This window comes from Leptospira alstonii serovar Sichuan str. 79601 (assembly GCF_000347175.1).
GTDB lineage: Bacteria > Spirochaetota > Leptospiria > Leptospirales > Leptospiraceae > Leptospira > Leptospira alstonii.
The window spans coordinates 1-57,671 of sequence record NZ_ANIK01000034.1; the positions used below are offsets into that span (position 1 = coordinate 1).

General features: G+C 43.7%; 58 protein-coding genes, 1 tRNA gene and 2 pseudogenes (1 of these 61 running past the window's edge). 52 read left to right on the forward strand and 9 right to left on the reverse strand.

Annotated elements, in window-relative coordinates:
- Positions 1 to 278: 278 nt before the first annotated feature.
- The gene (locus tag LEP1GSC194_RS07780) at positions 279 to 1,127 is read left to right on the forward strand and encodes a flagellin N-terminal helical domain-containing protein (RefSeq protein WP_002176528.1); all 849 of its coding nucleotides are present in this window, start codon (positions 279 to 281) and stop codon (positions 1,125 to 1,127) included.
- A 615-nt stretch (positions 1,128 to 1,742) separates the two neighbouring features.
- Here LEP1GSC194_RS07780 and LEP1GSC194_RS07785 read toward each other — a convergent pair.
- Entirely contained in the window at positions 1,743 to 2,594 is an 852-nt protein-coding gene (locus LEP1GSC194_RS07785; RefSeq protein WP_036041769.1) for a flagellin N-terminal helical domain-containing protein, read from the reverse strand.
- 62 nt (positions 2,595 to 2,656) lie between these two features.
- Here LEP1GSC194_RS07785 and LEP1GSC194_RS22575 point away from each other — a divergent pair.
- The 4 genes and pseudogenes from LEP1GSC194_RS22575 to LEP1GSC194_RS07800 all read left to right on the forward strand — a co-directional run.
- Positions 2,657 to 2,953 (forward strand): annotated as a pseudogene (locus LEP1GSC194_RS22575) (hypothetical protein); the annotation flags it as partial.
- On the forward strand, positions 2,931 to 3,482 hold the full coding sequence (locus tag LEP1GSC194_RS07790; RefSeq protein ID WP_020773088.1) for a cob(I)yrinic acid a,c-diamide adenosyltransferase: 552 nt from the start codon (positions 2,931 to 2,933) through the stop codon (positions 3,480 to 3,482). The pseudogene LEP1GSC194_RS22575 and the gene LEP1GSC194_RS07790, both read left to right, overlap by 23 nt.
- A complete protein-coding gene (locus LEP1GSC194_RS07795; RefSeq protein WP_020773165.1) occupies positions 3,458 to 4,762 on the forward strand; it encodes a peptide MFS transporter in 1,305 nt (434 codons plus the stop codon). Before LEP1GSC194_RS07790 ends, LEP1GSC194_RS07795 begins: the two co-directional genes overlap by 25 nt.
- Before the next feature lie 48 nt (positions 4,763 to 4,810).
- Positions 4,811 to 6,082 (forward strand): C40 family peptidase, encoded by a 1,272-nt coding sequence (locus LEP1GSC194_RS07800; protein ID WP_020773105.1) that lies wholly within the window; start codon positions 4,811 to 4,813, stop codon positions 6,080 to 6,082.
- Positions 6,083 to 6,371: 289 nt separating this feature from the next.
- Here LEP1GSC194_RS07800 and LEP1GSC194_RS07805 read toward each other — a convergent pair whose 3' ends face one another.
- Entirely contained in the window at positions 6,372 to 6,995 is a 624-nt protein-coding gene (locus LEP1GSC194_RS07805) for an LON peptidase substrate-binding domain-containing protein (RefSeq protein WP_081605060.1), read from the reverse strand.
- Positions 6,996 to 7,049: 54 nt separating this feature from the next.
- Between LEP1GSC194_RS07805 and rfaE1 the strand changes: the two genes are divergently transcribed.
- The 28 genes from rfaE1 (at position 7,050) to LEP1GSC194_RS07945 (ending at position 30,911) form a co-directional block, all read left to right on the forward strand.
- Positions 7,050 to 8,063 (forward strand): D-glycero-beta-D-manno-heptose-7-phosphate kinase, encoded by a 1,014-nt coding sequence (gene rfaE1 / locus LEP1GSC194_RS07810; protein WP_017810117.1) that lies wholly within the window; start codon positions 7,050 to 7,052, stop codon positions 8,061 to 8,063.
- Positions 8,064 to 8,065: 2 nt separating this feature from the next.
- A complete protein-coding gene (gene rfaE2, locus LEP1GSC194_RS07815; protein ID WP_017810118.1) occupies positions 8,066 to 8,542 on the forward strand; it encodes a D-glycero-beta-D-manno-heptose 1-phosphate adenylyltransferase in 477 nt (158 codons plus the stop codon).
- 101 nt (positions 8,543 to 8,643) lie between these two features.
- Positions 8,644 to 10,260, forward strand: coding sequence for a CTP synthase (locus LEP1GSC194_RS07820; RefSeq protein WP_036041771.1), 1,617 nt, complete (start codon positions 8,644 to 8,646; stop codon positions 10,258 to 10,260).
- A 2-nt stretch (positions 10,261 to 10,262) separates the two neighbouring features.
- Positions 10,263 to 11,126 (forward strand): 3-deoxy-8-phosphooctulonate synthase, encoded by an 864-nt coding sequence (gene kdsA, locus LEP1GSC194_RS07825; protein ID WP_020773163.1) that lies wholly within the window; start codon positions 10,263 to 10,265, stop codon positions 11,124 to 11,126.
- 11 nt (positions 11,127 to 11,137) lie between these two features.
- Positions 11,138 to 11,722, forward strand: a complete 585-nt coding sequence (gene lptC / locus LEP1GSC194_RS07830; protein ID WP_020773148.1) for an LPS export ABC transporter periplasmic protein LptC — start codon at positions 11,138 to 11,140, stop codon at positions 11,720 to 11,722.
- A complete protein-coding gene (locus LEP1GSC194_RS07835) occupies positions 11,719 to 13,083 on the forward strand; it encodes an LptA/OstA family protein (protein ID WP_020773153.1) in 1,365 nt (454 codons plus the stop codon). Before lptC ends, LEP1GSC194_RS07835 begins: the two co-directional genes overlap by 4 nt.
- A gap of 9 nt (positions 13,084 to 13,092) precedes the next feature.
- On the forward strand, positions 13,093 to 13,818 hold the full coding sequence (lptB, locus tag LEP1GSC194_RS07840) for an LPS export ABC transporter ATP-binding protein (RefSeq protein WP_020773130.1): 726 nt from the start codon (positions 13,093 to 13,095) through the stop codon (positions 13,816 to 13,818).
- Positions 13,815 to 15,236 carry an RNA polymerase factor sigma-54 gene (gene rpoN / locus LEP1GSC194_RS07845; protein WP_020773146.1) on the forward strand — a complete coding sequence of 474 codons (1,422 nt, stop codon included), beginning with the start codon at positions 13,815 to 13,817 and terminating at the stop codon, positions 15,234 to 15,236. Before lptB ends, rpoN begins: the two co-directional genes overlap by 4 nt.
- A 4-nt stretch (positions 15,237 to 15,240) precedes the next feature.
- The gene (hprK, locus tag LEP1GSC194_RS07850; RefSeq protein WP_036041774.1) at positions 15,241 to 16,206 is read left to right on the forward strand and encodes an HPr(Ser) kinase/phosphatase; all 966 of its coding nucleotides are present in this window, start codon (positions 15,241 to 15,243) and stop codon (positions 16,204 to 16,206) included.
- On the forward strand, positions 16,178 to 16,441 hold the full coding sequence (locus LEP1GSC194_RS07855; RefSeq protein ID WP_020773129.1) for an HPr family phosphocarrier protein: 264 nt from the start codon (positions 16,178 to 16,180) through the stop codon (positions 16,439 to 16,441). The genes hprK and LEP1GSC194_RS07855 overlap by 29 nt, the downstream gene beginning before the upstream one ends.
- Before the next feature lie 14 nt (positions 16,442 to 16,455).
- Entirely contained in the window at positions 16,456 to 18,243 is a 1,788-nt protein-coding gene (locus tag LEP1GSC194_RS07860; protein WP_020773160.1) for an LIC_11548 family sensor histidine kinase, read from the forward strand.
- A 6-nt stretch (positions 18,244 to 18,249) separates the two neighbouring features.
- Positions 18,250 to 19,596 (forward strand): sigma-54-dependent transcriptional regulator, encoded by a 1,347-nt coding sequence (locus LEP1GSC194_RS07865; RefSeq protein ID WP_020773137.1) that lies wholly within the window; start codon positions 18,250 to 18,252, stop codon positions 19,594 to 19,596.
- Positions 19,589 to 20,440 carry a hypothetical protein gene (locus LEP1GSC194_RS07870; protein ID WP_020773115.1) on the forward strand — a complete coding sequence of 284 codons (852 nt, stop codon included), beginning with the start codon at positions 19,589 to 19,591 and terminating at the stop codon, positions 20,438 to 20,440. The genes LEP1GSC194_RS07865 and LEP1GSC194_RS07870 overlap by 8 nt, the downstream gene beginning before the upstream one ends.
- Positions 20,437 to 22,380 carry a replication restart helicase PriA gene (priA, locus tag LEP1GSC194_RS07875; RefSeq protein ID WP_020773119.1) on the forward strand — a complete coding sequence of 648 codons (1,944 nt, stop codon included), beginning with the start codon at positions 20,437 to 20,439 and terminating at the stop codon, positions 22,378 to 22,380. Before LEP1GSC194_RS07870 ends, priA begins: the two co-directional genes overlap by 4 nt.
- Before the next feature lie 3 nt (positions 22,381 to 22,383).
- Positions 22,384 to 23,331 (forward strand): methionyl-tRNA formyltransferase, encoded by a 948-nt coding sequence (gene fmt, locus LEP1GSC194_RS07880; RefSeq protein ID WP_020773136.1) that lies wholly within the window; start codon positions 22,384 to 22,386, stop codon positions 23,329 to 23,331.
- Positions 23,328 to 24,323, forward strand: a complete 996-nt coding sequence (locus LEP1GSC194_RS07885) for a PASTA domain-containing protein (RefSeq protein ID WP_017809573.1) — start codon at positions 23,328 to 23,330, stop codon at positions 24,321 to 24,323. Before fmt ends, LEP1GSC194_RS07885 begins: the two co-directional genes overlap by 4 nt.
- Entirely contained in the window at positions 24,320 to 24,967 is a 648-nt protein-coding gene (rpe, locus tag LEP1GSC194_RS07890) for a ribulose-phosphate 3-epimerase (protein ID WP_020773180.1), read from the forward strand. Before LEP1GSC194_RS07885 ends, rpe begins: the two co-directional genes overlap by 4 nt.
- Positions 24,968 to 25,176: 209 nt before the next feature.
- Positions 25,177 to 25,443 carry a 30S ribosomal protein S16 gene (gene rpsP / locus LEP1GSC194_RS07895; protein WP_020773178.1) on the forward strand — a complete coding sequence of 89 codons (267 nt, stop codon included), beginning with the start codon at positions 25,177 to 25,179 and terminating at the stop codon, positions 25,441 to 25,443.
- Positions 25,443 to 25,673, forward strand: a complete 231-nt coding sequence (locus tag LEP1GSC194_RS07900) for a KH domain-containing protein (RefSeq protein ID WP_000391865.1) — start codon at positions 25,443 to 25,445, stop codon at positions 25,671 to 25,673. Before rpsP ends, LEP1GSC194_RS07900 begins: the two co-directional genes overlap by 1 nt.
- The gene (gene rimM, locus LEP1GSC194_RS07905) at positions 25,666 to 26,196 is read left to right on the forward strand and encodes a ribosome maturation factor RimM (protein WP_020773135.1); all 531 of its coding nucleotides are present in this window, start codon (positions 25,666 to 25,668) and stop codon (positions 26,194 to 26,196) included. The genes LEP1GSC194_RS07900 and rimM overlap by 8 nt, the downstream gene beginning before the upstream one ends.
- Complete coding sequence (trmD, locus tag LEP1GSC194_RS07910; protein WP_017809576.1) at positions 26,186 to 26,854, forward strand: tRNA (guanosine(37)-N1)-methyltransferase TrmD; 669 nt, start codon at positions 26,186 to 26,188, stop codon at positions 26,852 to 26,854. Before rimM ends, trmD begins: the two co-directional genes overlap by 11 nt.
- Positions 26,851 to 27,270 (forward strand): 50S ribosomal protein L19, encoded by a 420-nt coding sequence (gene rplS, locus LEP1GSC194_RS07915; RefSeq protein ID WP_020773100.1) that lies wholly within the window; start codon positions 26,851 to 26,853, stop codon positions 27,268 to 27,270. Before trmD ends, rplS begins: the two co-directional genes overlap by 4 nt.
- Before the next feature lie 6 nt (positions 27,271 to 27,276).
- The gene (locus tag LEP1GSC194_RS07920; protein WP_017808657.1) at positions 27,277 to 27,954 is read left to right on the forward strand and encodes a ribonuclease HII; all 678 of its coding nucleotides are present in this window, start codon (positions 27,277 to 27,279) and stop codon (positions 27,952 to 27,954) included.
- Between the two features lie 73 nt (positions 27,955 to 28,027).
- Positions 28,028 to 28,768: a hypothetical protein gene (locus tag LEP1GSC194_RS07925; RefSeq protein ID WP_017808658.1), complete on the forward strand. Its 741-nt coding sequence runs from the start codon at positions 28,028 to 28,030 to the stop codon at positions 28,766 to 28,768.
- Positions 28,769 to 29,038 (forward strand): EscU/YscU/HrcU family type III secretion system export apparatus switch protein, encoded by a 270-nt coding sequence (locus LEP1GSC194_RS07930; protein ID WP_017808659.1) that lies wholly within the window; start codon positions 28,769 to 28,771, stop codon positions 29,036 to 29,038.
- A complete protein-coding gene (locus LEP1GSC194_RS07935; RefSeq protein WP_020773104.1) occupies positions 29,035 to 30,219 on the forward strand; it encodes an HD-GYP domain-containing protein in 1,185 nt (394 codons plus the stop codon). The genes LEP1GSC194_RS07930 and LEP1GSC194_RS07935 overlap by 4 nt, the downstream gene beginning before the upstream one ends.
- 48 nt (positions 30,220 to 30,267) lie before the next feature.
- Positions 30,268 to 30,618, forward strand: a complete 351-nt coding sequence (locus LEP1GSC194_RS07940; protein ID WP_020773124.1) for a YraN family protein — start codon at positions 30,268 to 30,270, stop codon at positions 30,616 to 30,618.
- Between the two features lie 95 nt (positions 30,619 to 30,713).
- Positions 30,714 to 30,911: a hypothetical protein gene (locus LEP1GSC194_RS07945; RefSeq protein WP_002995996.1), complete on the forward strand. Its 198-nt coding sequence runs from the start codon at positions 30,714 to 30,716 to the stop codon at positions 30,909 to 30,911.
- A gap of 19 nt (positions 30,912 to 30,930) precedes the next feature.
- Here LEP1GSC194_RS07945 and LEP1GSC194_RS07950 read toward each other — a convergent pair whose 3' ends face one another.
- Positions 30,931 to 32,466 carry a YifB family Mg chelatase-like AAA ATPase gene (locus LEP1GSC194_RS07950; protein ID WP_020773162.1) on the reverse strand — a complete coding sequence of 512 codons (1,536 nt, stop codon included), beginning with the start codon at positions 32,464 to 32,466 and terminating at the stop codon, positions 30,931 to 30,933.
- 167 nt (positions 32,467 to 32,633) lie between these two features.
- Between LEP1GSC194_RS07950 and LEP1GSC194_RS07955 the strand changes: the two genes are divergently transcribed.
- The 16 genes from LEP1GSC194_RS07955 to LEP1GSC194_RS22580 all read left to right on the forward strand — a co-directional run bounded on the left by LEP1GSC194_RS07955 (position 32,634) and on the right by LEP1GSC194_RS22580 (position 47,741).
- On the forward strand, positions 32,634 to 33,008 hold the full coding sequence (locus tag LEP1GSC194_RS07955) for a type II secretion system-associated lipoprotein (RefSeq protein ID WP_020773174.1): 375 nt from the start codon (positions 32,634 to 32,636) through the stop codon (positions 33,006 to 33,008).
- Complete coding sequence (locus LEP1GSC194_RS07960; RefSeq protein WP_086005169.1) at positions 32,977 to 33,987, forward strand: LysM peptidoglycan-binding domain-containing M23 family metallopeptidase; 1,011 nt, start codon at positions 32,977 to 32,979, stop codon at positions 33,985 to 33,987. Before LEP1GSC194_RS07955 ends, LEP1GSC194_RS07960 begins: the two co-directional genes overlap by 32 nt.
- Positions 33,988 to 34,046: 59 nt before the next feature.
- Positions 34,047 to 34,952 carry a type IV pilus biogenesis gene (locus tag LEP1GSC194_RS07965; RefSeq protein ID WP_020773161.1) on the forward strand — a complete coding sequence of 302 codons (906 nt, stop codon included), beginning with the start codon at positions 34,047 to 34,049 and terminating at the stop codon, positions 34,950 to 34,952.
- Positions 34,953 to 34,956: 4 nt separating this feature from the next.
- Positions 34,957 to 36,744, forward strand: coding sequence for a type II secretion system secretin GspD (gene gspD / locus LEP1GSC194_RS07970; protein ID WP_020773102.1), 1,788 nt, complete (start codon positions 34,957 to 34,959; stop codon positions 36,742 to 36,744).
- A 2-nt stretch (positions 36,745 to 36,746) separates the two neighbouring features.
- Positions 36,747 to 38,420: a type II secretion system ATPase GspE gene (gene gspE / locus LEP1GSC194_RS07975; RefSeq protein ID WP_020773177.1), complete on the forward strand. Its 1,674-nt coding sequence runs from the start codon at positions 36,747 to 36,749 to the stop codon at positions 38,418 to 38,420.
- Positions 38,421 to 38,425: 5 nt separating this feature from the next.
- Entirely contained in the window at positions 38,426 to 39,652 is a 1,227-nt protein-coding gene (locus LEP1GSC194_RS07980) for a type II secretion system F family protein (protein ID WP_020773149.1), read from the forward strand.
- A 21-nt stretch (positions 39,653 to 39,673) separates the two neighbouring features.
- Positions 39,674 to 40,153 carry a type II secretion system major pseudopilin GspG gene (gene gspG, locus LEP1GSC194_RS07985; RefSeq protein ID WP_017809173.1) on the forward strand — a complete coding sequence of 160 codons (480 nt, stop codon included), beginning with the start codon at positions 39,674 to 39,676 and terminating at the stop codon, positions 40,151 to 40,153.
- A 21-nt stretch (positions 40,154 to 40,174) separates the two neighbouring features.
- A complete protein-coding gene (locus LEP1GSC194_RS07990) occupies positions 40,175 to 40,744 on the forward strand; it encodes a prepilin-type N-terminal cleavage/methylation domain-containing protein (RefSeq protein ID WP_036041778.1) in 570 nt (189 codons plus the stop codon).
- Complete coding sequence (locus LEP1GSC194_RS07995) at positions 40,719 to 41,264, forward strand: type II secretion system protein (RefSeq protein ID WP_020773096.1); 546 nt, start codon at positions 40,719 to 40,721, stop codon at positions 41,262 to 41,264. The genes LEP1GSC194_RS07990 and LEP1GSC194_RS07995 overlap by 26 nt, the downstream gene beginning before the upstream one ends.
- 9 nt (positions 41,265 to 41,273) lie before the next feature.
- Positions 41,274 to 41,918 carry a type II secretion system protein GspJ gene (locus LEP1GSC194_RS08000; RefSeq protein WP_020773143.1) on the forward strand — a complete coding sequence of 215 codons (645 nt, stop codon included), beginning with the start codon at positions 41,274 to 41,276 and terminating at the stop codon, positions 41,916 to 41,918.
- Complete coding sequence (locus LEP1GSC194_RS08005; RefSeq protein WP_036041780.1) at positions 41,881 to 43,119, forward strand: type II secretion system minor pseudopilin; 1,239 nt, start codon at positions 41,881 to 41,883, stop codon at positions 43,117 to 43,119. The genes LEP1GSC194_RS08000 and LEP1GSC194_RS08005 overlap by 38 nt, the downstream gene beginning before the upstream one ends.
- A 6-nt stretch (positions 43,120 to 43,125) precedes the next feature.
- Positions 43,126 to 44,751, forward strand: a complete 1,626-nt coding sequence (locus LEP1GSC194_RS08010; protein ID WP_020773171.1) for a cell division FtsA domain-containing protein — start codon at positions 43,126 to 43,128, stop codon at positions 44,749 to 44,751.
- A gap of 7 nt (positions 44,752 to 44,758) precedes the next feature.
- Positions 44,759 to 45,286 (forward strand): hypothetical protein, encoded by a 528-nt coding sequence (locus tag LEP1GSC194_RS08015; protein WP_020773107.1) that lies wholly within the window; start codon positions 44,759 to 44,761, stop codon positions 45,284 to 45,286.
- Positions 45,283 to 46,206: a type II secretion system protein GspN gene (gene gspN / locus LEP1GSC194_RS08020; RefSeq protein ID WP_020773106.1), complete on the forward strand. Its 924-nt coding sequence runs from the start codon at positions 45,283 to 45,285 to the stop codon at positions 46,204 to 46,206. The genes LEP1GSC194_RS08015 and gspN overlap by 4 nt, the downstream gene beginning before the upstream one ends.
- A gap of 89 nt (positions 46,207 to 46,295) precedes the next feature.
- Positions 46,296 to 47,030, forward strand: a complete 735-nt coding sequence (locus LEP1GSC194_RS08025) for a hypothetical protein (RefSeq protein ID WP_020773175.1) — start codon at positions 46,296 to 46,298, stop codon at positions 47,028 to 47,030.
- A 396-nt stretch (positions 47,031 to 47,426) separates the two neighbouring features.
- Entirely contained in the window at positions 47,427 to 47,741 is a 315-nt protein-coding gene (locus LEP1GSC194_RS22580) for an HNH endonuclease (RefSeq protein WP_173644581.1), read from the forward strand.
- A 243-nt stretch (positions 47,742 to 47,984) separates the two neighbouring features.
- Here LEP1GSC194_RS22580 and LEP1GSC194_RS08035 read toward each other — a convergent pair.
- Positions 47,985 to 48,582 (reverse strand): annotated as a pseudogene (locus tag LEP1GSC194_RS08035) (TetR/AcrR family transcriptional regulator).
- 278 nt (positions 48,583 to 48,860) lie between these two features.
- Between LEP1GSC194_RS08035 and LEP1GSC194_RS08040 the strand changes: the two are divergent.
- On the forward strand, positions 48,861 to 49,085 hold the full coding sequence (locus tag LEP1GSC194_RS08040; RefSeq protein WP_036041782.1) for a tautomerase family protein: 225 nt from the start codon (positions 48,861 to 48,863) through the stop codon (positions 49,083 to 49,085).
- Positions 49,086 to 49,108: 23 nt separating this feature from the next.
- On the forward strand, positions 49,109 to 50,167 hold the full coding sequence (locus LEP1GSC194_RS22585; protein WP_020773172.1) for a zinc-dependent alcohol dehydrogenase: 1,059 nt from the start codon (positions 49,109 to 49,111) through the stop codon (positions 50,165 to 50,167).
- A 159-nt stretch (positions 50,168 to 50,326) separates the two neighbouring features.
- Here the strand turns inward: LEP1GSC194_RS22585 and LEP1GSC194_RS08050 are convergent, their stop codons facing one another.
- Positions 50,327 to 53,932 carry a vitamin B12-dependent ribonucleotide reductase gene (locus LEP1GSC194_RS08050; protein ID WP_020773147.1) on the reverse strand — a complete coding sequence of 1,202 codons (3,606 nt, stop codon included), beginning with the start codon at positions 53,930 to 53,932 and terminating at the stop codon, positions 50,327 to 50,329.
- 209 nt (positions 53,933 to 54,141) lie between these two features.
- Between LEP1GSC194_RS08050 and LEP1GSC194_RS08055 the strand changes: the two genes are divergently transcribed.
- Positions 54,142 to 54,217: transfer RNA gene (locus tag LEP1GSC194_RS08055), tRNA-Asn, on the forward strand.
- Between the two features lie 433 nt (positions 54,218 to 54,650).
- On the opposite strand, the gene LEP1GSC194_RS08060 is transcribed toward LEP1GSC194_RS08055, so the two are convergent.
- The 4 genes in view from LEP1GSC194_RS08060 to LEP1GSC194_RS08075 are tightly spaced (at most 5 nt apart) and all read right to left on the reverse strand, a layout consistent with a single transcriptional unit that may run on beyond the window.
- Entirely contained in the window at positions 54,651 to 54,944 is a 294-nt protein-coding gene (locus tag LEP1GSC194_RS08060; RefSeq protein WP_020773142.1) for an exodeoxyribonuclease VII small subunit, read from the reverse strand.
- 1 nt (position 54,945) lies between these two features.
- Positions 54,946 to 56,214, reverse strand: a complete 1,269-nt coding sequence (gene xseA, locus LEP1GSC194_RS08065; RefSeq protein ID WP_020773176.1) for an exodeoxyribonuclease VII large subunit — start codon at positions 56,212 to 56,214, stop codon at positions 54,946 to 54,948.
- A gap of 3 nt (positions 56,215 to 56,217) precedes the next feature.
- Positions 56,218 to 57,348, reverse strand: coding sequence for an AI-2E family transporter (locus LEP1GSC194_RS08070; protein ID WP_020773094.1), 1,131 nt, complete (start codon positions 57,346 to 57,348; stop codon positions 56,218 to 56,220).
- Positions 57,349 to 57,353: 5 nt separating this feature from the next.
- A protein-coding gene (locus LEP1GSC194_RS08075; RefSeq protein WP_051185255.1) for a hypothetical protein crosses the window boundary here: on the reverse strand, positions 57,354 to 57,671 show its 3' portion. Its footprint extends 297 nt past the window's final position; 318 of the gene's 615 nt are visible here — the last part of the coding sequence; its start codon lies beyond the right edge, outside the window; the stop codon is at positions 57,354 to 57,356.

Genomic DNA, 57,671 nt, shown 5'->3' on the forward strand with positions numbered 1-57,671 from the left:
CAAGAGAGCGATCAATCTGCCATCGGCCTTCTTGACTCCGTCGAATCAAGAATATCACACTTCGAGCTGTCTTACGTCCAAGAATCATACTAATCTATGGATCGCGTTTCAGGACATAGTAGGCATTACGAGGAAGCGAATTTTATTTTAGAATCTCCTAAAAAAGACCGTTATCGGATTTTACGGGACCGTCGATGGATTCACTGAAAAGGTCAAGGAAGACCTTTGAAAAATCATAACCCCCTTTTTAAGGGAAATCGGATTCAAGGAGGAACCGAATGATTATCAACCATAATATCAGTGCCATTTTCGCGCACAGAACGTTGAAGTTCAATAGCGAAAACATGGGTAAGGACATCGAAAAATTGTCCTCCGGAATGAGAATCAACCGCGCAGGTGACGACGCTTCCGGTCTTGCAGTGTCCGAGAAAATGAGAACTCAGATTTTAGGTCTCAGAAGAGCGGAAATGAACACTGAAGATGGTATGTCTCTGATTCAAACAACCGAGGGATATCTCCAGGAAACTCATGAAATCGTTCAGAGAATCCGGGTTCTGGCCGTCCAAGCTGCCAACGGTATTTATACCGAGGAAGACAGACAACAGATCCAAGTGGAAGTTTCTCAGTTGGTGGACGAGATCGACCGAATCGCTTCTCAGGCAGAATTCAATAAGATGAAACTCCTTACCGGGGCTTTCGCCAGATTGAATCCGACTGCGAGTATGTGGTTTCACATGGGCGCCAACATGCACCAAAGAGAAAGAGTTTACATTGAAACGATGAATACGGCGGCATTGGGTCTTAGAAACCCGACCGTTTTAACGTTCATTTCTCTTTCAACTGCCGGTAAGGCGAACTCGGTAATCGGATTGGCTGACGACGCGCTCCGTTCCATCTCTAAACAGAGAGCGGACTTGGGTGCGTATTACAACCGTCTGGAACACGCTGCAAAAGGTCTCATGAACGCTTATGAGAACATTCAAGCTGCGGAATCCAGAATCCGTGACACCGATATGGCCGAGCAAATGACCAGCTTTACGCGTTATCAGATCCTGACTCAGGCTGCTACCGCGATGTTGGCTCAGGCAAATATGAAACCGCAAACGGTTCTCCAGTTACTGAAGTAACCGTTTCTTCCGGCTGAAAGACTTTAATTTCGGCCGGAAGAGTTAAGCAATCGCCGGAAAGGAACGATATCTAAGATGGATTTATAATTCCCGTTATAAATCGCCGTACGACTCTGAAGCCCGATTATTCTCGAAAGAATCTTCGGGCTTTTTTTACGTCGTTCCCGTTTACAATTTTCGTTTTATGCGCCGAAAGATCCGTTTTAAAATTTGTAGCGACTAAAAACGATTCTAATTAAAATTGAATTCATTGAAACAACCGCCGACTTTTTGTTAGCCGAAACAAACAGCGTTTCAAATTCAACTTTATCCTCCTAAAATATCGAATTATAGAGTTATTGAAAAATTAATTCTTCATTTGTTTCTGTTTCATTGAAATGGGCGATTAAAGCAGTTTTGTTAATCTGAAGTATGGAATTTTTCAACAACTCTAATTTATAATATTCTTATGCTTTACCTTTTGAAAATAAAAGCTTGTCCCAAAACCTTAGAAACTCCCGCAAATTTTGCATCTGACCCACGGTTTTCAAGCTCCACCATATTGCCTAAAACAAAAAAACCGCCCGGAGGTCCGCAGCGGCTTTGTAAAAACAGAGTTTGACTTTAACTAAAAGATCAGCCGAATCTGTCGCTTAACAATTTCACCACTTGGTCGGGTCTCATGTTCGCCTGCGCGAGCATCGCCGAGCCGCTCTTGGTGAGAATCTGGTTTCTCGTATAATCCACGATTTGTTCCGCCATATCCGCGTCCCTCACACGGCTTTCAGCGGCGACCATGTTCACGTAACTGGACTGCAATCCTTGGGAAGTGATTTCCAAACGATTGTAGTAAGCGCCAAGATCCGCTCTTTGTTGGTTTACCTTTGTGATCGCGTTGTCCAAAATTCCGATCATCGCGTTCGCGCTGGCGGGAGAGGAGAGAGCTTGTTTTTTTCCGTTTGTCATCAACTGTAAACCGGTTGCGTTCATCGAATCGATAAAAACATCCAGCTTCTCATTTTGATTCGGTCCCACTTGCAGTTGAATCGGTTTGTTGGATTGTTTGGAATGGTCCCCAGAAAGAGGTTTGATTCGGTTGAATTCAGCAGACTTTCCGATCCGATCCACTTCCTCGATCAATTGATCCACTTCCAGTTGCACCAGTTTGCGATCGTCATTGGAATAAATTCCGTTTGAAGTCTGGATGGAAAGTTCCCTGAGTCTCTGCAGAATGTTGTTTACCTGTTCCAGAGTTCCTTCCGTCACTTGGATAAAGGAAACCCCGTCCATCACGTTACGCTCTGCTTGAGCGAGACCTCGGATCTGAGTCCGCATCTTTTCCGACATGGAAAAACCAAGGGCATCGTCCCCGGCACGATTGATCCGCTGGCCGGTGGAGAGTTTCTCCATGGTTTTATCCAATTCTTTATTTACACTCTTGAGTACATTATTTGTACGGAGTGCGCTTATGTTGTGATTGATGATCATTGTCACAACCTCCCTGTATCTGTTACCCGGATCCGTCCGGGCCGAAGTTTGGGGCAGAGAAGATCTGCCTTTGTTTTTCCACTGCGAACCTTCACTCTGTTTTTGGAACGGGGGTGAAAGTTTTTATATTTTTTTCCTAAAGTATTCTGCGGAGGGAGCCGAATCTTAGTTTAGGAAACTTTTGTCAAAATATTAACAAAAACTGTTTCTGAAAGCAACTCTTTTCCTTCAGTTTATAAAAAAAGTCCTTTTCTTTTTCCATTGTCCGTTCTCATTGTTTTGATCGTATTTTGTCCCTTTTTTAAGAAAATGGGACGATTTAAAACTTAGAGAATTATGAAAATCTATACAAAGAAAGGGGATTTCGGACAGACTTCCCTGGCGACCGGTGTCAAGGTTCCAAAGTCCGATCGAAGGGTGGAATTGTACGGAACGGCCGACGAACTCAATTCGACAATCGGTGTCGTTCAATCTTTTTTACCGCAAAATTCAAATCTGCGTCCTCCCTTGCAAACGATCCAAAACCTTCTTTTTGAATTGGGATCGGAGTTGGCCGGTTTTAGACCCAAGGAAGGATCCTGCATCTTAGAAACGGATATTACGTTTTTAGAAAACCAAATCGATCAAATGCAGGAGAAATTGGAACCTCTGAAAAAGTTCATCCTTCCGGGCGGAACCAAGGCTTCTTCCTTTTTACATATTTCCAGAACGGTGGCGAGACGCTTGGAGCGCGACATGGTCAGATTCAAGGAAGAAGGTCTTGAAATTCTTTCTCCTCCTTTGATTTTTATCAATCGATTGTCCGATTACTTTTTCGTAGCCGCGCGTTTTGCAAACTTTGAAGAGAATATTCAGGAACCCTTATGGACCTCAAGAGCCAAGGCGTGAGTTCTCATCCGAAAGGACTCTGGGTTTTGTTCTTAACCGAAACCTGGGAAAGATTCAGTTTTTACGGAATGCGCGCCTTACTCGTGTTATTCCTCACAAAGGTATTTCATTTTTCCGATCCGAACGCAAATCGAATCTATGGAATTTATACGGGACTTGTTTATTTAACTCCGCTCATCGGCGGTTATCTCGCGGATCGTTATCTCGGTTTTAAAAGATCCATTTTTTTGGGGACTACGCTTATGATGTTCGGGCATCTGAGCCTCGCGTTTGAAACCAAAGAGTTTTTCTTTTCAGGTTTGGCCTTACTCATCGTCGGAGTCGGTTTTTTTAAACCGAACATCTCCACGGTCGTGGGAAGAATTTACGAAGAAGAAAATAAGAATCACATGAAAGATTCCGGTTTTACGATCTTTTATATGGGAATCAATTTAGGCGGATTTTTTGGGCCGTTGATCTGCGGTTATTTCAGCGAATCTTTCGGTTGGGGGTACGGTTTTGGAGTCGCCGCCTTCGGCGTGTTATTCGGGATTTTAATCTTTTTTTTCGGACAAAAAAGATTTTCGGATCGCGTATTTGAATCGGGCAAAAGAAATCATAACGAAGAAGAGCGTAGACAGGAGCCTCTCAAGAGAGAGGAAAAACAGAGAATCGCAGTCATTCTCATCTTCACCGCGTTTGCGATCGTCTTCTGGGCCGTTTTCGAGCAAATCGGTTCTTCCATGAATCTTTTTATCGATCGTCACGTGGATCGTAACTGGTTCGGTTACGACATTCCGACCCCTTTCTTTCAATCCTTAAATCCTCTTTTGATTTTGATTCTGGCTCCGCTTGTCGCTTCCTTTTGGACCGCGCTTTCCAAAAGAGATTGGAAACCGGATACTTCTACCCGGTTTGCAACCGGTTTTTTCATTTTGGCTTTTGGCTTTTTGATCTTAACGTTAGTCACTCTTGACTTTAGGCTTGGGTATAAAATTTCCGCGTTATGGCTCCTTTTGATGGTCGTTTGTATCACGGTCGGAGAATTATTCACTTCTCCCGGAGGGCTCGCTTTGGTTACGAAGCTGGCTCCCAAGCATCTCGGAGGTTTTATGATGGGGGTCTGGTTTCTTTCCAGTTTTTTCGGCAACATTCTCGCCGGAGAATTGGCGGGTCTTATGAGAACGGACAGTTTTCCTAAGTTTTTCGGAATGTTTGCGGCGCTTGCGTTTGCCGGAGGTGTTGTTCTTTATCTTGCTCGAAAAAAAATTCAGGTCTGGATGCACGGCGCGGACCGGTAATAATTCGAGTTTTTGTACATTCTTAATTTTTTATATTAGGAGATGATGATGTTTAAAATTCTGACGATCCTTTGGATCCTTGTTTGGATTCCGTTTCCCGTTTCTGCGGACCCGTTCTCCGATCTGCTCAAAGGGGATTTCGAAACCGGTCAGACGCTTCTCATCCGAAATTCCGTCTTTCAGAAGTTAGGCGGAAGGTCCAAGGATCCGAAAGTGATCGAAATCACCAAAAACACCATTCCCTGGGCGATTATGGAAGGTTTGGCGCCAGACACGATTGCGGATCTGATCGTAAATCAATACTACGTTTCCCTGTCCGGAATGCGTTTTACCGAGGCGGAAGACGCGATTCCGATTCTTTCCAAACAAAAACTTTCCGAGAAGGATTTTGTTTTGGTGTCCTTGTTCGTGAAAGAAACGGACAAAGCCGGAATTCGTGAAGAGGTGCGTAACGTATTCTTATCGACCGCCTTAAAATCTCGTTGGGACGGATTTTCGATTTTAGCGGGAGGACGCGCGTTGATTGCCGGAAAATACGCGGGAATTCCGGAAAACAGACTCGCGTCCAGGGTGTTGAGTCTTTTTCCAAACAAAGGGGCGACTTCTCCTTTCGAGGAAACGGACTCCGCTTTTAGAAAGGCGATTTTTTTTAATCCGACAAACGACCGTTATACGCTGGCCTCCGATCTTTTGTCTCAACTCAAGTCTTTATATGAAGGAAGCAAAAGCAAAAACTTGGATTCTTGGACGGGCACGATCGCATCCGCGAGAAGTTTGGACAGAAGTTTGGATTCTACGGGTGAAATCGTAATCGGAGACAGACCGAAATTCGGTTTCGAGGAAAATATTCCGGAACCTCCGTTGGTTCCGGATGTGGAACCGGACGCTCCGGTTCAGCCGGGAAAATCGGAATGGGAAATATTAAATTCTTCTCATTTACTTTCCGTCGTCAAGGAGTGGTTGGGAACTCCTTATTATTGGGGAGGGACCTCTAAAAAAGGCGTGGATTGTTCCGGGTTTACGTTCAGTTCTTTGACGGACAAAAGAGTGGGAGTTCCCGCAAAAGTAGTTCCTCGTCTCGGAAGAGAACAAGCCAATTCCGGAAAAAAGGTTTCACACGACAGCTTAAAGGCGGGGGATTTGATTTTCTTTTCGGCCTCTCCCAATCAGAGTAAGATCACTCACGTCGGGCTCGTCATCAGCGAGAAAGAATTCGCACACGCTTCTTCCACGAGGGGCGTGGTGATCGATAAAATTTCCATGAAGTGGTGGATCGACCGTTATGTGACATCGAGAAGGTTGTTTCAAAAGGTTCAATGAGCGGGTCGTTAGGGAATTGGTATACATACAAATTCGCGGATAAGAGGTCTTAAGATTATTTAGAACTTGTTCCAAAACCTCAAAGGAAATTTGCAGGAGCGTATTAGGAGTCAGTGTATAGAGATCAGATGTCAGGGTTAAAATTTTTTCCGTTTTATCCAGTATGGCACGTAAGAGATCCGGGTTTTACCGTTCGTTTAAAAACGTGGGAGTTCCCACATACTATAAATCAGTGGATAGGAATCAGGGGTCAGGTTTTGGGACAAGTTCTTACTATATTCAAAATGTTTCATTCTCTCAAGTTGAGTTCTTCCACGATTTCCATTAGGATTTTCATTTTTTCCATCGGGTCCGGGTCCACTAGGATTTCCTGTTTTTTAGAAAATTCGAAATTGAGAATGGAGGCGATAAAATCGATCGGGAAGGGATGAGTCATGAGTTCGTTCATTCGCAAAATCAAGTCTTCTCCCGCTCCCTCCGAAAGAAGAATCCTTTTCGTGAGAAACAAAAGCCTTTCGAATGTCTTCTTAAAATTCTCTTCCTTTAGATACTCGAAGTTCGGTTCTATCTTTTCGATTTTAGCGACCCGGAAAGGTTCCACCGTTTCGTAGTCGATCAGTTTTGCGATTCCCTTTCCTTCCAAAAGAATATTGGATCTTCCGTCGGGTAGAGGATCTCTTCGTATGATTTTTCCCCAACCGAATACGGTTTCGATTTCCGGATGTTTGGAAGGCGCTCTTGACTTTGTGGAAAGAATGGGAGCTATTGCCAATTCTTCGTTCGATTCCATACAATAGTCGAGCATCAGTCTATATCTAGGTTCGAAGATATGAAGAGGCAAGTATGTCCCCGGAAATAGAATGATTTCCGGCAGTGGAAAGATGGGGACAGTAGTGATTGACACGGGAAGGATACTATAACTGCTTAGAGAGAAACCGTAAATCAAAATCCCAAGGATCGGTAGAATTTGTATTATCTGAACAGAAACATCTTTCAAACCGCAACGACACATCTTAAAAATTTAAAAATTATCGTTATCGGAGATTTCATTTTGGATGAATATCTCATCGGAGAAGTGAATCGTATTTCACCGGAAGCTCCCGTTCCGGTAGTCTGGGTTCGTAAAGAAAAGATTACCTTAGGCGGAGCCGGAAACGTTGTGAAGAACTTATCAAGTTTAGGGGTGAAGTCCGTCGTTTTGGGAAGAGCGGGAAAGGATGAAAAGGCGAAAAGTCTTTCCGAACTTCTTTTAAATGAAAACACGGATAAGGATCAAAATTTTCTGATCGAATCCGAGGACGTGCCTACGATTTTAAAAACAAGAGTGATCGCGGGACATCAACAAGTTTGTCGAATCGATAAGGAAGAATTAAAACCCATCACACAAAAAGAAGAAGACGAACTTCTCAACGCTTTTTTGGAAAGAATCGATTCTGCGGACGCGGTGATTCTTTCCGATTACGACAAGGGAACCTTAACTCCGAGAATCATTCGGGAAGTTTCCAAAATCTGCGCGAGTAAAAAAAAGATCGTTACCGTGGATCCTCAGGTGAGTCATTTTTTTCTTTATCAAGGTGTGAGTATTCTTACGCCCAATCATCACGAAGCCGGTAAAGCGATCGGAAAAAAATTGGATAACGATTCCGACATACTAAAAGCCGCCGAAGAAATTTCGGAAAAACTTTCCTGTCCTTCTCTCATGATTACGAGGGGAGAAAAGGGAATGAGTTTGTATCTTTCTTCTCAAAAAGAAATTTATCATATTCCGACGGTCGCAAGAGAGGTCTTCGACGTTACGGGAGCGGGGGACACCGTCATCAGTGCTTACACCGCTTATCACGCCGCGGGTTTAAGCGAACTGGATGCGAGCGTCGTCTCAAACGCCGCTGCGGGAGTTGTGGTCGGTAAACTCGGAGCGGAAACCGTTACTCCCGAAGAGCTGGACGCTTCTTTACAATCGATGGGGAGTTTTCAAAAGTAAGAATGGACTTAAATAATCATATCGTTCTTTGGGAAAACGTAACGACGATTGCGGACCGGGTTCGAAAGGATCGAAAGATCGTTTTTACAAACGGTTGTTTCGATCTAGTTCACAAAGGACACATAACGTATCTTTCCCAAGCTCGAGAACTCGGTGATTTTCTTTGGGTCGGACTGAACTCGGATTCTTCCGTAAAACGTCTAAAGGGCGAACAAAGGCCCGTGGTCTGCGAAGAGGACAGAGCGGTTCTTCTTTCCAATCTGAGATTTGTCGACGCGGTCACGATATTCCCTCAGGATACTCCTCTCGACTTGATTCGTTTGGTCAAACCTGCGATTCATGTAAAAGGGGGGGATTACAAGGCGGAAGACCTCCCCGAAACTCCGATGATCCGCGAATTCGGCGGTGAAGTCCAAATTTTACCTTTTGTTCCCGGAAAATCCACCTCGCTTCTCATCCAGAAAATCCTGAAACTCTAAAACGAAGTCCCTCTATTTTTTTAGAGACAGAATTCTCGGAAATTCCGGTTTGAATTTCAAGAAACACTAAAAAACCTGTTCTTAAAAGGCGGGAATACAATTTGTCGAGAACTAAGTTTATCTTTGTTACCGGAGGGGTGAGTTCCTCACTTGGAAAGGGAGTCACGGTCGCGGCCCTGGGTTGTTTGTTGGAAAGCAGAGGATATACGGTCTCCCTCCAAAAGATGGACCCGTACATCAATATCGATCCGGGAACCATGAGCCCCTATCAACACGGAGAAGTTTACGTAACCGCCGACGGAGCCGAAACCGATTTGGATCTCGGTTATTACGAACGTTTTACTCATTCCAAATTGACCCGAAAAAATTCCGTATCCACCGGTCAGATTTATAACACGGTCATTCAAAGAGAAAGAAAGGGAGATTACTTGGGTCGTACGGTTCAGGTGGTTCCTCATATCACGAACGAAATCCGAAACCGGATGTACATCGTAGCGAGAGAAGAAAATCCGGATTTTATCATCGTTGAAATCGGAGGGACCGTGGGTGATATCGAATCGATTCCGTTTTTAGAAGCGATTCGTCAGATGCGTTACGAACACGGAAGTTCCAACGTGTTGTTCGTACACTTAACGTTGGTTCCTACCATCACCGCCGCCGGAGAAGCAAAGACAAAACCGACACAACACTCCGTCAAAGAATTACTCGGACTCGGAATCCAACCGGACATTTTGGTTTGTAGGGTTTCTCAACCCATGACCAAGGAGATGAAAAATAAACTCTCTCTCTTTTGTAACGTCAAAGAGGAGAACGTAATCTCCGCAAACGATATCTCCACTTCCATCTACGAAATCCCCAAGATGTATAAGGAAGAAAAACTCGACGAAGTCGTTCTCAAGACGATGGGAATGGAACTCCGAGAATCGAACTTCTCCGAATGGGATATGATGGTGAAAAGTTTACTCACCACAAAACAAACCGTTCAAGTAGCCGTTGTCGGAAAATACATCTCCTTACAAGACGCATATCGTTCCATTTATGAAAGTCTTTCCCACGGAGGAATCGCAAACGATACCAAAGTGGAATTCGTCAAAATCGATCCGGAGAATTTGAACAAGGATAACTTTGCCGATTTGTTAAAAAACGTACACGGAATTTTAGTTCCGGGCGGTTTCGGAGATCGTGGAATCGAAGGAAAAATTCTCGCGATCGAGTACGCAAGAACCAAGGGAATTCCGTTTTTTGGAATTTGTCTCGGAATGCAATGCGCCGTAGTCGAGTACGGAAGAAACGTTCTTGGTCTTAAGGATGCAAACTCCACCGAAATCAGACCCGACACCGAACATCCGGTGATTTCCCTTTTGGAAGAACAAAACGATATCAAGCAGATGGGCGGAACGATGAGACTCGGCTCCTATCCGTGTAAGATCAAAAAAGATACTCTTGCCTTTGCGGAATACAAATCGGAACTCATACACGAACGTCACAGACATAGATTCGAATTCACCAATCGTTATAGAAAACAATATGAAGAAAATGGAATGATCGTCGCGGGTACTTCGCCGGACAACAACCTCGTGGAGATCGTGGAGATACCCCGACACAACTGGTTCGTCGGTGTTCAGTTCCATCCCGAATTTCAATCCAAACCGACGGCGCCTCATCCTTTATTCGCTGGATTTATCCGAGCCGCCGTGAAATACTTAAAGAAAGGATAAACATGATAGACAACACCTGTACAAAGAGGGATTTTTTAAACGGAAGTAAGATCGGAGGAGACGAACCTTTTTTCCTGATCTCCGGTCCCTGTGTGATGGAAAATCGGGATCTATTGGATCGGGTCTGCGCGGAGATGATCGAAATCTGCACAGAATTAAAAATTCCTTATGTTTTCAAAAGTAGTTTCGACAAGGCCAATCGTTCCTCTGTAAATTCCTATCGGGGTCCGGGGCTCGCGGAAGGCATTAAGAATTTGGAATATATTAAAAATAAGTACAACGTTCCAGTTCTTACCGACATTCATGAAACGAATCAGATCGCTCCTTTAAAAGACGTGATCGATATCTATCAAATCCCCGCTTTTTTATGCAGACAAACCGATCTAATCGCTCAGTCCGCTAAAACGGGAAGATGGGTGAACGTAAAAAAAGGTCAGTTCCTCGCACCGGCAGATACGCGTCATATCGCGGTAAAAATGAAAGAGTCCGGAAACGATAAGTTACTCGTTACGGAAAGGGGAACTTCGTTCGGTTACGGAAATTTGATTTTCGACGGTAGGGCCGTTCCGATCATTCACGGATTCGACATTCCTCTCGTGTTCGACGCGACTCATTCCGCGCAACTTCCGGGAGCCGCGGGAAACAGCACCGGAGGACAAAGGGAATTCATTCCGAGTATCCTTCGTTCCGCGGTTTCGCTCGGGATCGAAGGAATTTTTATGGAAGTACATCCCGATCCGGAAAAGGCCCTTTCGGATGCGACGACTCAGTATCCTCTTTCCGGGATCAAAAGTCTTCTAAAAGAAATGATCGGCCTGGATCGTTACGTTAAAAAAGAGATTCTCGTTTCCAGAAATCGGTCGTAATCGGGTTTGTCATGAAAAATACAAAAAACAATCGGATTCGGATCCTTGTCCTTTCGATTGTTTGCGGATTTTTCCTAAACACATTCGAAAATTGTAAAAAAGTAAATTACGAAAGAGTGGAGAAGGAAAAAGAAAGCGGCTCCTCGATTTCGATTCGAAATTTCAAAAGGGAAGCCTACGACGTAAACGGTCAGCTTCAGTGGGAGCTCCGGGCGGAAGAATCCTACGTTTACGTAAACGAAAATAAGACCACCTTTTACAAAATCGATTTCGATCAATATGAAGGCGGAAAGTTCAAATCCAAACTCTTGGCCGAAAAAGGCGAAATCAACCATAAGACGAGATTGATGCTTTTGGAAGGTAATATTTTTTTAAGAACCGACGACGACAAAATTCTCACCGCAAAGACGATGGAGTACAACATGGATACGAAAAAGTTGTTCTCGGATTCGGAAGTGACGGTAAGTTCGGACGGAACTACGATCCGCGGAATCGGACTTAGGGCGGATAAGGACTTGAATAAATTTACGATCCTGAGGCCGACGGCGATCACACAAGGCGGGACCAATCCTTTGAAATCGGTCGGATCTCCATGATTCGTAAAATTCTCGTTATTCTTTTTAGCTGCATTACGCTTTTTCCATATTATGGAAATGTAAAACCTCCTATTCCCGTGGGGAACGAAACCGCCGACAGGAAGTTCGTGAACGTCCTTCCGGAAAATCCCGAAAAGAAAAACACTACTCCGAACTTTCCGACCCTTTGGGGAGGATCTTCCTTAACCCAGGAAGATAAGACGATTTCCGGTTTGAAAGTGACCGCCTTTCTCTTGGACGGAGGCGCTTGGATTCAACACAAGAAGGTGAAACTTTCCGCAAACCAGATCGAAATCTACGGTAAGGACGCGTTCAAAGGATTTTTACGGGGCGGGGTTTTCATTCAAGACGGAGACAACGGAGTGACTCTTCGCGCTGGAGTCGGAGAATACGATAAATTCGAAGAAAAGGTAATTATCAAAGTTCGTCCCAGACTTTTTCACACGGATAAGAGCGGAGTCAAAACGGTCATCTCCGCTACGTTTATCGAAAGAAATCTTGCGAATAAAACGACTCTCTTAAAGGAAAACGTGATCATCGCCCATCCGCAAATCACCATTCTTTGTAAGGAAGCGGTTTTTGAGGAGGATGCCGATAAGATCACCACCGATCCAGATCCGATTCTCATCGCAAAAGATCGTTATCTTACCGGAAAACAACTCACGTTTTATACGAACGCCAACAAAGTGGAGTTAAACGGAGAAAGTATTCTTTTTCAAAATTATACCGAAAAGGAAGCCGTGGAAAATAAGGACAAAAAAGATTCGGCGGAAGAAAAGATCAAAAAGGAAGTTACGAGAGTTTCCATCTTCAAAGGAGATCGACTTGTGAGCGATAAGGATGAAAACGGAGAAACCAGAATCGGTTTGTACGGAAACGCCACCATCTATCGCCGTAACCTGAAAATGAACGCCGAAAAGTTGACGAGTTACGGAAAAAATTCTTCTAAGATCGAAGCCAGAAATCAAATCACCGTCCACGACAGAGAAAACGCATTGATCCTTTCCGGGAATATCCTTGACTACTTTAAAAACGATCAGTACATTCATTTGACCGATTCCGGAAAGATAGATTTTTTAGACAAAAAAACGGAAGCGGTTACTAGTACGATGACGGCCGTAGAGTTCGAACGGTTTATGGATAAGAATGAAACCGTAATTCGAGGAAACGTTCTTATAGAAGGAAAGGATTCTTCCGCAACGGGAGAATACGCCACTTATTATGAAAAAGAGGAAAAACTGTATCTTGAGGGAAATCCGACTCTGAAAAAAAACGGCAGAGACATTCATGCAGGAAAGATAATATTCTTTCCGAGAGAAGGTCGAGCCCTTTTGACCGACGGAATCGATCCCGGAAAGTAATCTAAGTATATGAGCAAAACCTTTCGAATGGATAACCTGATCAAGGTCTACAACAAAAGAAAGGTCGTAGACGGAGCCAGCTTCAATATCAAAAAGGGAGAAGTGGTCGGACTCTTAGGTCCGAACGGAGCCGGTAAGACGACCTCTTTTTATATGTCCGTGGGTTTCGTAAGACCCGATTCCGGTAAGGTTTACATTGACGGACAAGACGTGACCGAATCTCCGATGCATATCCGCGCGAGACTCGGAGTCGGTTATCTCGCACAGGAAGCCTCCATCTTTCGCAAGTTGACCGTTGCGGAAAATCTGGAAGCGATTTTGGAAACGATGAATCTTTCCAGACCCGAAATTATAAAACGAAGAGACGAACTTCTGATCGAGCTTCAGATTATGAGAGTCGCCAATCAAAAAGGTTATACTCTTTCGGGTGGGGAAAGAAGACGTTGCGAGATCGCAAGGGCCCTTGTCACCAATCCGGATTTTATCCTTTTGGACGAACCGTTTGCCGGAGTGGACCCGATCGCCGTAAAAGACATCCAAACGGTGATTCAGTCCCTGAAGGAAAGAGGACTCGGAATTCTGATCACGGATCACAACGTACGCGAAACTTTGAAGATTACGGATCGTGCATATATCATGTACAGCGGAAGAATTTTGATCTCCGGTTCGACCCACGATCTTGTCAACGATCCCGAAACCAGAAGAATTTATTTGGGCGAGGACTTTACGCTGTGAATCTCAGTCAATCGCTGGTTCAAAAACAAACGCAAAAACTGGTGATGACCCAGGACTTAAGACAGTCCATTGAACTTTTACCCCTGTCCACTTTGGAACTTTCCGATCGTATCAATTCCGAACTTGTGGAAAACCCGATGCTCGAAGAAGAATACGTTTCCGAAAGAAATCGAACCCCCGAACTCTACAGCAGGGACGATTTAAGAAGAAAAGAGAAGAACGATTTTATCAAAAATTCGGACGTTACTTGGCAGGATAATTTTTCCTTGGACAAGGCGGGCAGCGCGGGTTCGGACGCGTCGGATCGAAATCAAAAATACATTGAATCTTCCCCCGAAAAAAGTTCCTTGTCGGAACACCTTCTTTGGCAGCTCCGACTTTCCAATTTAAAGCCGGATGAAATTTCCATCGGAGAAATCCTGATTTCCATGCTCGACGATCACGGATTTATTCCGATTCCGATTCCGGATCTTTGCTCGGAGATGAAGCTGAACGAAAAAAAAGTGCGTAAGGTTTTGGATCAGATTCATAGGCTTGACCCGATCGGAATCGGCGCCAAAGACGTTCAGGAAACCCTTCTCATTCAGGCGAAGATCGTAAAACCGGGCGATCAAAAACTGCACGCTCTCGTCAAAGATCATATCAAGGATCTGGAAAAACTGGATTACAAAACGATTTCCAAAAAGATGGAAATATCCCTGGAAACGGTGGAATCGCTCGCGTCCGAAATCAAAAAACTGGAGCCTTATCCGGCCACGTTATACACATCGAACAAACCCGATTACGTGATCCCGGACGTGATCGTCCGCGAGGTCGACGGAGAGTTCGATATCTACATCAACGACGAATGGATTCCCCGGCTCAAGATCAATAAAGAATATAAGAATATTCTAAAAAACGCAAAGGAAAACGACAAAGAATACATCGCGACAAAGCTCGGCTCCGCAGAATGGTTGATCCGCTCCGTAAATCAGAGAAGACAAACACTGTTCAAAGTTACTTCCGCCATCATAGAAATGCAGACCGCGTTCTTTCAAAAAGGAATTCAACATATCAAACCTCTTACGCTCAAAGACATCGCCGAAAAATTGGAAATGCACGAGTCTACGATTTCCAGAATCACTTCCAACAAATACGTTCAAACGTCCCGGGGAATTATGGAATTGAAATGGTTTTTTTCTTCAGGGGTCCGTTCCGCGGAAGGCGGGATCGAATCCTCCAAAAAGATCCACGATCTCATCCGAAATATAGTCAAGGAAGAACAAGCCGACAATCCTCTTTCCGACCAGGAAATCGTGGAGGCAATCGGCAGACAAGGGATCGAAATCGCAAGAAGAACGGTGGCTAAATACAGAAATATCTTGAAAATTCTTCCATCCAGTCAGAGAAAAAAAGTCAAGTCTTTGGAGTCCAGGTAATTCCATGTCTATGCCGGGAATCAACGTTTCCAATATTCTAAACGAACACGAAGAGTTAGGTCTGCGTTTGCTCGCCGGTGAAAAAGGACTTACCAATCGAATCAACATGTCCGAGATCAATCGTCCCGGACTTTCTCTTACCGGATTTTACGAAAGTTTTGCACACGACAGGATTCAGATTTTCGGGAAAGGAGAATGGGCTTATATCACTTCCAGAGCTCCGGAAGATTTAAAAAAAATCGCCGCCGATTTTTTCAGCTTTCATCTGAATTGTATCATCTTCACGCACGGTAACATGCCGCCTCCGATTTTCATGGAAAATTGCGAAAAACTCGGAATCCCTCTCATGATCTCCGACGTTTCCACTCATAAATTCATCACTCTTATCTCCGGAATTTTGGATCGAAGTCTGGCCCCAAGAACCATGAGGCACGGAGTTTTGATCGAAGTTTTCGGGATCGGCATTCTTCTCTCCGGAAAAAGCGGAGTGGGAAAAAGCGAAACGGCGCTCGAACTCATAGAAAGGGGACACCGCCTCGTTGCCGACGATATGGTGGAGATCCGAAGGCTTTCCGAAAGTTATCTCATCGGAACCTGTTCGGATTTGCTAAGACATCATATGGAAATCCGTGGATTAGGAATTTTGAATATTAAAGATATCTTCGGGATCGGCTCGGTAAGGGATCATAAACTCATAGAACTCATCATTCATCTGGAAGAATGGACCGAGGATAAGAATTTCGATAGAACGGGTCTTGATAATCCGACCGAAGAACTTTTGGGCGTTCAGATTCCCCTCATTCGAGTTCCTGTCAGGCCGGGAAGGAACATTCCGATCATAGTGGAAACCGCAGCGATGAATCAACGTCTGCGTAAACTCGGTAAAAACGCCGCGCAAGAATTCAATCAAAAACTAAGTCAGCACTTACAGCAGGGTAAAGTTGAAAGAAATCCTCCTCAAAATCAATGAAAACGGAACCGGAATGCACGCAAGGCCCGCTTCCGTTTTTGTGAACTGCGCGTCCAAGTTTCCCTGCGAAATCACGGTCGTCAAAGACGACGTCGTCGTAAACGGAAAAAGCATCATGGGACTTATGATGCTCGCGCTCGCGCCCGGAAACGAATTTAAAATTCAGGTCGAAGGTGAAAAGGAAGAAGAGGCACTGGAGGCGCTAAGCAACATCGTAAAGAACGATTTCGTTTAACAAATTCGAACCCGATGAACGATGAAACAAGATATTATTTAAGAGACTTACTCATCTTAGGTTTGATCATTCTACTCTCCGTGATCCTCGCCGAGATGATCCAATTTTCGGGGGGGAACATATCGGACGATATAGGATTTTTGGATAGGATCGTCGTTTATATCTTCTTTTTTATTCCCCTTTTTTCCCTTTCTCTTCTCATCTCCTACTTTTATCGGAACAAACGCAATCTGGAAACGGGAAGGCTCAAAAGTTCGATTCGATATCGTCTAACGTTATCGTTCATCTTTGTGGCGCTTCTTCCTTCGCTTCCCATTCTTTTTCTTTCCTCCAACGTCACGGGAAAACTCTACGAAAGATTCTACGGAATCGATATAGAAGAGGCCCTTTCCTCCGGCGAAATTCTGATCGTGAACGATGAAAAACCCAAAAAAAAGCTGCTTGTGGAAAAAACCAGACTCCTGGAAAGTTTTTTAAGAATACAACCCCTCAACTTGGAATCTTTGGTCGCCGGCGCCTCCAAACTCAATCTGATTCAAAACGACGAGTTTTACGTCGGGATTTACGAAAACGATAAGCCCGTTTTGGAAAATCGGGCTTTGAAATATAAACCCTCGGAAAAAAATTTTAAGGCTTTTTCAAAAACTTCCAACTGGAAGGAATTTTCGAGTTATCGTCCCGATTATTGTATGTATTTTATTCGAGTTCCGTTTCCGGTGGGAAATTATAATCTTCAAACCGGAATTAGAATTCATAAGGAAAAGGAAAGGAACGTGTATTCGGTGATTTCCACGAGAAGGAACTACGACCGCGCCGATTTAACCAAGGAAAAACTTCCGTATCGAATTCGTCTAACGTTCAGCATCATCACCGTATCCATTTTCCTTCTTGCGATTTATTTTTCCCTTCTTTTTGCGAGAAAAATTTCGAGGCCGATCATAGAGCTGGCAAACGCGACTCAAAAAATTTCCATGGGGGATACGGATATCAATCTTGAAATCAGAGAAGCCGGTGAGATCGGCGCGCTGATCGACTCTTTCAATGAGATGGTTCGGGATTTAAAATCCAAAAACGCGGAACTCATGCAAAGTCAAAGGATCGCAGCGTGGAAGGAAGTCGCACAGAGAATGGCGCACGAAATCAAAAACCCGCTGACTCCGATTCAACTTTCCGCGGAAAGAATTCGCAGAAAGATGAAATCGGAAAACATAGAACAATTTCGGGAGATCGTTTCCACGGGAACGGATACGATCATCAAACAGGTTCGCGTATTGGAACATCTCGTAAACGAGTTCTCCGATTTCGCCCGTATGCCGACTCCGAAACTCATCAATCAAAATTTGGAACCGATCGTCCTCGAAGCGGTGAAGTTGTTCGAACATACTCCGAAACTTAGGATCGTCACAAGCATCGCAAAAGGATTTCCCCAGTTGTTTCTCGATCAAAAAATCATCCTGAGAGTTCTCACCAATCTCATCAAAAACTCCATCGAGGCCATAGAACGAAAACGGGAAAAAGAGAACATGCCGGATTATACGGGTTCGATTTTGATCTCGGCGAATCTTACGAGAAAGATTATGAGAAAGGTCGCATTGATTTCGGTCGAAGACAACGGAATCGGAATTTCACCGGAATTAAAACAAAAAGTTTTCGAACCGTATTACTCGACTAAAAACAACAACACCTCCGGGATCGGTTTGGCGATCGTTCAGAAAAGTGTGATTGACCACAACGGGCATATATCCGTAGATTCTTCCAGTATGGGCGGCTGTCGTTTCCAAATTGAACTTCCCGTATCCTAACCGATTATGAAAATTTTTATCACAGACGACGAGCCCGAAATCAGAAAATCCCTGAAGGAAATTTTAGAGGACGAAAATTTCGAAGTGGAAACTTTTTCCACCGGCAAAAGTTTACTCAAACAACTCAAAAACGAAAGGCCTTCTTTGATTCTTTTGGACGTCTGGTTGGGTAAAGAGGACGGAATTGTCGTTTTGGACGAATGTAAAAAGATCTATCCGACTCTTCCCGTGCTCATGATCTCCGGACACGGGACGATTGAAATCGCCGTGACCGCGACAAAAAAAGGAGCGGTTGATTTTTTAGAAAAACCGCTTTCGATCGAAAAAGTCTTACAGGCGATCGAACACGTTTTAAAACCGCACCAGAAAACGACCGCTTCCGATATTAAATTAGAATATGATGAAATACTTGGAAACTCTCCGGCGATTCAAAAGGTGAAGTTTGCGATCGCACAAGCCGCCTCCACGAACGCCCGCGTTTTTATCTACGGAGAAAACGGAACCGGAAAGGAGCTGGTGGCGAAAACTATATTCAAAAATTCTAAACGAAAGGAGCTGCCCTTCGTGGAGATGAACTGCGCGGCGATTCCGGAAGAACTCATCGAATCAGAGTTGTTCGGATTTACCAAAGGCGCCTTTACGGGTGCGACCGATTCCAGGATCGGAAAGTTCGAGGCCGCCAACGGAGGGACCTTATTTTTAGACGAAATCTGCGATATGTCCTTATCTACACAGGCAAAAGTATTACGAATCTTGCAAGAACAGAGATTCGAAAAATTAGGGAGCACCGAAACGATTACGGTGGACGTTCGAATCATCGCCGCGACCAATATTCCGGTGGAGGAGGCGATCAGGGACGGAAAGTTTAGAGAGGATTTATACTATCGATTGAACGTGATTCCGATCACGATCCCGCCTCTTAGAGAAAGGACCTCGGATATTCCGTTACTCATAGATTATTATATTTCCAAAACCTTGGAGGAAAACAACTTACCCTCTAAAAAAATCGAATCGGAAGCGGTTTCCATTCTTCAGAACCACTTCTGGCCTGGAAACATTCGGGAATTGAAAAACGTGATGGAAAGGCTTTGTATCATGACGGTCGGCGCTATGATTACCGCAAGCGACGCAAAAGACGCACTCAAAGGATTTAAAACCGCCAACGAGATGGTGGAACTCGGAGACTTTAGAAAGGCGAAGGAAGAATTCGAAAGACAGTATATTATAAAAACGTTACAAACTAACGAAGGTAACGTAACCAGAACTTCCCGCGTTCTCGGAATCGAACGTTCCCATTTGTACAGAAAAATGAAGTCGCTTAACATTTCATCGGATCAATACACGGATGGATAAACAAATTCTCACGGGCATCGGAAGAATTCTGGGGGATCTCCGTTTTCTGATTCAAAAAAAACAGATTCCCATCCTGCAACTTTCGGGAGAACGGCCTCCGGAGACGACCGAACTCGTTTGGAAAGAGGAATGGAGCCCGGCTTTGTCCGGCATACAATCCGACGATCTTGAATTGGAAGCGGAAGGAATTCAGGTTCGAAGATCGCCTCGTGTTGCGGAAAGGAATTTCGTCTGTAAACTATGCGTCGATCGAATCAGTGCGATTCGAAATTTCCTCGTCAAAGGAAGAAAACCTATATTAGTACTTCATTATACGGGAGAAATCGCGCCGGGAAGGCCCTCGTTTTCCAAAACCTCTCCGGATCAGATTTTTAGGACCAAGGAAGCCGAGGAACTTTTCGGAAGAATGATTCAAAAACAATTCGGATTCGGTCACAGGGAATTTTATTATCAGGAATATCCCGCTTGTATTTTCGCTCATTCCAAGTCGAACGCACAAGACTGGAAATTGAGAACGGAAAAATGCGAGGTTCAAGTTAAGGAGACCATCGATTCCGAAAAGATCAAAGGAATCATTCTTTTGGGAACGAGCGCGATCGCCGTTTATGGAAAGGAAAAAGCGCTCGAGATGATGGGAAGAACTTTGGACTTCCTTCCGGGAATTCCCATGATCGTTCTAAGATCTCCCGAAGCGATCTCCGCGGTCGAAACCAAACGCAAAAATTTCACGGGCTCCAAAGATTCTTTCGAATTCGAAACGATCAAAAAAGAAGAGATTACAATCAAAGAAAGTATTCTTTCCCAATTGGCCCTCTTTCAAGATAAACTCAAGGATGTGCTTTGATCTATTACGCTGAAGTTGCGTTCGATCTTCCGATTGAAGAGGACACGTTTACATACGAGGTTGTACAAGGAACGCCGATCGGAGTTCGAGTTTTAGTCAAACTCAGAAATCGGGAAGAAGAGGGGATCATCGTTTCCGTTCATCAGAATGAACCGAATTACAAAGTTCTTCCTGTGGAAAAAATCATCGATAAAACTCCGATCGTTCTCCAAGAGCAAATCGACCTTGCACATTGGATGAAGGATCAATACATCGCTTCTCTGGGGGAATGCATCTATAAGATGATTCCCGCCGGAAGAAGACAGGTCAAACTCGAAACCTTTCCCTCGGACGCCGAAGGTAAGCCGGTCAAGTTAAACGAGGAACAGGAAGTCGCAACTCAAAACATTCTTTCCACGTTCGGGAGCGCCGCGGTTCATCTTTTATTCGGGATTACCGGATCTGGAAAAACGGAAGTTTACATCCATCTCATCCAGAAAGCCCTCGAAATTCCGAATCGTTCCGTGATTTTACTCGTGCCGGAAATCAGTTTAACATTTCATATTATTCGAAAGTTGGAACTGATCTTTCCAGGGCAACTTGCCGTGCTCCATTCCGCTTTGAAGGTTTCCGAAAAGTTCAAGGCATACAACGAACTTCTTACCGGTAAAAAAAGAATCGCGGTCGGAACGAGAAGCGCGGTGTTCGCTCCCGTTTCCAATTTGGGGCTCGTCATCATAGACGAGGATCATGATTCTTCCTTTAAGGAACATTCCAGTCCGAGATATCACGCAAGGCAGGTCGCTCTACAGAGATGCAAGACGAACAACGCGGTTCTCGTGATGGGAACCGCCACGCCTTCCTTGGAAATCTATCACCTCGCCAAGGAGGGAAAGATTCGTCTACACACTCTTACCAAAAGACCGGAAGGAGTTCTTCCGCCCACGGTACGAATCGTGGAGAATCAAAAGGAGTCTAACGTTCTTAGCTCGGAACTTTCCTTTGCGATCAAACAAAGACTGGATAAAAAAGAACAGGTGATACTTCTTTTAAATCGAAGGGGATACAGTCCCCTCATCTATTCCCCTTCCACTTCTGCCTACGTTCCCTGTCCGAACTGTACGACCAATCTTTGTTATCATAAAAAAGGAACGGCGATCTGCCATCTCTGCGGACATACGGAAACCCTGGATTCTTTGGAAAAAAGAATGGGGGAAAGTCTGACTTTGAAAGGCACGGGAACGCAAAAGTTGGAAGAGAATCTTTTGGAAGCCTTTCCGCAAACGAGAGTGGAAAGGTTGGATCAGGATTCGATCCAGGATCGAAGTTTGTTAAACGAAGTCATCTCCCGATTGCTTGGAGGAGAGATAGACATTTTAACCGGAACGCAGATGATCGCCAAAGGACTCGATGCGTCTCAAGTGACGTTAGTCGGCGTTTTAAATGCCGGAATCGGGTTGGGACTTCCGGACTTTCGCGCCAACGAAAGAGTGTTTTCTCTTTTGACTCAGGTTGCGGGAAGGGCGGGGCGATCCAAACTCAAAGGAGAGGTTTTGATCGAAACAAACGCTCCCGATCATCCTGTAATCCAAATGGCGACGAGTCAAAACTACATTCAATTTTATGAATCTGAAATTCCGGTTCGAAAGGAACTTTTTTATCCTCCGTTTTCCAGACTTGTGCGAATCGTTTCCAGATCCAAAGACGAAAAGATTTCTTTGGAAACGATCGAACTCGTATTCGGAGTTCTCAAAAAATTCTTTCCTTCGAAGGATACGGTTCTGCTTGGCCCTGCGCCTTGTCCTTTTTATAGAATCGATTCCAATTTCAGAAATCATATCATACTTAAAACTTCTGCTCCGGGTACTTGGAGAGAAATTTTTAAAAAAGAAGTTCGTCCTCTGAAACTTTCCAAAAAAGTGTATTTGGAAATCGACTTCGATCCTTTGGATTTGGTATAAGACATGAAAATCGGATACTTTGGAACCCCGGAACATTCCGCAAAACTTTTAAAAGCGCTGATAAACTCGGGGCTTGCGGAAGTATTGTTCGTAGTCACCAACCCCGACCGTCCTAAGGGTCGGAGTAAAACACCCGAAGCGGGTCCCGTAAAAAAGGTAGCCCTCGAAAACAACCTTCCCGTCTTTCAGTACGAATCGATCAAAAAGGAAAAAGAAAAGGCGCTTTCCGATTTCGGTTCCTTTCCGGCGGATCTTTATGTGGTCTTCGCCTATGGTTCCATTCTTCCTAAAGAAGTTTACGCGCACGCGCCTTTGACTTCGATCAACTTACACGGGTCTTTGCTGCCGGATTTGCGCGGAGCCTCTCCCGTTCAAACCGCACTTTGGAAAGGTTATGCGACATCGGGAATCACGATCCAATACATCGGCGAGAAGATGGACGAAGGGGATATACTTCTTTCCAAAGAAGTCGAGATCACGGATGACGATGATACCGGAACTTTGATGGATAAAATCACAGACGCCGGAATTATATCCATCCTTCGGTTGCTGAAAGAGTATGACGGAAAACCGTTTGCCGCACAGCCGCAGGATCATTCTAAAGCCACATACTGCGGTAAAATCAAATCGGAGGATAGAATCTTGGATTGGAGCCGAAGCGCGGATGAACTTCACAATCGGATTCGCGCTCTTTATCCGGACGCGGTTGGAACGACGACGTTTCGGGAGAAACGGATCGGCATTTTGAAAGCGAGACATTCTTCCTTGGCTGCCGAATCGAATGGCCGACCGGGCAAATTGAAACGGTTGGACAAAAAAGGCCTTCTTACGCAGTGTGGTGATGGTAGATTTCTGGAAATTCTGGAATTACAACCGGAAAATAAGAACAGGATGTCTGCATCCGATTTTCTCAACGGTTTCAGAATCCAAGAAGGGGAAATATTCGGGTGAATCAGGAACAAATCAAGGAAAAGTATCTTCCGATCGGAGGTTACGTCTTATTCTTAGCGGCTGGTCTTCTTTTATTTTTTAGCGCTGCGTTCTCAATCGTATTCGTAAGAACGAAAAGTACGGCAAAGGTCATCGTTCCGGACCTGATTGGAAAATCCTATCCCGAGGTTCACAACGAATTAGGTCGTCTACAATTGAAAGTGCGTCTGGAAAACAAACGTTATCCGGACAAAACGGACGGAATCATTCTTTATCAATCCATTCGTCCCGGAAGAGAAATCGAAGCGGGAAGTAAGATCGTTCTGACCGTCAACACCGGAATCGATCGTCTGATCGTTCCCGACGTAAGAGGTCAATCCATCGATTCCGCAAAAGCGAATCTTCAGAAAGTTCTTTCCGGAGAAACGTATGTGGAAATGTTCATCGGTGGAATCACATATATCGAACCGCAAGCGGATCAACTTCCGAATACGGTGATCGATCAAATCCCCGAGCCCGGAAAGAATACTTCCTCAAGAGAAAAAGTATTCTTACTCGTGACTAAGGCGCCGAGCAAAAATAAGGAAGAATTTTCGCCTGTCTCTTTCCAAGGAGCTTCCTTTCCTCTTGTTCAAAAAAGTTTAACTCGTTCCGGAATCAAAAACAGAGTGGAAGAAATCGTCAACACACGAGTTCGTTCTGAAAACGGGCTCGTCTCCTCCGCGAGACTGGAAGGTGACGAGGTTCGTTTTAAGGTTTATTACTTCGAACCGGAGCTCGCGGTGGAAAGCGGTTACGAAATGTTTTCTTACGAAGTCGGAAACGATGGAAATTACAAAGCGGTTCTAAAATCTCCCAATCAGGAAGAGGCGGATATTTTGACGTTACCGGTTGCTCTCAAAGACGGTGAAAAATTTCAAACCGTATTTTATCGGAAAGGAAATGCAAAGCTGACGCTTTTGGACGCATCCGATTCCAAAGTAAAATCCAAATCCTACGAGAACGAGCTTTGAAAATTTCCGCATCGATCCTAGCGACTAAACTGACCGAACTGGGAAGTACCGTTCCGCATTACGATCCTAAGGCGATCGATCTGATGCATATGGATGTGATGGACGGAAACTTCGTGCCTCAGATCAGTTTTGGAGAGGCTCTGAGCAAGGAAGTAAAGGCTCTGACCTTGATTCCGTTAGACGTTCATCTTATGGTTTCCAAACCGGAAAACCACGTATCCAAATACTACGAACTGAATCCTTACTGTATCACGTTTCATATCGAAACGACCGACTTTCCGGTGCGTCTGGCGCAGGAAATCAAAAGCCACGGAACCAAAGTGGGTGTTTCCATCAATCCCGGAACCCCCGTCTCTTCTTTGGAAAACGTACTGCCTTATGTGGATCTGATTCTTCTCATGACCGTGGAACCCGGATTTTACGGACAAAAGTTCATCGCAAACGGAATGGAAAAAATCCGGAAAGCGAAAGAGTTAATCGGTTCCAGACCGATCGAGCTTGAAGTCGATGGAGGTGTCAACGATACCAACATCCAAGACTTAAAGAAAAACGGAGTGGATATCGTCGTGGTCGGCGCCGGATTGTATAAATCGGGGAACCCCGTAGACAACGCAAAAAATCTCAAGTCTTTGGCTCGGATTTAGGTGATTCCGTATTCATCGAATTCTCAGACGAGTAATTTGTTTTGTGGGGAGTTCCCACATTTTGAATTGCGATTTTTGTAATGCCGATTCTGTCGGATCATTTCTTGACAGAGGGACATATTGCACGATATTGGTAAAAATCATGCATTCTTTTTTTCGAACGTTATAAAATCCGAAAAATTAGAATGGGTTAAAAGGAAAAATATCCCTTGGTAAAGCTTAGATTACAAAGAACCGGAACCAAACACGATCCTCATTATAGAATTGTTGCAGCCGATAGCAGAGCTCCTAGAGACGGGAAGTTTGTGGATATCGTGGGTCATTATCATCCGGCGCAAATCAAAGAACAGACTACATTCAATAAAGAAAAAGTTCTTACCTGGCTGAAAAACGGGGCTCAACCTACCGGAACCGTTCTGAACCTGTTTAAAAGCGCAGGAATCTGGGCAGAATACAAAACCGCTCTTAAAAAGTAATGGAAGAATTACTGAAGTACATTGTTGCTTCTCTCGTTGAATTTCCGGAAGAAATCGTAATTCGGGAAATCGAAGGAGAAGAACAAAACATCATCGAACTCAGAGTTTCCCCGAAAGACGTGGGAAAGGTCATCGGTAAGAACGGTCGTATTGCAAAATCCCTGCGAGCCATTCTTACTGCGGCTTCCGTAAAAGCAGGAAAAAACTTCTCCTTAGAAATCATTGACTGAAGAATGGATCTCGCTCGGACAATTGGGCAAACCCTTTGGAATCAAAGGTTGGCTTCGTTTCAATGTTCGAGAATCCGTTCTTACCGAGCTTAAACTTCCCATTTCCTTAAAGCTGAAAAAGCCGGATCCTACTTTTCCGGCAAAAGAAATCACTCTTTTAGAAATCCGTCCTCATAGCGGAAAATTCGTCGTTCGTTTCGAAGGAGTTTCCACTCCGGACGAAGCGGAGAAGTGGATCGGAGGAATTCTTTTTTTACCGCAAAACCTTCTTCCCAAAATCAAAACCAAGGATGAGTTTTATATCACCGATCTGATCGGTTTACAAGCGATCGACGAGTCGGGAAAAAATCTGGATTGGAAACTGATCGAAGTGCAGGATAATCCGGCGCATTCCATTCTCACCTTTGTAAAATCGGACGGAGAGGAAGTCCTGATCCCGTTCATCCACGTTTTTGTAGGTGAGATCGACGTTGCAAAAAAGACGATCGTTTTGATTCAACCAGAGGTTTGGAATGAAATTTAATTTCATCACACTCTTTCCCGAAAAAATCCAATCCTACTTTACGGAAGGACTCCAACAAAAAGCGATCGAGTCCGGAGTATTCTCCGTAAACATAGTCCAGTTAAGAAATTTCTCAGGGAATAAACACAATCGAGTCGACGACACGATCTACGGAGGCGGTCCCGGAATGCTTCTCAGAGTGGAACCGATTCACAAAGCCCTTTTGTCTTTGGGAAAAGACAAGGGAACCGTAATTTTGACTTCTCCGTCCGGAATTCCTTTCCACCAAGGAATTGCAACCAAACTCAAAGAGGCGGGAAAACCTCTGACTTTCATTTCGGGTTATTATGAAGGAGTGGATCATCGCGTCGCAGAACATCTGGTTGACATGGAAATGTCCCTTGGAAATTATGTATTATCTGCCGGGGATTTGGCAAGCATTTGTATAGCGGATGCCGTGTCCAGACTTCTGCCGGGTTTTTTAGGAGCGGGGGAAAGCCTCCTGGATGAGTCTCACAACCGTCCGGATGTTTTGGAATATCCGCAGTTTACAAAACCCTCGGAATACAATGGATGGAAAGTTCCTGAAATATTGCTTAGCGGCAACCACGCACATATAGAAGCGTGGAGGGAACAAAATAGAAAGAAGATCGACCCCGATCAAAAGAGGAAATTATGAATCAACTTTTAAGAGAAGTATTAACTCAGGACGCTGAAAGAAAACAAAATTTTGCGGTAGGAGATACCGTTAAAATACATTATAAAATCGTTGAGTCCGGAAAGGAAAGAGTTCAGGTTTACGAAGGAGTCGTAATTTCCATCGCAAACGAAGCGAACGGAAGAACCTTTACGGTTCGCCGGGTTTCCTACGATATCGGAGTGGAAAGAATTTTCCCTCTTTTTTCCCCAAGAATCGCTAAAATCGAACTGATCCGCAAAGGAAAAGTAAGAAGAGCCAAACTTTATTACTTAAGAAATCTCTCAGGAAAAGCGGCTCGTATCAAAGAACTCAAGGGCGGTAAAACTCTCGTGAGTGAAGATAGAAAAAGACAACAGTCCGCTGCGGCTGCAAAACCGGCGGCTCCGGCAGAATAAGTCGGTTTGCCGGAATTTCTAGCCCGTTTTGAACCGGAAGAACACCGGTTCTACTCAGAATCGATTCCTTGTGGAATCGATGAAGCCGGAAGAGGTCCTTACGCGGGGCCTCTTTCTGTAGCGTTGGTCTCCTTTTCAGAAAACACACTGAATCAAATCCTGGAAGGAAAAATTCTGAAAGGATTGACGGATTCCAAAAAGCTTTCCGAGAAAAAAAGAGAAGAGTTATATCCCGAAATTCTCAAAACCGCACAAATTTCCTACCGAACTTTCCTAAGTCCCAATTATATAGACAAACAAGGAATCAACCGAGCCGTCTTGGAAGGAATTAGAAAATGCGCCAAACTCGCGATCCGCTCGACGCAGGCTACTCATCCACTTCAACTTTTGATAGACGGGAACTACAACTTCAACCGTTATCCGGAATGGAATTTTCTCAAAAATAGAACCTCTTTTTATACGAAAGGGGATCTCAGAATCGTGAGTATAGCGGCGGCTTCGATTCTCGCAAAAGTAAGTAGAGACCGTTATATGATCTCCGTCTCCAAAAAATATCCGGTTTATAAACTCGACCAACACAAAGGATACGGCACAAAACTTCACGAGGAACTGATTCTTCGTCATGGTCTTTCCGATATTCATAGAAGAAGTTTTACCGGAAAATTTCTACCGCATCTTCCTTAAGTCTAATCATTGTACGGGGGTGGTGGGGATATCTATACATGTTTAGGATGATACATTTCGAAAGCGGGTTCTTATGAAACTTTCTGCGGATTTTTCCGCGAGAAATTTACGTCTTCTTTTAGGGAAAGAATTCCAATTTCAAGGTTTAGACCTTTCCGGCGGAACAAACCTTAAGGGTCTCGTATTGGATGTCTTTCCGGGAGGCGGATGGATTTCCATCGGCGGTAAACGGTTGAGAGTTTCTTCCAAATCGGATATTCTGTTTGTGGGAGAGAGACTTACGTTAGTCGCCAAATCCGATAAAAAAGGAATCGAACTGCGTATTGTCGAAAGGGAATTGATTGGAAAAGAGGATTTTCCTCATAAATTGGAGAGCGTTGGAATGAGCGTTCGGGAACTTTCCGAAAAAGTGATGGGATCTGATACTAAAGACGTTCCATCCGAAACGTCCTTATTCAAGGTTTTAAAATCATATTATCCTTTTTTGGAATGGGCTTCGGAATTGCCGTATTTTCGTTGGGAGTTTGACGGAGGTAATGCGGAAGGAGTGTACGACCCGCAGAGAGAATCTAAAAAATTCTTATTTCGGATTCAAACCGAAAATACGGGAAGAACAGTCGTTCTGTTTTTATGGAAGGAAACTTCGGGAGAGGATATGCAAATCAACGCTTCTTTTGATAATTTGAAAATGTACTTGCATGCTTGCCAAAACAAAGAAAAATTTAAGAGAAGTTTAATAGAATCGTCGGTAAGTTTTCAGGGATATAATTTAGCTTATAAGCCGTCCCTGATCCAAAAGGAATGGAACGCTTAAATGATCAGTGTGGCGCTTAAATTCATCCCTCAAAAGGATAACGCACCCGTAATCACGGCTGCGGCGTCCGGTCTTTTAGGCGACGTTATCCGTAAAATCGCGAAAAAAAATTCCGTTCCAACCGTAGAAAATCCAATCCTCGCGGAATCCCTTTCCGAACTGCCTGTAGGTTCGGAAATTCCGGAAGGTCTTTATAGGGCCGTCGGCGCTATCTTTGCTATGATCTTGGAAATGGATTCAAATTCCGTAAAAAGGGAAACGTTAAGATGAAGAAGTTTGCCGTATCCGAACTGAGGCCGGGAATGAGATTCTCAAAACCCGTTTACTTAGATAAGGAAAATTTATTTATTACTTCCAATACTCCCGTCACCGACAGCGATTTGGATCGACTGAATAAATTCGGAATCGAGGAAGTGATGACGGCGGGTGAATTGCTCCAATTGGACGTTCAGTCCGATCCTAACATTTTGGAAACGAGTATCGACGATATGATCGTCAACACGATCGTAGAAGATGAGTTGCAACCTCTTAAGGCGGTTTACGACAACCTCAATCGGATCAAAATCACTTTCGGAAATTTATTCAGGGAATCCACCCAAGTCATTCAAGACGTATTCAAAAAAACACTGGATGAAAAACCTCTGGAAGTCACTTCGGTTCGAGAGATTTCGGAAAGGTTGACCGATTTCGTACGGTCCAATCAGAACATATCGTATTTGATCCTAGCGAACAGTTCTACCGGGTATTATCTGTACAATCAGATCGCAAACGCGACTTTCTATTCTTTGATTCTTGGAAAACTTCTGGAGTATTCCAGGCCGAAGATGATCGACCTCGGTATTTCCTGTCTGCTTGCGGATATAGGAATGTCCAAGGTTCCTGCGACAATTTCAGAGAAGAACGAACAACTCACCGAAGAAGAATTTAAGGCGATTATGAAACATACGATCCTAGGGTATCAGATTCTTTCCCAAAGGATGAAATTGAAAAACAATCTTGCGATCGTAGCTCTTCAGCACCATGAACGTTACGACGGAAACGGATACCCTCAAAAGTTAGCCGGAACCGCCATCGAAGAACAAGCCAGAATTTACGCCATTGCGGATAACTTTTCCGCGCTCGTGACCAATCGTCCTCATAGAAAGAAAATTCTTCCACACGAAGCGATCAAGTCGATGATCAGTATGGACGTGGGAAAATTCGATCTGAAACTGGTTCGAACGCTTCTCAATCATCTCTCTTTGTATCCTGTCGGCTCTTGTATTGAATTATCGGACAAAAGAATCGGAGTCGTTTTAGGTCCGAATCTCGACAAACCGATCCGACCGTACATTCGTATTATAAAAGACGAATATGGTAAAATGGTTCGAAATCTGATCCTCGTGGATCTTTTAAAGGAAACGAATCTTTTTATTTCCCGTCCGGTGGATCTTCAGGAAATCACCGCATAATTTTTTTGATAAAGTAAAATTAAATTTTGGACACGACGTAGTTTTTCGTTGAGTAGATTCAAAAAGATCAAAGGTAACGAAGGAGAATCCATCGCTACGAATTTTTTGATTTCACTCGGTCACGTGATTCTGAAACGAAATTACCGTTTTCTTCGATGTGAGATCGACATAATCTCAACCAAAGACGAAGTTCTATTTTTCTCGGAAGTAAAGTTTTGGAAGGACTTCGAGGAGTTTGATCCCCGTTTTACGTTCAACTTTGGGAAACAGACTCGAATGCGAAAGGCGGCGAACGGTTTTCTTTCGGAGAATCTTTCCTTTCGAAACCATTTTGTCTCATTCTGTCTTGTCTCCGTAAATCAAAAAAAGGGATGTGAATATTATCCTGATCTTTTCTGAAATAGTGGTTCAGGTACTTCCAACAAGCACCGAATTCTTAAATTGTCTGCGGGTTCTCAAGGAAGAGAGCCTTAAATCGTTACAAGGAAGTAACTATGAAGAGCATCACGATTTTAGGGAATCTGGCCGAATCTGACGATTTTGGTCCGGATCCGGTCATTCTTCGGAAACGGGGAATGCCGGTAAAGAAGCGAAAATTTGAGGATTATAAAAAGAAATTGGAGGACCCGAGTTATATCGATTTTGCGATCGATAAAATTGCGATGGAAATCTCCCACTTTCTTTCAAAATAAACTTCTCGCTTAACGGGAATTAAGCGATGGCCCTGTTTTCTCCGTATTTTTCCGGCATTTGGAAATTCAGGGCCTCTAGAAGATGTTCCTCTTTTACGAAAGAATTCTCCTCCAGATCCGCAATCGTCCGCGCTACTTTCCGAATCTGATTGACTTTCCGAACGCTCAAGTTCGACCGCTTCTTTTTCATTTCATTTTCTAAGATTTCCTCGCAGGCCGAATCGAACTTCAGATAAGAATTCACGAATTCTCCTCGAAGTTGTCCGTTGAAATAAAATCCGCTTCCACGGTATCTTTCTCTTTGAATCTCCGAGGCCCTTTGAATTTGTTTTCTAGATTCTTCCAACGAAACGAAAATCCTCTTTCGCTTTTTTTCTTTGCCGGGAAACATATCCACTTTCAAATCGATCCGATCTCGAAACGGTCCCGAATAGGGAGATTGGTATTTTTTGATTTTTTGAGGGTTGCAGGAACAACCTCCTCCTTTGACTCCGTAGAATCCGCAAGGACAAGGGTTGGTTGCGGCTACCAATAAAAAATTCGCCGGATAAACGACGGTCCCGCTAATTCTAGAAACCGTAATATTCCCTTCTTCCATCGGTTCTCGAAGAGATTGCAAAATTCCAGATTTATATTCCGCTAGTTCGTCCAAAAATAAAATCCCTCGATTTGCCAATGTGACTTCTCCCATTCTCAGATCCCTGGAACCTCCCACCAAGGTTATGTCCGAAGTCGTATGATGAGGAGCTCGATAAGGTCTTTCGGCGATCAGTTCTTTCAAAGGAGAAATTACGGATTGAATCTTTAATATATCGAGCGCTTCGTTTTCTTCGGGAGTGGGAAGTAAAAGAACCGCCGTTCTTGCCAAAAGACTTTTACCGATTCCGGGCGGCCCGGATAAAAGAATATGATGCCATCCCGCCGCCGCGATTTGAACGGCTCTAAATGCGACCATTTGATCTTGATACAGTTCTATATTTTTAGCGATTGTAACATCTCTGATTTGGATTTTTGATTTTGTCTCGGGTGTTCTCCGATTTCCAAGAACTTCTTCCAGTTCCCTCAAATGAGAAATCCCAAAGACTTCGAATTTTCGTAAAAGCGCCGCTTCCTCTCTGTTTTCAAAAGGAACGATTACCGTGTCGTATTTTTCCGAAGAAATTCCCGAGAGGATAGGCAACACACCCTTGAGCGGTTTTAAACTTCCGTCCAGACCCAATTCTCCCAGAAAAAGTGTCCTTTGTAATTTTCCGGATGGAAAGATCTGTTCGGTTAACGCTAGAATTCCGCACGCGATCGAAAGATCCAAAAGAGTTCCTTCCTTTTTTCTTCCCGCAGGCGCGAGATTGACCAGAATGTTTTGGAGTGGGCAGGAGTAACCGCTGTTTTCCAGAGCGATTTTGACTCGTTCCGATGATTCTCGAATGGATTGAGCGGCAAGTCCCGTGATCATAAAACGAGGCAGGCCCCGTTTTAGATTGATTTCCACATCGACTGCAAACGAATCTAAACCTTCCAAGTTGGCTCCGGTCAGACAGATCCAAGAATTTTTCATATTTCCCTCCGTAAGAGTACGGTTCCGTCTCTTTTACCGGCGGACTACGGGAGATAATGATTTTGTGTTAGAAAATCGTACTTAAGTTCAAAAATTGAACGAGTAATCCGGTCTTTTTCAAAAAAACTAGTTTCAAATACGTTTAGCCTCTGTAATTTTGCTCTGAAATGTTTCGTATCACCGTTTTCCTGCTTCCGGCGATTTTTCTTTTTCTCGCGGGTTGCGGCAACCGGCTAATTCGCAAAGACGCAATCGCTCATATCAACGAACATTATTCGGAAAAAATTTATTACCTAACGAAAGACAAAAAGGTTTCCAATACGGAAACCTTTAAGAAGGGAATGCTCGTTCGGATTTACGTGGAATCCACCCCTTCCATGGTGAAAATTAAATGTTACCCTGCGGATCATAAAAGAGAATACGCCATCGGAAGAATGATCCTTTACCAACTGAATGATGAGTACGGCGCTAAAAAAATTACGGTAGATGACTTGGATAAACTGATAGCCAATGAACTCTTGGAATACAAAAAGAAAAAATAAGTCCTCCGGAAGGGCAGGATCAAGATCGGCTAGAGCCGCGTCCGATACTAAGAAAGTGAATGGAAAACTTTTTTTTATTCCTTTGATTTCCTCCTTGGTCCTGAGTTCCCTTTTTGCGGACCCTTTGAAAAATTACGACGCCGAGATTTCCGAATATACCAATAAGGACTCGTCTTTTTTTTCCGATAAGGAAGAGCGTAAGATTAAACAACTATTCTCCCAATCTCCCGAAAATTGGCAGGAAGAAAAATATTCCCTCAATTACCATAAGGACAAATCCAATTTAGAACTTCCCAGTTTTATTAACGTCAATAAGATCATTTCCTCCAAAATCGTGAGTCATAGCGGAATCATCCATAAAAGTTATGTTGTAAAACCGAAAGATTCCCTTTCCAAAATCGCGAGGGAAATGAAAACTTCCGTTCAAAAGATTCTCTCGGCAAACGGTTTGAAGAAGAATTCAACTCTTCAAGTCGGTCAAAGTATTTCCATCCCGGTTCAAGTCCGCAACGCAAGCCGCGAAAAAGTGGAATTTCGCAAATTGTTTGTCCATCCCGTCTTAAACGCAAAAATAACTTCTCGTTATGGTAGAAGAAAGGATCCGTTTCATACGGGTTCGGGCGGTTATCATACCGGTTTGGATTTTGCAGGTTCTCAAGGCGCTCCGATTCTTGCGTCGGCTGATGGAGTCGTATCCTTTGCCGGAGTGAACGGAGGTTATGGGAATACGGTTATCATCGATCACGAGAACGGTTATAAAACGATGTACGCTCACTGTTCGAAAATTACGATCGAACAGGGAACGAGAATCAGTGCGGGAACGGTCATAGGGGCAATTGGCAGAACCGGCTCGGCTACGGGACCTCATCTTCATTTTGAAGTTTTTTTAAACGGAAATCGGATGAATCCGGACGTTGCTCTGAAAAAGGCTCTGAAGATTGTTACGCCTTTAGATCCGGGTAAATTTGCCAGATTGTAATCGGATGGAAATCGGAAACATTTCGATTTCTTTGAAAGAAATTTACTGATCGGATTCCTATGAACGCGATTTTTTTAGAACTACGGAAGAATACATTCTATACTCTCATTCCCGTAATTTTATTTTTTTCGTATTCGCTTTCTTATCTTTTAAGAGCGGTCATTCTCGCTTTTTTAAATCCGAACGTTCAAGCGGCAAATTCCAACATAAATCCGGTTCGCAAAATGGGTCCGGAAACCGCCAACCGATCTCTTTCTTCTTATGAAGAGATGGCTCAAGGAAATCTAATTCGGGGAATCGTTCCCAGGGAAGGTGAAATTCCCACCGAAGGTGAAATGTCGGCCGCTCCTCCGGATACGGGTGAGGGAGAGGAAATGAAAGTCACCGGAACCTTGAGCGGTCACTGGTCATTTGCTCGGGTTACGATTGTGGAAAAAGGAAAACCCGAAGCTCAAGAATTTGCGACCGGTGAGACAGTTGGGGGTTATAAGATCCGTTCGATTGCGCTCAACTACGTCGTTTTGGAAAGAGGTGGAATCTCTCTCAAGGTAGAGATCGGTCAAACTCCGGGAGAAGCAAGGGCCAAACTCAATTTGGACGCCGGTGCAAAAGCGGAAGGGGGCCAACCTCCGGCGGGAGATACGATTCGAAAGGTTCTCTCGAGGCAGGACGTAAACCGTAAGTTGAAAGACCAAGCTGCGATCTTTAAGAATGCAAGGTTCGGTCCCGCGCTAATCAATGGAAAGATAACCGGCTATAAAATTTATAGCGTAACACCGGAACATATCTTTTATGCCTTAGGAGCCAGAAACGGAGATATCATCAAACGAGTGAACGGTATGCCGTTGACCGAAACCGAAAAAATGTTGGAAATCTGGGGAGCCGTAAAAACTGCCGATAAGATTACGGTAGATGTGGAAAGAGGTAGCCAGATTCTCACCTACGAATTTATTATCAGAAACTAAAAAAATGCCCGGAACAACAATCAGTCAACTTCCAATTTTCAGAATATTCTCCATTCTCATACTTTTGTTTTTAGTATGGGACAAACCCGTATTTCCTCAGAGTAAGAAAAAGACTTCCGTTAAGACGAAATCGGCCGTGTTGGAAGAACCGACGGAAAAAACATTCTACGCAAACTGGAGAGACACGGAACTAAACGACTTTCTCAAAGGAATGAGCGCCATTTTAAAGAAAAATATTCTTTTGGATGAAAGTTTAAAGGGTAAAAAAATCACGATCATTTCTCAAAAGGAAATTCCGATCAAAAACGGTTTCATCTTTATGAAATCCGTTTTAGAATCGCTCGGTTTTGGCGTGGTGGAAGAACCAGATCTGATTTCTATCGTCAAGATTAAGGATGCACTCGCAAGATCGCCCGTGGTTCGAGTCGGTAAGGATTTGATTCCGGAAAACGAAGTGGGCGACTTCAGAAACATCACTCAAATCATTCCGATTGAAAACGTAAAACCGGAAGAATTGGAACCGATCCTCAAACGTCTTACTTCTCCGAACACGGACGTGATCGTCTATAGAAACACGAATACGATCGTACTTTCCGGTTCGGCGGCCGATATCAATAAATTGTTGGTTTTAATCAACGAACTCGACTTGAAATTGGAAGAGGCGAGTCCGGGTTCGATCGCGTCTGCGGGTGACGTTCATATTTATACACTGGAACATAGCGAGGCTGAAAAGATTGCGGCGACCCTGGTGAAACTGGACAATCCGGTGATTCAAGCCGAAGAACTAAGTCCCGAAAAAAAAGCTCAGGGACAGATGCCCCCTAAAGTCGATAAAATCAAAGCGGTCGGTCATAAAGAATCCAACTCCGTCATAGTAACCGCTACAAACGCCGAATGGGCGGAGATTCGAAAGATCATTAAAGTTTTGGATTCCGCAAGAAAACAGGTGCTTTTAGAGGTTTTGATCGTGGAGCTTACTTCCAGCGATTTGAACGATTTCGGGATCGATTGGAGATATAAGGGAGAGGCTTTCGGTCAGTTCAATTCGGGGCTTTCCAAGGAAGCGAATATCATCAATTCAAACGGTCAAGTGAATCCGAATATCAACACTCTCAGCGGTTTCTCTTTGGGATTTTTGAAAGCCGGTTCGGAACAAATCATCGGAATTTTAAGCGCCAACCAAGGGAATGAAAACTTCAACGTATTATCGGCTCCCCAGGTGCTTACGGTGGATAATCAAGAGGCGGAGATTAGCGTCGGTCAAGATGTGCCTGTAAGAACGCAGAGTAGAAACGCGGGAACGGGTGGAACGAACGCGGTGACCGTGGATAACTATGAATATCGTCCGACCGGGATCAAACTCAAGTTCACTCCGCACGTAAACAAAAACAATAGGATTACTCTAGAACTCTTCCAAGAGATCAAAAATATCGCCGAGATCGCTCTTTCCGGCGGAAACCCGACCTTCAATCGACGAGAGATCAAAACTTCCGTCTCGATCGAAAACACTCAATCCATCGTGATCGGGGGGTTGATCTCGAACGACAAACAAAAAAGAATCATTAAAATTCCTTTTCTAGGAGACATTCCGTATCTAGGTCATCTTTTCAAAAGAACCACGGAAAAAATCAAAAAGACGAACTTGATGGTTTTTATCACACCGCATATACTAGACAGTAGGGAAAATGCGGATAAGATGACCGTAAAGAAAAAAATGCAACAGGAACGTTACGAACTCGAAAGAGAAAGAATCCTCAACAAAGAAAAAGAAATCAAAGAAAGAGGGGACTGACCTTGAAAACTCTCGGAGATATCCTAATCGAAGAGGGGATCATATCCGAAAAAGATCTCGAAGATTCCCTTAAAGTTCAGAAAAAAAACAACCTTCCCCTCAGTCATATCATTCAGAAAAAAGGAATCGCCGGAGAGGCCGATATTCTCCGCGCTTTGTCCAAACTCTATCAATTCGAATTCAGGGAAAAACTCGAGTTTACGGGAATGGATGAAGTGTTCTTACAGATTCCTCTGAAACTGATTCAAAGAAGCCGAATCGTTCCGTTTCAACGTTCCAAAAATACGATTCGGATCGCCGTGTCCGATCCGTCCGATCTACATCCGATGGACGACGCGCGTAACTTCTTAAAAGGATACGACGTGGAATTCATTCTCGCTCCGGAACCTGAGATCATGAGGATCATCCATTCTCAGTTCGATACCACCTCTTCGTCGGCGAAAGAAATGCTGAACGAGATGGAAGGTAGTTTTTCCGAACTCGCGGAGGCTTTCGAAAACGATTCACTCGATCTAAGCGACGACGCTCCTATCATCAAGATGGTGAACGTGATTCTTTCGCAAGCGGTCAACGAAAGAGCTTCGGATATTCACATCGAACCGTATGAAAAATCTTTGATCGTCCGTTATCGTGTGGACGGTATTTTGCATAACGTTCTCAGTCCTCCCAAATCGTATCACGCCGGAATTTCTTCCCGTATCAAGATCATGTCGAACTTGAACATCGCGGAGAATCGACTTCCCCAGGACGGAAGGATCAAACTCAGACTTGCGGGAAAAGACATCGATATCCGGGTTTCCACGATTCCTTGTCAGTTCGGAGAAAGGATCGTGATGAGGCTTTTGAATAAAACGGATCAAAAGTATTCTTTGGAAACGATGGGGTTCTATCCGGAATTGATTCAAACGATTCGATCCCTGATTTATGAACCACACGGAATCATTCTGGTAACCGGTCCAACAGGATCCGGAAAGTCCACCACCTTGTATTCGGCGCTCAGTGAACTGAACACCGAAGAAAGAAACATCATCACCTGCGAAGACCCGGTGGAATACCAGTTCGAAGGAATTTCTCAGATGCAGATGCAGGAAAAAATCGGTCTTACCTTTGCTACCGGTTTAAGAGCGATCTTACGACAAGACCCGGACGTGATCATGGTGGGGGAAATTCGGGACGAGGAAACTGCGAGGATCGCGATCCAGGCTTCTCTTACGGGTCACCTTGTGTTTTCCACATTACATACGAACGACGCTGCCAGCGCCGCGACTCGTTTGGTGGACATGGGAATCGAACCGTACTTAATCACTTCCACTGTTTTGGGTTTTATGGCTCAGAGACTTGTGCGTGTGATTTGTGCTCAGTGTAAGGAAACTTATAAGCCGACCGTTTCCGAATTGGAATCCATCGGAATTCCCAAAAAAGCCTTGAAGAACGGAACGCTTCACAAAGGCAAGGGTTGTTCTCATTGTATGGGAACCGGTTTTAAAGGAAGAACGGGAATCTACGAACTTTTGTTGGTGAATTCTCACATTAAACATGCGATCCTACAAGGTAAGGACGCGGGACAATTGAACGAGATCGCACTCGAACATAATTTTCATACTCTAAAAGATTACGGAATTAGAAAGGTAATCGACGGGGTTACGACCATCGACGAAGTCCTCCGAGTAACTTAAACGTCATGGCAATTTATTCTTACGTCGCATTCAACAAAAAAGGAAAGGAAGAGAAGGGAATCATAGACGCGGCTTCTCTTCAAGCCGCAAGATCCAAGTTGAAAAACAAGGGTCTTTATGTTCGCAGTATCTCCGAAGACTCCGAAAGAAAAGACAGAGAGTTATTCCCATTCCTAGCAAAATACTTTTATAGAATTCCACGTAAAGAAGTCGGACTCTTTTCAAGACAACTCGCGACTCTCCTCGGCGCGGGAATCCCTTTAGACAAATCTCTTTCGAGTATCGTAGAGCAAACGGATAATGAGAATTTCCGCAAAGTTCTAACGGGAATGCAGGCGAACATCACGGAAGGTTCTTCCTTGTCCGAAGCGATGAAAAAACATCCGGACGTATTCCCAAGTCAGTTTCCTTCCCTTGTGGCAGTCGGTGAAAAAACAGGGGATTACGAAGCGACTCTGACCCGACTCGCCGAACTCGAGGAGAAGTCGAGCGAACTCAAAGCAAAGGTTCAAGTTGCGATGGTTTATCCGTTCATCATGGGTTCCTTATCCATTTTCGTTACGATCTTTTTGTTAACCGTGGTCATTCCTCAGATTCAAGAATTGTTTTTGCAGTTCGACGCCAAACTTCCTCTTATCACTCGTATCGTAATCGGAGTTTCTGATATTCTAATAGGATTCTGGTGGTTACTTCTTACGCTCGGTTTCGGAGCGGTCGTAAGTTTTATCTATTACAAGAACACTCCCAAAGGAAAACGAAACTGGGACGAGTTCGTATTAAAAATTCCGATTTTGGGTTCTCTCGCGCGTAAGGTTCTCGTGAGTAGTTTTGCGAGAAACATAGGAATTCTCTTAAGTAACCGTGTTCCCCTGATCGCCACTCTTGTAATCGTGGAAAAGATCGTGGATCATACCATATTCGGAGAAGAAATTAAAAACGCGGTGGAACGAATCAAAGAAGGAGAAAAACTCTCCGCTTCTTTCAGCGGTTCGGCGATCCTTCCTCAGATGGTGATCGGTATGATCGCCGCTGGAGAGGTTTCGGACCGGGTTCCGGAGATGATGAATAAACTCGCCGATATTTACGATACGGAAGTGGACACCGCGATTAAAACGATGACACAATCCATGGAGCCGCTTATGATCGTGGTTATGGGTCTTTTGATTGGAACGATTATGGCTTCGATCATGGTCCCAATGTACAACTTGACGCAGCAACTTCAAAATATATAGTTTAGAATAAGGAGAATTCAATTGAATCTGTCCAAATTAAAAAGAAAATACAGAAAGGGTCTGACGCTGATCGAACTCGCCGTTGTTGTGATCATCTTAGGCGCTCTGATCGCCCTCGTTTATTCCAATTTCCGTCCCGGTGAAATCAGCGACGATACCGCCGCGCTCAAATTGAAGAAAGACGCCTACGAACTTCAATCGCATCTGGAAAGATACGCGCAACGTTACGGTACCTATCCTTCCGACGAACAAGGTCTCGAAGCTTTGGTGGAAAAGCCGACCACGGGGGAAGTTCCCGAAGATTGGAAACCCATCTTGAATAAAAAAGCCGCAATCAACGATCCTTGGGGAACCGCGTATAAACTCAAAAGAGACGCAAACGGGGACATTCAACTCGTGACCACGGGTAAGGATAAAAAAGAAGGCGGAGAAGGTAAAAATGCTGACTTCAACATCCTCAACGAAGACGAATACCCTTCCGACTACAGCCACAAAAAGTAACTCTCTCTTTCCTTTCCGGTTATGAAAATTAGGATTATCCGGAAAGGATTTACTTTGATCGAGTTGATCGTAGTGATTGCGATCCTCGCAGGGTTGATTAGTATTCTTGCAAGTACCGCCGCGAATTTCATCATTCCTTCCGGAAGCGACGCGGCCCAAACCCTAAAACAAGCCGCCGAATTTTGTTATAGAAAATCCATTCTCATGAATACCACGATGGTATTGGAATTGGATATAGACAACGACACATATACGGTCAAAAAATTGGTTCGGGATGAAAGCGGACTCAAAGAGGTCTTGGTTTTTAAACCCCAGAAACTTCCTTATACCTCCGAAATTATAGACATCACCGATATTAGAGGTTTTAGATATACGAAAGGAATCGTCAAGGTTCCGTATACCTATCTCGGAATCTCGGCGGATTATAGCGTACATTTGGGAAACGACCCTTCCATTTACAGAACCTTAATTCTTTATCGATACGGAGGGAAGGTTTCCGTTTTGGAAGGCGAGCAGTTTCATACTTCTTCGAATTTGGCGACCGATAAGAATTGGAAAGAACAGGATGAGAATGAACAGCAACAACCGTAAATTTTCATTCCTTGTTTTGAAAAACCGATCGATCCGAAAGGGTTTCAATTTGATCGAAGTTTCGATCGCGCTTGCGTTAGCCGGAATTGCGATGACTTACACATATATGGTTATCTCCAACGGAATCAGACAACAGAGGATGGCGGTGGTGATCTCGAACGCTGTCCATCTCGCTAAAATCAAAATGGCTCAGATCGATTCCGTTTCCGTGCTTCAATCCGATAAGACCTCTGGGAATATCCCCGGTTATCCGGGTTATAGTTTTGAAACGGCAATCAATGAAGAGGACATGGATCTTCTGAAACTCTCGGGAAAAGACAGTAAAAAACCCGAAGATTTACTCGGCGGTCGGGATTCGGAAATGAATAAATTGATTATGAGAAGATCGGGACAAGCGAACCAAGGAGCGGCAACGGCGGGAATCATCCGTGTTTTTAGAATCAAGGTTACGATCAAATATCCCACCGGGAGCGGAGCGGAATCCTATACGGCGGAAACGTTCAAGTCCGCACAATATTAAGAGTTTAGAATGAAGATAAAGAACGTCCATTTCAAACGAAGCGGTTTCACCTTGATCGAACTTTCGATCGTGGTCATGATTTTGGGCGTGATTTTTACGGGAATTTTTTCGACGTATTATACAGCTCTTAAAATTTCCAGGGAATCCTCTTCTCCCGAAGGCGCGGCAAAAAGGGACATTCTTCTTGCGATGGAGAACGTCCGGAGTACGATTGCGATGACATACTTTCATCAAACGCAGAGAAGATTGATTTTTATCGGTAAAAGCGAAGGAAGAGGAGTAGATCGTAAGGATCGTCTGGATTTTGCGGCCACTCATCCTAATTCCGAGGAGACTTCCATGCCGGAGGTGCGGGAAGTTTCTTTCTACTTAAAACCTATGACCGATAATTCCAATTATAACGTTCTTATCCGAAGAGAGGACGAAATGGTGGATCGTTATCCGAAATCGGGAGGAACCGAATATACGTTATTGACCCACGTAGAAAGTTTTCAACTCAAGTATTCTAGGACCGGGGCGAAATGGGAAGAAGAGTGGGATTCCAAACTCGCAAAAGCCATTCCTAGACTCATTCGAGTAGAGCTGATCGTAAACTCCGGAAAAAAGGAGGTCCGTTATGAAACTCTCGCGTTTCCGGGCATTCTTTTTAAGTAATATTCAAATTTTATTGAATTCCATTCGGAGAATTTTTTCGCCTTTTTTTATGGCGCGGATCCGTCGCCGAAACGTTTTATTTGAAATCGAAAACAAACACGCAAAAACATCTTTGTCCTATTCATCCGGACTAAAAGTTGGAAAATCCAGAGAAGGTTTTATGGTCGTGATTCTCGTAATGGCGATCGGAACCGCATCGTTTTATACCGCCACCGAATTCGGAGAACGTTCCTTAGGCGAAAGGAGAGTGGCTCAGGCGGCGGCGGACGGATTTAGGGCGCTTCTTCTGGCAAAGGCGGGTTTTCAGGGAGCCTTGGGGGCGCTCAAAAAAATTCCGGAGGAGTATCTTTACAAAAGCGGAATCGCACTCAATCCTCCTCCTTTGCCGTTGGGAGGCGGAACCATTTATTATAAGATCAGTTCCGAAGACGGAAAGATCAATCTGAATTCTCTCTTGAACCAAGACGACAATCAGCAGAATCTACGTTCCGTAGAAATGCTTTCTAGACTTTTCGATCAATTCGGTATCAAACGGGAAAAAATTTTTCCGATCTTCGACTGGTTGGACACCGATCTTCAGGAAACGGGCGGGGGCGCTGAAGACGGATATTACTCATCGCTAAAACCGCCTCGGAAGAATAAGAATTCCTTTATGTATTCTCTTTCCGAACTTGTTTCTATAAAAGGATTCGACAGAGCGACGGTTTACGGTTCTCTAAAACCGGCGGATTTCGATCAAAAATATTCCAAAGCGTTTCAGTCGGAGGAGGAAAGGGCCTTGATCGGAGATAGCGATTTTGTCTTGGCGAATAACATAACCGCATACGTTCCCTCCGGACAAAACTCGGACGATAGAATCAACTTGAACGGCGCGCCATACTTTGTTTTGATGTCTTTATCCGATTTTATGACTAAACAGGCCGCCATGAGAATTCTTAAATTCAAATTGGAACGGGGCGGTTTTATCAAAGAACTGAAGGATCTGGAAAAATTTCAGGAATTTCAAATTCCGACCGCAGGCGGATTGACTCTTTATAAGGAACTTGCGGGAGAAGGAACGGACGTCTCCGGCGGAAGAGTAAAAACCAAAGGAGAAATTTTTAGAATCGTAGCCGTAGGTCAAGTGGGGAATACAATTCGCAGAATCACCGGTATTTTCGATCTAACCAACAACCAAATGCTTTATTACATGGAAGATTAAAGACAGATGTTTATTTACGATCAATTTCTCACAATCGATTACGGAACGAGTACGATCAAGGGCGTTCTCTTTCAAAAAGTTCTGGGAAAGTTAAGTATTTTACGTTCCGAGATCATGAGTATATCTCATGGAGAAGAGGACGAATACAGACACAATATTCTGCGCTTCATCAATTCCTATTTTCCCGGCGAAACGAGCGTTGTTTTGAATCTTCCCCTGGACCGTCTTTTTGTACGCGAACTTCATATTCCTCTCACGACTATAAAAGCGATTCGGGAAGTGATCCCGTTCGAAGTGGAAAATAGAATTCCGTTTCCGATGGAAACGGTGGAAGTAACGGGAAATATCTGGAGAATCGATCAGGAAAAATCGGACGTGATCGCGTATTCGGCGCACCACAGCGAATTGGATTTTATCACCGCGCCTTTTTTCGAAAGTAATATTGTATTTAGAGGTTTGTTCGTGGATTCGGTCAGCCTTTCTTCCGTCATCTCCGAACATTCCAACAAAGAAATCACTTTTAAGAATTGCGCCCAAGTTGACATAGGTGGACGGGTTACGATCTTAAATCTATTGTGCGAAGGAAAAGTCGCTCATACGAGATACATTTCCGTGGGAGGGGACACTCTTACGGACCAGATCGCTTCCGATCTTAAGATTCCTTTTGAAAAAGCGGAAGCCATCAAACTTTCTCTTCAATTCGAACCTTTTGCGACGGAGGAAGACGGTCTCAATCTGTTCGCTAAAGAATTCAAACTCAAAACGACCGATATCAAAAAGGCGTTTCAAACTGCGGCAAAATTTGCGGAAAAACTTTCGTCCGAAATTCACAGAAGTATCGTATCTATGAGCGAAACCGAAAGGCCGGAGGTTTTATATCTTTCGGGAGGCGGAAGTAAGATCCGTGGAATTGAATCTTTTTTAGGAGATTCGTTGGGACTTATGGTTCGTAGATACGATTTTCTGTCTTTGAACGGGGATACGTTTTCTACCTGTTTGGGAATGGGTTATCATTTCGGATTTCCGAAAAAAGATAAGATCGATTTTATCGATACTCCTCACGTTAAACGAATCAATAAGAACATTCTAAATTTCGAACAGTTTAGACCGCATTTGATTTTTTCGGGGATTTCCTTGTTCATTTTGATTACGGTTTTTTTCGTAGGAATCGTAATCGATAAACGCAAACTCAGCGCTAGCGATAAAATGCTCGCCGAAAAATTCCAGAGAGGTTTCGGTACAACCGTCCCCGAAGACGTGGATATATTAGAATATGCTGCTAAACTCAAGAACGACGAAAAGAAAAAGACCGAGATTTACAGATTGTATTTGAGTAAACCGAGCATTCTTGACATTCTATTCGAACTTTCCATGAACTTTCCCTCTTCCGATATGCAACCTTTTCAGTTGGATCAGTTCGATTACGATCAGGATCTTGTCAAAATCGGCGGAAGAGTGAACGAGTTCAGTGAAATCGGCGTCGTACAAAGATCCTTGGAAAAATCTCCGATGTTTAAGGATATAGAGATTGCGGATAAAAAATTGATGCAAGGCGTCAAAAACCATAAAGTATCCTTCGTCATTAAGATGAAAGTCACCAATAAACCAGTTTCTGCGGAGGAATCGTTTTAAGACCGCCATGCTTGATAAATTAGAGCCCAGAGAAAGACTCATCGTACTCGGAGGAATCGGGGCGATTCTTTTGCTGATCGTATTTATGACGATCCGTAAAGTGGTAACTCTCCGTCAAGGTCTGACCGAAAGTGTTCAGGATTCGAGAACCGCACCCGTAAAACTGGATAAGATTATCCAAGAGTTCAACGACTTCAGATCCTTGGATTCTTCCGGAGGTGAAGCCGACGTAAGCGCCGTCTATGCGAAGTTAGATGAGATTATTGTAAGATACGGATTGAAGGAAAAAATTTCGACGATGAAGGATTTCAATTCGATCGAAGATAAGAAATACAACCGGATTACGATCGATATCAATTTTCGATCCGTTACCTTGGACAACATATTTCGGCTGATCTACGATATAGAAAAGAACAAGATGATTAACGCCAGAGTGGAATATTTGAATTTTAAGAAGCCGTTTCAAGGAAAGGAAGTTTATGATGTAAATCTGAAACTCTCCACCTATAGTCGCGTGGCGGGCGCAAAACGATGAAAAAAGAAAAAGAGTTTCAGGAAGAGACGGCGCTTACTCGCGAAGAGGAAGAGTTCTTAACTCTTGAATTGCAAGAGGAAGAGGAGGAAGCCGCACCTAGATTTACGCTGAAACAAAAATTAATCCTCATCGGAACCGGAGTATTTTCTTTTCTCATCTTTACGATCTGGTTGTTTCCTTTGGATGAAATCATTCGAAGTTCTTTAAATTCTTCTTCCGCTAAAACGGGGACGATCGTCAATTTCAGGGATCTGAGTATTTCGCTTTTGGGAAACATCACTCTGGATACTCTCGAAATCACGACATCTTCCAATCTTAAAATCAAAACGGAAGAGGCGGTTCTGAAAACCTCCCTAATCGGTTTGATTAAGAAAAAATTCGACGGTAAGTTTAAACTGGTTTCCTTAAAGATCGATACGGAAAACGGACCTTTGGCGAAAATCCGCAACTTTGAGGGCCAGGGAAAATTTGATAACTTAGACCAGGGCTTAACGAGAATGAACGGCAGTTTGGATTTGGAAATCCCGGCCGGGTCGTCTTCGGGCATGATTCAAGAACTTCCTGAAATCCCTCTTTTAGGCGAACTAAAAAATATCACGATTAAAAAGTTTCTTACAAAAGTGAATCTTCAAGGCGGGAATCTCATTTTCAACGATTTTACGTTAGACACATCGATCGCTCGTTTTGATATCACGGGAAACATTCGTTTATCGGAGAGCATGTCCTTTTCTCAGTTGAATCTTAGAATCTGTCTGGAACTGGATCGCAATTTTGCGTTGGAAAGACAGGACATAGCGGATATGCTTACTCTTTTGGAAAAACAAAGCGGGGCCAAGTGTATTCCCGTTTTGGGAACCGTCAACAAACCGGAAGTGAAAGTTCCAGGACTAACCGGGCCACCTGCACCGGGAACTCCTTAAGTTTGAAACCACCGGACTTGGTTAAGAAACAAATTGTATCGTTATCTTGATCGATTCAAAATCCAATAGTATTCAAAAGATATTAGATCATGGATGCTGATTGGAAAAAGATTCTATCGCTTATCATAGGGATTTACTTTTCGTATTTAAGCGAAACGATGTCGGAGTCGAACGCTTTGCGCTGGAAGGACGGAGAAATCGTCGTAAAAGGTAAGGCTTATAATCGGCAGATCTATTTCAAACACGGAAAGATAACAAGAAAACTGAGTCACTTTGCAAACTGGGAAAATTTAGACAAATTATTTCTATCGCCTGATAAAAAAGAGTTAGTCGTTTATCACCGGGCCGATAAAGAAAAATTCTATCGTCTAACGCTCTTTCGTTTAGAAAAACGAAATCAGACTTCCATTCGCAGTATTCGACCGGGAATGGCTTGTCACAATCTATTCTGGTATAAGGATAAAATTATATTTGAGACGGGTACTACAGGAGGCGGGACATATCTTACCTACTATGATAAAAATCTCAAAAAAATAAATGAAATCAATTCCTATAATTTTTATATAGATCCTAGTTTAGGAATTGCTCTTGGACAACCGGTCCATGGGCCCGATGACGGAAAATTTTGGATTTATAGTTTACATTCAGGTAAAGTGATTGAAACTTTCGATTACAAAAAAGAGATGAATGGGCTTTACCAAGTCACAGACTTAAAAAAGATCGATGATAGACGATTTGAAATTCAGATTCAAGGAATGGGTAGAGACTTTAGAAAAACGTTTATTAAGAATTTCTCACAAAATTTCAAAAGGAAAGTGCAGTAGTTCCTATACTTGGAATCTTTTGAACAAATTTTTAACCAATAAGTTACTACTAATTATATCTCTTCGGTTTGTTTTATAGTTTTGAATCGATACAGAATTGGCTTCATAGCGGGAATATGTATTTTAATGAATAAAGGTTTAAGATCAATTATAGACGTTACGGATTCTTTAATGAAAAACGACGTTTCCGGTGCTAAAGAAATCGTCGATACTCATTATCCGCACAGATCCATTTCATATAACAAAAGAAAGTTATCCGCCTTTGAAAAACTGAGTTTATTTATCCGGGATGGATTTATAGATCGTTATACCGGCGATCAGCTTATATTTCCGAATGTTCTCAGATTGATTTCATTCAATTTGACTACATCCTTTCCGTATCATACAAATTGGAAAATGTCCGAATGCCATATTGCCTATTGGGAATTTATACCAACCTGCGATCATATTGTTCCAATAGCGAAAGATGGTTCTGATTCCTATGAAAATTTAGTGACTACTTCTATGAAGAATAATTTATTGAAATCTAATTCTTTAATCGCAGAGATCGGATTTTCGATTCACGAAAAAGGAAATCTTGAAAATTGGAATGGTCTAATCGACTGGTATAAATCCTACATTCAAGATAGATCCATAGAATTTTTTGACGATTCGATGAAAAGATGGCATAATGCTTTGATTCGCTATGAAAAAGAAAACGGTGAAATATAAGAAAAACTAAAATTTTTATCCCAATAAAATTCAAAAAGAACAAAAGCTACTTTCGGAAAATTGAAATCAACTGCGAGTGGTTTTGAAAGTTATTGGAGACAGGCGGGTATTTGCTTTTATAGGAATTGTGATGATATGTTTGTTCATTTGATTGGCGGAACGGAAATTATATTCTTTATATGGATAGTTTATGGATTTATTATATTAAATAATAGTAATTTACTAACAATAAATCCGGTATTTTCAGGATTGTTTATTTTTCGAAGGATTCTTTTCTTGTAACTCCGGCGATAATCAAATCCACAATAGCGTCGTAAGGTTCCGAAGAAGATAGGCCACGGGCTAAGATCAAACCGCCTTCCAGAGCCGCTATGATACCCACTCCCGCCAATTTCGCCTTATCCGGTTCAAGACCCGCATTCGATAAAGTGAATTCGATTGCTTTGCTCCAACGAGAGAACGCGTTTGCTACCGCATCGCGTACGACCGGCGACTGAGAATGTCCCTCGATAGCGGTTGCCGCAACAGGGCAACCCACCTGCCATTTTGAATTTTCCGGTATCATTCGAAAAACGGACGCAATTCTCCGAATCACGTCAACAACATTTCGTCCCTTTTTACCAGCACGAAGGATACTCGCTTCCGCAAGAACGGCGGCCTCATCAATTGCCAAACAAATCAATTCGTCCTTCCCGCCCGGAAAATGATGATAAATGGAACCCCTTGAAGTTTCCGCTACCGTAACCACTTCCATAAGGCCCGTTGCGGCTACTCCCTTTGTTTGAATCAGTTTACGAGCCGCAGTTATCATCTCTTGTTTCGTGCGAGCTATTTTTTGCATTTCATCATTCTTCTCCCTGAATGGATGTGAGATCGGTGTAAAGAATCTTTATGATATCGAACAGACGTGAAGTAGAACGATTTACTGCGATTTCAGATTCGACAGGTAAATTGCTATACAAATGATCATATTTTTTCATTCACACTTCGTTTGGCAACCCGTAAAGAAATGGTATAAATCGGTATATTCTCCTATATTTCTCTGGGATTTGATAAAATTTTTCTTGAAAATTATGATGATCATCATACACCCTGATTTATACATTACAGGAGATTGTTATGCCACTTGTTCAAATTTTTGTACCAGCCGGATCTTTGTCAGCGGAGATGAAAAGTGATATGATTCAAAAGGTAACGGATGCGGTTGTCGAAGCGGAAGGAAAACCGGTAGTTCGTAGATATACTTGGGTGCATATTAACGAAGTCCCGGACGGAGGTTGGGGAATGTCCGGAAAAGCGGTTACTTTGGACTCGATGAAAAAATCGATCGAAAAAGCGGAATAAGCTTACAATACGAGAGGAACAGGATGAACCGAGTTCTCACATACCTTTCACCGGGAGAGTTAGATTGGCGTGAAATGCCAAAACCCATATTGTTACACCCGGAAGACGCAATCGTTCGCCCGGTGGCGTCGTCGACTTGCGATTTGGATGTAATGATTATCCAAGGCAAAACTCCTTTTAAAGGTCCTTTTGATATCGGCCACGAATGTATCGGTGAGATAGTGGAGATCGGAGAAGGAGTAAGGCAGTTTTATCCGGGGCAGTTAGTCGTTGTTAGTTGGCATATTTCTTGCGGTCAATGCCACAGATGTCGACGAGGATTGATGAATACCTGCGCTTCCTATCCTCAAGGTGCGATGTTCGGTATGTCCGTGGGCGGCAAATGGGGCGGTTTTTTTTCGGATTATATTCGTGTGCCAAATGCAAATGCGACGCTATTCGGGTTGCCGCCGGGAATCAACCCCTCCCACGTCGCAAGTCTAAGCGATAATATCCCTTTCGGCTACGAGTTAACTGTGCCTCATCTTTCTCGTAATTGCGGAGCCGACGTATTGATTATGGGCGGCGCCGGTTCCATCGGACTGTTTGCGGCTGCCTATGCGAAGGCCGCTGGAGCGGGATCCGTTGACTATGTTGATACAAACAAAATGCGATTGGAAATCGCCGGAAAACTAGGAGCTAATCCGATTGAAAGCGCCCCTAGACAACGTATCGGCAAACGTCCCGGCAGATATCCCATCACGGTTGATGCGAGTGCTTCGGCGGAAGGCCTTTTATGTGCAATTCGTTCTACGGAACCTGAGGGTTATTGCTCCAGTATCGGTGGACACTTTGGAGAAATTGCATTTCCGATGTTAGACATGTATGCGAAGGGTTTGCACTTCTACACGGGGCGTGGAATGGGCAGACCTAACTTTGAAGCGGCTGTTGATTTCATTACCAGCGGAAGAGTAAAACCGGAACTAATGGTTACTGAAGTGAGAGCGTTTGACGATGCCCCTCAGGTTTTGCGTGATCCTTCCATGAAGCCGGTATTAGTTCGACCAAGCATTCTCTCGAAGGTTTTCCAACCCAAAATATAGATAACGCGAGTTCCCTTTCGGGACAGAACCTTATATCAAACGCACGTTAAAAAGTAAAAAGGCCTGAACGGTAAACCCATTCAGGCCTTTTCCAAAACTCACTCGAAATCCCGATTCAGAATCTCAGAGAAGAATTGTTTTTCGTTTTATCTTATCCGATCAAGAACATCCCGTGGTGGATCCGCAGGACATACACTTCAGACAAGATCCGTTACGCACCATCTCAAAAGATCCACACTCGGAACAAGAATCGCCGGTATAACCTTTGATCCTTGCGAGTTTGACTTCTTCCAAAAGGGCGATTCCCGTAGGAGGGGACGTGGGTCTTTCTTTGGAAATCATTTGAGAATAGGAAATCGTTTCCACTTCCTTTTTCGGAGCGGGTTCCGCGATCGTTGCCGTCGGGCCGACCGTTTCCTTTTCAAGGCCGTTCGATTCCGCTGTCGCGCGTTTGGAACCGATTTCGTCGCCTCTTAAGTCTTCCGGAGCTACCTGTCCAAGATCATATCTTCCGAGGTAAGTAATCGCCAATTCTCTAAAGATATAATCGATTACGGAAGTACTCATCTTAATATGTTTGTTTCCGGAAACGATTCCATTAGGCTCAAACTTGAAGAAGGTAAACGCGTCCACGTATTCTTCCAAAGGAACTCCGTGTTGTAATCCTAGAGAAACGGAGATCGCAAACGCGTTCATCAAACTTCTAAAGGCGGCTCCTTCCTTGTGCATATCGATAAAAATTTCTCCGATCTGACCGTCTTCGTACTCGCCGGTTCTTAAATAAACCTTGTGACCGCCTACGATCGCTTTCTGAGTATATCCCGCTCTTCTGCTCGGGAGTTTTCTACGATGAGAAATATATTTTGTGATCACCTTTTCCGCGATCTGAACCGGATCTCTGGAAATCATCGCTTCTCTGACTTCTTCCTGATCGTCCACTTCGATTCCATTCAAAAGTTCTAATACGGAATTAAGCGGTTGGGAAAGTTTGGATCCGTCTCTATAAAGAGCGTTTGCTTTGATCATCATTTTCCAAGAGAGGAAGTATGCGTTTTTGATATCTTCCACAACCGCGTCTTCGGGTAGGTTGATGGTTTTGGAGATCGCACCACTGATAAAAGGTTGAGCCGCCGCCATTGTGCGAATATGAGATTCGTAAGAGAGGAATCTCTTTCCGTACTTTCCGCATTTGTTCGCGCAGTCAAAAACCGGATAATTCTTTTCCTTCAAGAAAGGAGCGTTTTCGATCGTCATCGTCCCACAAACGTAATCGTTCGCTTTGTTGATATCTTCTTTGGTAAAACCGAGGTGCTCCAAAAGAGAAAAGCCGGGAGTGTCGTAAACATCCTTGGCTATTCCTAAGTTTTTAGTTAGGAAGTTTTCTCCCAAATTAAACTTATTGAATGCGAAGTTGATATCGAATGCAAGAGGAAGAGAGGCTTCCACTTTTTCAAGAATTTCGTTTGTAAAACCTTTTTCCTTTAGGGTTTGTGTATTGATTACGGGCGCCCCATTCAAAGTCGCGTAACCTTTACAATAATTTACGATCGCTTCGATTTCAGAAGGAGAATAACCTAGTTTTTTTAGACCGAAAGGAACGGATTGGTTGATGATTTTGAAATAACCGCCGCCCGCCAGTTTTTTGAACTTCACAAGGGCGAAGTCGGGTTCGATCCCCGTTGTATCACAATCCATCACAAGTCCGATGGTTCCCGTCGGCGCGATCACCGTAACCTGTGCGTTTCTAAATCCGTATTTTTCACCGAGAGAAAGCGCCAAGTCCGAATCTTCTTGCGCTGCCTTGAGCATATAAGAAGGGCAGAACGCAGGATTGATTCCGACGGGAGTGATGGTTAAACCTTCGTAGTCTCCGGAAGGCGCGTTGTACGCAGCTCTTCGGTGATTACGGACCACGCGAAGCATATGGTTTTTATTCTTTTCGTAACCCGCGAACGGACCTTGTTCTTTCGCCATTTCCGCGGATGTAGCGTATGCGGTCATATGCATGATAGAAGAGATTGCACCTGTAATCGCCATCGCTTCTTGGGAATCGTAAGGAATTCCGAGAATCATCAAAATGGAGCCGAGGTTCGCATAGCCCAGTCCTAACGTGCGGAATTTATAAGAGAGTTCGGCGATTTCCTTGGAAGGGAACTGAGCCATAGTCACTGAGATTTCAAGAATGATGGTCCAGAGTCTACAGAGATAACGGAAACCCTCTACGTCGAAGTTCAACGTTTCGAGGTTCACAAATTTTTGCAAGTTCGCGGACGCGAGGTTACAAGCCGTGTTATCCAAAAACATATATTCGGAGCAGGGGTTCGATGCGTTGATCGAGCCGTCTTCCGGACAAGTATGCCATTCGTTGATGGTGGTATGATATTGAGTTCCCGGATCCGCGCTTGCCCAAGCCGCATAGGAAATTTTTTCCCAGAGTTCTCTGGCTCGGAGAGTTTGGGAAGGTTTCGCCTTACGTCCTTCCGATTTTGCCTTTTCCTTTTCGGTTCTAAAATATAGATTCCAAGGTTGATCTTGTTCCACCGCGGTCATGAATTCGTTCGTCAAACGAACGGAGTTATTGCTGTTCTGACCGGATACGGTATTGTAAGCGTCCGACTGCCAATCGGTGGTCAATTCTTCAAAAAGAATTTCCTTGTATCCTTGTTTGGCAAGGTCGATCACACGTTTGATGTAGTTGTCCGGAATCAGAACTTTCTTCGCTTCTAAAATGGTTTTCTTTAACGCGGAGTTTTTTTTCGGTTCGAAACGATCCTCTCCTTCCATTTCATAACAAGCGGATATAATCGCATTGAGATGACGGTTGTTCAACATGGAACCGGTTACGAGAGAAGCGACCTTCTTTTCTTCGGTCACTTTCCAATCGATAAAACTTTCGATATCCGGATGATCCACATCCAGACAAACCATCTTAGCGGCGCGGCGGGTTGTTCCGCCGGACTTAATCGCACCGGCGGCGCGGTCACCGATCTTTAAGAAACTCATCAGACCGGAACTTTTTCCTCCTCCGGAAAGAGGTTCGTTTTCTCCTCTGAGATTGGAGAAGTTGGTTCCGGTTCCGGAACCGTATTTAAAAAGACGAGCTTCCCGCACCCAAAGATCCATGATACCGCCGTCATTGACGAGATCGTCGTCCACACTTTGGATAAAACAAGCGTGGGGTTGAGGGTGTTCATACGCGGAAGCGGATTTGACAAGTTTACCGGTGGCGGGGTCCACGTAATAGTGGCCTTGGGATTTTCCGTCGATTCCATACGCCCAGTTTAAACCGGTGTTAAACCATTGCGGAGAATTCGGAGCCGCCATTTGAGTCGCGAGCATATATACGATTTCATCATAGAAAACCTTTGCGCTTTCCTCATCGGAGAAGTATTTATATTTGTATCCCCAATAAGTCCAACAACCGGCGAGTCTATGAAAAACTTGAAGTGCGCTAGTTTCTCCTGCGAAACGATCTTCCGGTTTTAGAGATTCCAATTTTTCCGTATCGGGAATCGATTTTTGCAGCCATTCCGGAATTTCGTCTTCTTGCACTTTTTTGAGATACTTGGGAACACCTTTTCTTCGGAAATATTTCTGCGCCAAAATATCGACGGCAACCTGAGACCAATCTTCCGGAACGAGGATATCATTTGACTCGAAAACTTTGGATCCGTCCGGATTGGTAATTCTGGAATTTCGTTTTGCCCACCGAACTGTGGACGATTTTCCGTTTTGGGGAACGGTAAAATGTCGATTTATCTTCATAAATTTTTTCTCTGACTCCATAACACTGGTAAGAAGGGATTATGTCACTCTAAGAGAGAGGAAAAATGATCCAAAGCTTTTTTCACTCTTCCTCTTTCAAAGGTTCAAAATTTTTCCTTTAAAAAGTTGGAAAAAGACGTCGCAATGAGACAAATTGAGATTGCGTCCGTACCCCTTTTTGAAAATATAGGCCTGACTACCGAGGATACTCCCCTTTAGCTCAGTCGGTAGAGCAAGTGACTGTTAATCACTGGGTCGCTGGTTCGAGCCCAGCAGGGGGAGCCAACTTTTTGTCTTTTCGGCCTAAATTCCGTTTTTCCTTTCTTTTGGTTCTTTTTAGACGGACCACTCTTCGTTTCGTTTTTAAAAAACCCCCTTTTTGTTTAGTGTTTTTTCAAAAACGATTCCAAAAATTCGAAGAATTTTCTCGGAAGTCCATTGGAATCCGGTTTTCATACCCGAGTTGAATCGTATAAATCGAAAAAACGGCACAGAACATTCTAAAAAAAGAATATTCCGTTTATAAAATGTAGATCGGTAGGCGTCCTATCCGAATATCGAACCCAGATTCATGGCAGATTCGAATCGTTGACTTCAAAAGAGTTGTTGAAAAATTAATTCTCCATCTGTTTCCGTTTTATTGAAATGGTCGATTGAAACAATTTTGTTGATCTCCACACGAAATTTTTCAACAACTCTAAAGTTTTCGCTGATATACTTAAAACAGATCTTCCGTATCGATTAAAGGAGCATTTTTTGTTTCAGGAGCTGTTTTGGATTCTCCGCGAAAACCGGTTTTGTTCGTCTTTTTGGATTCGTCTTTGGTAAGGGCTTCTATCTTTCCTTCTGCGGTATCTAAAATTCCCTGACAGATTTTTTTGAGTTCCATTCCTCTTTCATAAGCCTTGAGAGATTCTTCCAAACTGAAATCCTGACGTTCCAGTTTTTCGGCGATCTGTTCGAGCTCCATCAGAGCGTCTTCGAATGAAATTTTTGATTTTGCTTCCGCCATCTTATTTTCCTTTTCTGATCACTTGCATCGTTCCGCCCGAAAGTAAAACTTGCAATTCTTCTTCCGGTTTTGTTTCGTCCGGAGATCGTATGATTTTTCCCTTTTCGTTTCTAAGGATCGAATATCCCCGTTTCATCGTGGCCGCAGGAGACAGATCCTCCACCTTTGTGGTCCAAAATTCCGCCTTTTGTTTTTTATGGAAAAGAATATTCTGAATTCTGGATGTAAGATTATCGTATCGTTCCAATCGAACGCGTGCCAGATCCAGTTTGTTGGATAACGCCTTTTGCAATCGGATTCCGATTTCATCCACTCTCTGGTTTCTCTGATTGAGAAGTTGCATCGGTTCCTTAAAAATAAACTTTCCGGACAAAAGCCTGAGTTTGTCCTTGCTGGAAGAAACTCTTGCAAGTAGGGAGGTTTTAAGCCTTCCTTCCAATTGGGATAAGAATTGAAGCACGTCTTCTTCTTTGGGAACCGCGTATTCAGCCGCCGCCGTAGGAGTCGGAGTAAAATAATCCGCCGCAAAGTCGCTTAACAAAACGTCGGTTTGGTGGCCCACCGCGGAAATGATCGGAACCCTCGAATTTGCGTAGGCTCGTACCACCTTCTCGTCGTTAAACGCCATCAGATCCTCGAAACTTCCTCCTCCTCGTCCCGCGATGATCACGTCGACTTCCCAATCGGGGCGATTCAGTTCTTCGATGGCTGCAACGATAGAATTCGGCGCTTCCTCACCTTGAACGACACAAGGCGCGATGAGAATGTTGATCCCCGGAAAACGGGAACGGGCTATTTTGATGATGTCTTCGATCGCCGCGCCGGAAGGAGAGGTCGCGATTCCGAGCGTTTTGGGAAAGGAAGGAATTCTTCTTTTTTTTTCCGGATCAAAAATTCCCTCAGAGGCAAGTTTTTGTTTGAGTCTTTCGATTTGGAGGAGAATATCTCCCTGTCCCAATTCTTCCACTCGGGTTACGTTGAGATTGTAAGAACCTCCCGCCTCGTAGAGTGTGATCGTTCCATAGACCTGGATTTCTTTTCCGTCGGAGAGCGGTTTTCCGGAATAATTCTTATTCGCGTAGTTGAAAAAGGTGCATCGAATGAGCGAATTGGAATCTTTGAGAGAAAAGTAAATATGCCCCGAACTCGCCTTGCTGTAATTGGAAATTTCTCCTCGGACCCAGATATTTTTTAAATCCTTGGATCCGGCGATCAGGTTCTTGAGAATCCTCGTAACTTCCGAAACGGAAAGAGGTTTGGAATCTTCCAACGTTTATCGATGTCCCTTGTTCAAAATCAATTCCCGGCGATAGAGTTTCCAAAAATCCCATAGAATGACGACTAACGTGACCGTGACCGGACCAACGACCAATCCCATAATTCCGAATTCTTTGATTCCTCCGATCAACGACAGAAAGATCAATAGGGGATGTACCTGTAGTTTTTTATCCAACATTCTCGGTTTTACGAAATTTTCCAGAACGATATAAAAGAAAAGTCCGCTTCCCATAAAAAAGACGGCCATCATCGGATTGTTTTCCAAAAAGAGAATGTAAAGTCCGATCGGAAGCCAAACCACGGAAGTCCCGACAACCGGGATGATGGAAAAGAACGCGGCCAAACTCGCGTATAAGAACGGACTCGAAATTCCCGCGATCAAAAGAAGAATATAAATCGCCGCTCCTTGCAGAATCGATATGATTAGATTTCCCCGAATTACGGTTTGAACCGCGGAAGTTAGTTTTCTTCCGACTTGTTCTTCCAACTGCTTGGAAAAGGGAAGGTTGTCCAAAATGAATCGTTCCACTTTTTTTCCGTCTTGATAGAGAAAGAACAACACCAATAGCGCGAAGAAAAGATTCATAAGAATTCCGGTCGGCAATTCTATGTTTCCTAGGATAAAAGAGGACGCGTTGCTGAGAATTCCGTAGATGCTGTCCAAGTTTAGAATATCCACGTAGTTTTCCGCAAATTCTCCGTAAATTTCGGGGACCTTTACCCAAAAGAATTCGCTGTCCGTGATAAAATCGGTAAGCATCGCGAAGTTCATCAGGGTTTCGATAATCTTGTCTTCGCTTAACGAAATTCTCAATTTAAAAAGAATGGAAAGCGCCTCTCCGATCAAAGTACGGATTACGAAATAGGACGGAACAAGGACGATCATAGACACGAGAGAAATCATAATCCACGGAACGAGCCACTGAAAATTCTCCCCAAAATATCCTTTTAAAAGCTTATGCGGTCTTCGTGTGGCCAAATACAAGATCAACGCCATCAGAGAAGAATAGAGATAGGGTCTAAAAACCAAAAAGAAAACTCCGATCGCAAGTACGAATAAGATGGAAAAAAAAACGAGGAACGTATATTTTCCGGGTTCCGGGTTGATATGAATCGGTTCGATCATAACTTTCAACTTCCCGAATTTTTATAAAAAAGTTTGATCTTACTTCCGTTGTCCACGGCTTCGATTTGAATCGTTACGACCTTTTTATTTTGGCTTTCCACCATAATCACGGTTTTCGTATCCGTAATCTCTTCCTGCAAAACCTTCCAATAGAGGGATTTAAAAATAGAATCGTAATATACTTCCATCTGCTTTTTTTTAAACGCGTGCGTAAACAGAAGAAAAGATTCCCTCGTCTCGAAGTAACCTCGTTCGGATTTGAGTTCGGTGGAATAGATCAGATCGGAACCCTCCGGAACGAATTCGATCGGAAGCGATCTTGG

Coding starts and splice junctions, on each gene's coding strand:
- LEP1GSC194_RS08060 (WP_020773142.1), bottom strand. CDS start 54,944: ATGGCGGAAGCAAAATCAAAAATTTCATTCGAAGACGCTCTGATGGAG.
- LEP1GSC194_RS07990 (WP_036041778.1), top strand. CDS start 40,175: ATGAAAATTAGGATTATCCGGAAAGGATTTACTTTGATCGAGTTGATC.
- fmt (WP_020773136.1), top strand. CDS start 22,384: ATGAAAATCGGATACTTTGGAACCCCGGAACATTCCGCAAAACTTTTA.
- LEP1GSC194_RS07955 (WP_020773174.1), top strand. CDS start 32,634: ATGTTTCGTATCACCGTTTTCCTGCTTCCGGCGATTTTTCTTTTTCTC.
- LEP1GSC194_RS07795 (WP_020773165.1), top strand. CDS start 3,458: ATGGACCTCAAGAGCCAAGGCGTGAGTTCTCATCCGAAAGGACTCTGG.
- LEP1GSC194_RS07860 (WP_020773160.1), top strand. CDS start 16,456: ATGAACGATGAAACAAGATATTATTTAAGAGACTTACTCATCTTAGGT.
- LEP1GSC194_RS07980 (WP_020773149.1), top strand. CDS start 38,426: ATGGCAATTTATTCTTACGTCGCATTCAACAAAAAAGGAAAGGAAGAG.
- LEP1GSC194_RS07925 (WP_017808658.1), top strand. CDS start 28,028: ATGAAACTTTCTGCGGATTTTTCCGCGAGAAATTTACGTCTTCTTTTA.
- LEP1GSC194_RS07785 (WP_036041769.1), bottom strand. CDS start 2,594: ATGATCATCAATCACAACATAAGCGCACTCCGTACAAATAATGTACTC.
- hprK (WP_036041774.1), top strand. CDS start 15,241: ATGTCTATGCCGGGAATCAACGTTTCCAATATTCTAAACGAACACGAA.
- LEP1GSC194_RS08070 (WP_020773094.1), bottom strand. CDS start 57,348: ATGATCGAACCGATTCATATCAACCCGGAACCCGGAAAATATACGTTC.
- LEP1GSC194_RS07835 (WP_020773153.1), top strand. CDS start 11,719: ATGATTCGTAAAATTCTCGTTATTCTTTTTAGCTGCATTACGCTTTTT.
- gspD (WP_020773102.1), top strand. CDS start 34,957: ATGCCCGGAACAACAATCAGTCAACTTCCAATTTTCAGAATATTCTCC.
- LEP1GSC194_RS08025 (WP_020773175.1), top strand. CDS start 46,296: ATGGATGCTGATTGGAAAAAGATTCTATCGCTTATCATAGGGATTTAC.
- LEP1GSC194_RS07935 (WP_020773104.1), top strand. CDS start 29,035: ATGAAGAAGTTTGCCGTATCCGAACTGAGGCCGGGAATGAGATTCTCA.
- LEP1GSC194_RS08050 (WP_020773147.1), bottom strand. CDS start 53,932: ATGAAGATAAATCGACATTTTACCGTTCCCCAAAACGGAAAATCGTCC.
- LEP1GSC194_RS07800 (WP_020773105.1), top strand. CDS start 4,811: ATGTTTAAAATTCTGACGATCCTTTGGATCCTTGTTTGGATTCCGTTT.
- rplS (WP_020773100.1), top strand. CDS start 26,851: ATGAATCAACTTTTAAGAGAAGTATTAACTCAGGACGCTGAAAGAAAA.
- gspN (WP_020773106.1), top strand. CDS start 45,283: ATGAAAAAAGAAAAAGAGTTTCAGGAAGAGACGGCGCTTACTCGCGAA.
- LEP1GSC194_RS08010 (WP_020773171.1), top strand. CDS start 43,126: ATGTTTATTTACGATCAATTTCTCACAATCGATTACGGAACGAGTACG.
- kdsA (WP_020773163.1), top strand. CDS start 10,263: ATGATAGACAACACCTGTACAAAGAGGGATTTTTTAAACGGAAGTAAG.
- LEP1GSC194_RS08005 (WP_036041780.1), top strand. CDS start 41,881: ATGAAACTCTCGCGTTTCCGGGCATTCTTTTTAAGTAATATTCAAATT.
- LEP1GSC194_RS08000 (WP_020773143.1), top strand. CDS start 41,274: ATGAAGATAAAGAACGTCCATTTCAAACGAAGCGGTTTCACCTTGATC.
- LEP1GSC194_RS08015 (WP_020773107.1), top strand. CDS start 44,759: ATGCTTGATAAATTAGAGCCCAGAGAAAGACTCATCGTACTCGGAGGA.
- LEP1GSC194_RS07960 (WP_086005169.1), top strand. CDS start 32,977: ATGAACTCTTGGAATACAAAAAGAAAAAATAAGTCCTCCGGAAGGGCA.
- LEP1GSC194_RS22580 (WP_173644581.1), top strand. CDS start 47,427: ATGTCCGAATGCCATATTGCCTATTGGGAATTTATACCAACCTGCGAT.
- LEP1GSC194_RS22585 (WP_020773172.1), top strand. CDS start 49,109: ATGAACCGAGTTCTCACATACCTTTCACCGGGAGAGTTAGATTGGCGT.
- LEP1GSC194_RS07930 (WP_017808659.1), top strand. CDS start 28,769: ATGATCAGTGTGGCGCTTAAATTCATCCCTCAAAAGGATAACGCACCC.
- LEP1GSC194_RS07870 (WP_020773115.1), top strand. CDS start 19,589: ATGGATAAACAAATTCTCACGGGCATCGGAAGAATTCTGGGGGATCTC.
- LEP1GSC194_RS07900 (WP_000391865.1), top strand. CDS start 25,443: ATGGAAGAATTACTGAAGTACATTGTTGCTTCTCTCGTTGAATTTCCG.
- LEP1GSC194_RS07995 (WP_020773096.1), top strand. CDS start 40,719: ATGAGAATGAACAGCAACAACCGTAAATTTTCATTCCTTGTTTTGAAA.
- LEP1GSC194_RS07790 (WP_020773088.1), top strand. CDS start 2,931: ATGAAAATCTATACAAAGAAAGGGGATTTCGGACAGACTTCCCTGGCG.
- LEP1GSC194_RS07780 (WP_002176528.1), top strand. CDS start 279: ATGATTATCAACCATAATATCAGTGCCATTTTCGCGCACAGAACGTTG.
- LEP1GSC194_RS08040 (WP_036041782.1), top strand. CDS start 48,861: ATGCCACTTGTTCAAATTTTTGTACCAGCCGGATCTTTGTCAGCGGAG.
- LEP1GSC194_RS07945 (WP_002995996.1), top strand. CDS start 30,714: ATGAAGAGCATCACGATTTTAGGGAATCTGGCCGAATCTGACGATTTT.
- lptC (WP_020773148.1), top strand. CDS start 11,138: ATGAAAAATACAAAAAACAATCGGATTCGGATCCTTGTCCTTTCGATT.
- rfaE2 (WP_017810118.1), top strand. CDS start 8,066: ATGGACTTAAATAATCATATCGTTCTTTGGGAAAACGTAACGACGATT.
- lptB (WP_020773130.1), top strand. CDS start 13,093: ATGAGCAAAACCTTTCGAATGGATAACCTGATCAAGGTCTACAACAAA.
- LEP1GSC194_RS07950 (WP_020773162.1), bottom strand. CDS start 32,466: ATGAAAAATTCTTGGATCTGTCTGACCGGAGCCAACTTGGAAGGTTTA.
- LEP1GSC194_RS07865 (WP_020773137.1), top strand. CDS start 18,250: ATGAAAATTTTTATCACAGACGACGAGCCCGAAATCAGAAAATCCCTG.
- trmD (WP_017809576.1), top strand. CDS start 26,186: ATGAAATTTAATTTCATCACACTCTTTCCCGAAAAAATCCAATCCTAC.
- LEP1GSC194_RS07965 (WP_020773161.1), top strand. CDS start 34,047: ATGAACGCGATTTTTTTAGAACTACGGAAGAATACATTCTATACTCTC.